We start from the raw sequence: 57,671 nt of genomic DNA on the forward strand, positions 1-57,671 counted from the left end.
TCCGGACACGCCGCCAACGTTCCTCTGGCATACCTCTGATGATGATTATGTCCCGGTGGAGAACAGCCTGCTGTTCGCCGCAGGTCTTAGCCGCCATAAGGTTCCATTCGATCTGCATATCTATGCGCACGGTGTACACGGTCTGGGCTTAGCCCCTGAAGAGCCGCACACCAAGACATGGACGGATGCCTGTGCCTCATGGCTGCAATTGAACGGGTATACGAGAGCGTGAACTTCTGTATCTATGCCCGCGTCCAAGGGGACGGTAAATAATCACCTTAGATAAAGGGCGTCCCACGCTGCCGGTCGGCAGCAGGACGTTCTTTTTTGCAGGGGTAGAGACCTTTAGATAACTGGTTCAGATGACTATGCTGCTATATTAATTTATAATATTCTACGGATAGGGTGATTCGAGAGACCCAGGAAAGGCAGGTACATATTATGAGTCTTATGTTTTCACGCGTGCATACAGCGGAAGAGACCGCTGAGGTTGCCTTGTTGGCGGCAGAGATATGGCGCGAATATTATATCACCCTTATTACTTCCCAGCAGATCGAGTATATGCTTGACAAGTACCAATCGGTTCCAGCGATTACGCAGCAGATCCATGAGCAGGGTTACGAATATTACTTAATCCATAGCGGGGAAGGTTCTACGGTGGGATATATGTCGGCCAGACAAGATGAAGGGAAACTCTTCCTGAGCAAGTTCTATATAGGCAAGGAGTACAGGGGGCGCAGCTACGCCAGCCAAGCGTTGGCCTTCCTGGAGAAGCTGTGTCAGGACCGTAATCTGACTCATATCTGGCTGACAGTCAATCGTGATAACGAATCCAGCATTGCGGTATATCAGAAAAAAGGATTCCGGATGATACGGGAACAAATAGCGGATATCGGTAATGGATTTGTTATGGATGATTTTATTCTGGAGAAAGAAATCCCGGTCCCCTGAGAGAGGAACAGCTTATTCATGAACAAGGATTCATCCTATAATCAATCGGTGACCTATTGGAAGCAATATCAGAAGTTTTTCCCGGATGACATGCAGATCAATGAAGGCCATTTACCCGCAGAAGAGTGGATGACCTGGAACCATGCTCATATTCATCTGGACCGTATGCCTGCTCCAAATGCACCCTTGAAAATTATTTTCATTCATGGCGCTGGAGGCAATGGAAGATTGCTCGCTCCATATGCACGTATGCTGCAAACTTATGGTTATGAAGTCGTCTCTCCGGATCTGCCGCCCTATGGTCTAAGCTATACCGATTCAGCGGAATCACTAGATTATCAGCTCTGGATTGACATCCTGAATGAACTGATCGAACAGGAGCTTAGAAGGGACGGCAAGCCTATTATTCTGCTGGGCTCCAGTATTGGCGGCATGTTGGCTTATCACACCGCAGTACAAAGTAAGCAGGTCAAAGGGTTAATTGCAACGACATTTGTGGATACGAGTGATGTGAAGGTTCGTGATCAGTTAGCTCCCAACATACTCATTAGCCGGTTAGGGGGATGGTGTATGAATCAATTCCCTGCCCTGCTAGACTCCCTGCAGATCTCTGTGAATAAAGTATCCCGGATGAAATTGATCACGAACAACGCCGAACTGACCAGACTTATTATGAATGATTCCCATGCGGCAGGCACAAAAATCCCTTTACGCTTATTAAGAACATTTCTAAATATGAAACCGGTCCTGAAACCTCAGCACTTTGACCTGTGTCCGGTATTACTCGTTCATCCTCAATTAGACCCTATGACTCCTTACCGCTTCAGTAAACCGTTTTATGGCCATCTTAAAAGCAGAAAAGAATCTGTGATTCTAGAGGGCGCAGGTCATTTTCCGATTGAACCACAGGGGCTGGAGCAGATGATTATGGCTGTGCTTGCTTTTTTGAGAACAGTAGAGGATGAACTCTAGACAGCAGGAACGCCAGCTATAAATACTATTCATTAAAAACCAGTCACCACGGCAGCTCCGTGTTGTGGCTGGTTTTTGTTTCTGAGTTGATGCAATAGTAAAACTCCATACAAATGGACATAAAGAACTTTGAAATAAACCTGTGTAAGCGCTTGTAGGTTTGTTAAAATATAAGAACTTATATGTTTCACACGATAACTTATCCTTCTATTTCTCGCTGAAACGGTACCGTCCTTTAAAAGGAAGGCAACGCCGTTTCCACTTGTATTATTGGAACTGGAGGTGAATCCAGATGTTGTCCACGCTTGTAAAACCCATTGTCAGACTCAGTGTCAAGCAGCAGTTGATTCTGCTGTTCCTGATCATGATTACGCCTATTCTGATTCTGAACAGCTACGGCAACTATAAGGCAGAGGAGATTCTCAAGCACCATGTGACCAATGCCTATGTGGAGCTGAACAAGCAGAATTTTGCCATCATTAACAGAGACATCGATACGGTGAACAAAATTACGACCACCGTCATCCAGAATCCGGTCCTGCAGCAGCTCAACATGAGCGGAAATGATACGGTGCTGGAGCGTGTGGAACGTTACGAGACCATCGAGAAGCTGCTCGGGAGCTATTCGCAGGGAGCGGAGCGGGGTGACGGCATTTACTACTCGCTATACGTATATGATCCCGATAACTACTACTTTTTCGCCCCCAATTTTCCGCAGGTGAAGAAGGCGGGGGTTTATTTTTTCTCCAAGGAGGAACGGCCGTACTGGTTCGATCAGGTAGTGCAGCAGAAAGGCCGAGGTACCCTGATGTTCACCGATAAGCTGAGTCCGCAGGCCGAAGAGCTGAAGACGCTCACTTATGTCAGGGCTGTCAATAATATCTACCGGGGGGAAGGGACGCTCGGCGTGCTGGTGGTGACCAAGATGGAATCGAAGATCGGTGAATCGCTAAGGTCCATCTCACTGCCGGACGGGGAAATCTATCTGACGGATATGAGCAACCGTGTACTGGCCTCGACCACGAATTCAACCGGAGAGGTGATCGTTCTGCCGGACGGCTCGGAGGCGGGAGATCCTGAGGGAACCGAGGATATTATCACGGATGACTTCATCTATGTGGTGAACAACAATCATGCCTTTGAGCAAAAGCTGGTCTACAAGGTACCCGTCAAATCCCTGCTCCAGCAGCAGAACGAAATGAAACGCGTCATTCAATACATAACAGTGGCCTACGCGCTGTTCGGACTGATCATCATTACCTACTTTTGGCGTTCGCTGATGACCCCTTTGCAGAAGCTGGCTTTTTTTGTACGCAAGTATGAGCCGGGCAACCGTGTGCCCGAGACTCCCCGCAGAGGCAGTAACGATGAGGTCAGTGTGCTGATTACCGCCACGTACGATATGGCCCGTAGGCTCAACAGCCTGATTATGTACAAATACCAGATGGAGCTGAAGCAGAAGGAATCGCAGCTGCAGCTGCTCTATCAGCAGATCAACCCGCATCTGCTGTACAACACCCTGGAGAGTATTTATTGGAAAAGCTCGCTCGAAGGCAACGTGGAATCGGCGGAAATGATCAAGGAATTATCCAAGCTGATGAAGATCAGCTTAAGCCGGGGCCGGGAGCTGATCACGCTAGAAGAAGAGCTTGAACATGCCAGTGCCTACATCAAGCTCCAGCAGCACCGGCATGATTATGTGTTCGCCGTTATCTGGAATATCGCTCCCGAGACCACCAGGAATCTGATCCCCAAGATCACCCTGCAGCCCCTGATCGAGAATGCCATTATCCACGGGGTTAAGCATATGGAGGAGGACGGCGAAATCATTATTACCTCTGTGCTGGAGGATGGCCGGATTCGGATTACCATTGAGGATAACGGCTATAAGCAGGTCGATTATAAGGCTATCGAACAGATACTTAATGATGACAGTCCGAACCCGGTGAACGGCTACGGTATCCGCAATATCCATCAGCGTGTGCAGCTGCATTTCGGCGGGGATTACGGGATCAGCTACGGACCGCGCGAACGCGGAGGCACGATAGTAAGTGTGATCCTTCCGAAGTCAGAGACTATAGAGTAGAGGAGAGAATACGGTGTTCAATATACTGGTTGTTGATGATGAGCCGCTCATTTGCAAAGGACTGAGCAGCCTGCTGGCTGCTTCCGGGCTGGATATTGACCATATCTATACGGCCGGCAGCGGATATGAGGCACTGGATTGTATCCGTATGGAGGAGATCGACCTGCTTGTGACCGATATCCAGATGGGGGCTATGAGCGGGATCGAACTGATGCAGCATGCCAAAATGACCAAGCCCTGGGTGCAGACGATCGTCATCTCTGCGCATGAGACCTTTCAGTACGCCCAGATGGCCGTCCGGCTGGGGGCGAGGGACTATCTGATCAAGCCGCTGAACAGTGAGCAGTTCCTGGATTCGGTGCGCAGTGTCGTCCTGAAGATGAATAGACCGTCGCCGGAGCTGGCTACTTATATGGATGGTAATGGAGACCGCTTCCGCCTCGAGGAGCCGCTTCCCGAGTACAGCGAGCTGCTGAACAGTCTGCTTACAGAGACTGCGGCGGTGCTGGGGGCAGAGGAGAAGCTGCGCAAGCTGGATGAGCTTAAGCTGCAGGGGCCGTTTTTTGCGGTGATCAAAATCAAGCTCCCCCTGCCGCAAGACAGGCCTGAGCAGAGGTACACTACCCGCGATCATAGCCTGCTGCGTTACGCTGCTTTGAATATCGCCAAGGAGTTGCTGGATCAGGAGTGGAATTCCACCGCCTTTTATTCGCCGGATCAGGAGATTACGGTCATCATCCAGTGGGATGAGCAGAGCTACGAGGAGCCATCCACCGGCCAGCTGAGCCGTCTTGAAATGCTGGGACGCAGTCTGCATTTTAATATTCACCGCTACCTGCAGCTGAGTGCTGTTATCGGCATCAGCCAGATTCTGAAGGGGCTGAGCTTCATGGATGTGCTGAACCGGCAAGCCTCGAAGGCGATCCTCTGGAACAACGAGCAACCCGATCATTTTGTGTTCTATTATGGGGATTTCAACTGGAACAACTATGCTGCTGATCCGTCGCCCGAGGAGCTGCATACGCACAGCAATCTGATCGTGCAGAAGGCGAAGGAATATATTGACGGGAATTACGCCCAGAAGGGGCTGACGATCCATGAAGTAGCCAAGAAGAATCATGTCAGCCCTAATTACCTGAGCTATCTGTTCAAGAAGAATACAGGTTACAACCTGTGGGAATATGTCATTAAGCTGCGGATGGAGGACAGCCGGGAGATGATTCTGAACACCGATCTGCGCAGGTATGAGATTGCGGAGCGGGTCGGATACGAGTCGCCGGAGCATTTTAGCAAAATTTTCAAAAAATACTTTGGGCTCAGCCCCAGCGAGTTGAAGAAGTAAGAACGCTTACGATTGCCATAGATATAGACATGTTAAGTCTCTCCCTCATTTCCTACAATGAAGACAGGAGGCGCTTTCCCGTAAAGTGCTGAAAGACGACAGGAATGAGGGAGCCGGAATGAATCAGTCTGCTGCGTTACATGATCACCTTCTAGCGGAGCTGGAGAACAAGCCGTACAAGCAGAACCGCTGGAAAAAGAATTACTGGGGTGTGATGTTTCTTGTCCCCGCATTGATTATCTTCATTATGTTTATGTGGGTGCCTATCTTCAAAGGGTTCCTGTACAGCTTCTACACCGTTGATTTCGTCAAAGGCAATACCTTCGTCGGCCTGGACAATTACGCCAGGGCGCTTACCGACCCCGATGTGCTGATTGCTGTCCAAAACACCCTGTACTATATGCTGCTCTGCCTGGTGATCGGCTTCTGGGTTCCGATTGCCTTTGCCATTGCGATCTCTGAGCTGCGGAAATTTGGCGGATTCGTGCGCGTTGCCGCATATTTGCCATATGTCATGCCTGCTGTAGTCCTATACGGGCTGTGGCGTTGGCTGTATGATCCGGTTGGACCGATTAATGCCGTAATCGGCAGCACCGGAGCGGAGCAGATCGCCTTCCTGACCGATACGCGGTGGTCGATGATCTCGCTGGTCTTCATGGAGACCTGGCAGCAGTTCGGCTCGGGGATGCTGATCTATCTTGCTGCGGTGCTTAGTATTCCCCGGGACTGGTATGAGGCCGCCGAGATTGACGGAGCCGGAGTCTGGGCGCGTATCCGCCACATCACCCTGCCTTCGCTGCGTAATCTAATCCTGCTTATGCTAATTCTTCAGGTCATTGCCACCTCACAGGGCTACCAGTCACAGATGGCCTTACTGGACGGGGGGCCGAACAATGCTACGCTGACGTATGCGCTGCTTATTGTGAAGTATGCTTTTACCAGACTGGATTATGGTACGGCGACTGCGCTGGGGATGCTGATGTTTGTTGTTCTGGGCGGTTTGGGCATTCTTCAGTTCAAGCTTAACAAGGAGGACAACTAGGATGAAGAGCGCAGACAGAGGGATTCTCTCGGAGCATGACTTGAAAAAGACCAGCAACAGGGTTGTTTACGGAATTATGGTGCTGTTCATTGTCCTGATGATATTCAGCATGTTGTATCCCATACTTATGACAATGTTCAACGGCCTTAAGTCCAACGTCGAGGTGAATTCTTTCCCGCCGCATTTTTTTCCGCAGGAATGGCATTTCGGCAATCTGAAGGATGCGCTGAATTATATCGATCTGGCCATGTTTCTGCGGAACACCCTGTATATTTTTGTAGGAAATATGGTCGCTACCTTAATTGTATTGGGACTCGCGTCTTTCAGTATCTCGCGGATGAATGTGCCTTACCGCAAGGCCTTCTATTTCTTCTTCCTGATGACGCTGTTCATTCCGGCCACGAGCTATATGATTCCGAACTTTGTCAATCTGAAGGAGTTGGGTCTGCTCAATCAATATGCGGCCTTCTGGCTGCCGGCAGGCGCGAACACGTTCTTCTTCCTGCTGCTTAAGAACTTCTTCGACGGAATTCATCCCGAGATTCTGGAAGCCGCGCGGATGGACGGGGCCTCGGAGCCAAGAAGCTTTTTCACCATCGCGGTGCCGCTGTCGGTTCCGATTTTTGCAACACTGGCGATCTTCATCTTCTCCACAGCCTGGAACGACTGGTTCTGGCCGTCGCTGGTCATGCACAGTGAGGACAAGTATACGCTCGCTACCGCCATCTATAAGTACGTTATCAATGTAAAGGCACTGAACACGAACATCAAATTTGCGATTCTATTTATTGTCTCTCTGCCGCCGATCCTGGTGTTCCTGGTCTTCCAGAAGTTCATTATGCGCGGAGTTTCACTGTCGGCGGTCAAAGGCTAGGCAGGAAGGATAAGTTCCGGTAGAGATCGTAAACCTGCACATGAAGGGAATATAAATACACCTCGTTTGTAAACGGTTTCTCTTTTAAGATGAATTTGTAAGCTCATTATGATATGGAAAAGGGGAGTTACCATGCGTAAAGTTTCCAGCGTATTCGCCTGCCTCCTGGTCACGGGGACCTTATTGTCCGCTTGCGGGGGCAATAGTAACGGCAACAAGCCGGCGGCTGACGGGGGAGAAGCGACACCTGCACCAGCGGCTACCCAAGCGGCAGAAGAGTCGGCAACCCCGTCACAGGCACCGGCCGATGATATTACCCAGAAAAAGGTAACGATCAAAATCCACTATCCTACGCCTGACCTGACCGAGGTGAGAGCGCAGGAGGATGACAAAATCAAGCGGTTCCAGGAAGTCTATCCGAACGTGGAGATTGTCAAGGACGACTGGCAGTATAATGTAAGCGAGATCGGGGTGAAGATGGCTGCGAACGAAGCGCCTACCTTCTTCAACACGTATGCCACCGAAGCCAAATTCCTGATTGAGAAGGGCTGGGTAGCCGACATCACCGATCTGTGGAACAATTATGAGTTCAAGGATCAGATCAATCCTGTGCTGCAGAACCAGTTCATCATTGACGGCAAGGTGTATGGAGTAACCCAGAAGGGTTATGTCACTACAACAATGATCAACAAGAAGATGCTTGATGACAAAAGTGTAGCTGTACCTCCAATGGACTGGACCTGGGACGACATGCTGAACACAGCCAAAGGAGTGGCCGATCCCAAGAAGGGAATCTCCGGGATTGCGCCAATGGGTAAGGGCAACGAAGCAGGCTGGAATTGGACCAACTTCCTGTTTGAAGCAGGCGGAGAGATCCAGAAGATTGAAGGCGGCAAGGTGGTGGCAACCTTCAATTCCGAAGCCGGGATCAAAGCGCTGGACTTCTATAAGAAGCTGAGATGGGAAGCTGGGGCCGTTCCCCAGGATTGGGCGCTCGGCTGGGGCGATGCTGTAGGCGCCTTCCAGCAGGGCCGCACCGCGATGGTGATGGCCGGATCTGACGGTGTCATTGAACAGGCGCTTAACCAGGGCGGGTTCAAGCCTGAGGATGTGCTGACCTATCCCATGCCTGCGGCTGAGAAGGGCGGCAAGCATACCGGTGTTCTCGGCGGCGACTATCTGGTCATCAACCCGAATGCCAGCAAGGATGAGCAGGAGATGGCCTTCCGTTATATTACCTTCGACTATTTCTCGGATAAAGGCCTGGAAGCGCTCGACGCCATTATCAGCCAGCGTAAAACGGACGGGAAATACTACATCCCGCCGCTTCTGGATTACTATGCTGCCGATTCCGACTTCGGCAAGAAGACCAAGGCCGTCTATGACAAGTACGACATTGTATATCAGTACAGTCCCGAAATCATGGCGCTGCTGGACGGCAAGCCTGAAGCCCAGTACAACACTCAGGACTATTATGCAACGATGTCCAACGTGATCCAGGAGCTGTTCGCCAAGGAAGGCACAGACTCGAAGGCCCAGCTTGATGCGGCGGCCGCAACGGTCCAGCACAAATTCTTCGATACGATTAAGGCAGAGTAGCTTAAGATGGCTTTCCCTAGAGTCGGGAAAAAGATGAATAAGGGGGAGACAGCAGAGATGCTGTCTCCCTTTTTTTAAAAGATAAGAATTTATATGCTTCGCGCTATAATTATCCTTATCTTTCTCGCTGAAACGGAACCGTCCTTTAAAAGGATGGCAATGCGTTTCCGCTTGTTAGCTGAGATTTATATTTATATTCACCGTCTGAGTGAGTCTATAGAAGAGCACCGTATGAACCGAAGTTACGGCTGGGCATTCGTGAGCAGAATTTCCGAGGCCCACCCGGCATCGCAAGGCAAGATGGGCCATCAACGCTACAGCTTGTGGGTTGGCGTTCGCAGATTAGACAAATATCAATTAAATATTGCATATAATATGGAAAAAATCCCGGTATATGATCGAATGAAAGCGCTTTGAAAACAACTCAAAAAAAACTTTATACTTTGTGAAAGATTTCACTATACAAGGTGAAAAGGATGTGCTAAGATAAATGTATAGAAAGAAACAACCTAAAAATTGACAGGAGGACGAGGGAGATGGCAGTTAAAAACGAAGTCGCCGCCCAAGTGAAACAAACCACCGCTGAAGAGTATATTCAGGTTTTGGTGGATAAAGCAAAGAAAGCCCACGAAGCGTTCATGGGCCTGGATCAAGAGCAGACAAACACAATCGTTCATGCAATGGCGCTGGCCGGACTCGACAAGCATATGTACCTGGCCAAACTGGCTGTTGAAGAAACAGGACGCGGAGTATACGAAGACAAAATCACGAAGAACATCTTCTCCACTGAATATATCTGGCACGGAATTAAGTACGACAAGACTGTAGGCGTTATTGAGGATAACGTTTATGACAGCTTCCAGAAGATTGCTGAACCCGTCGGAATCATTATGGGTATCACACCGGTAACCAACCCAACATCCACCACGATGTTTAAAGCTTTGATTTCCGCAAAGACACGTAACCCTATTATATTCGGTTTCCACCCGTCGGCGCAAGAGTGCAGTGCGGCAGCAGCCAAAATTCTGCATGATGCAGGCGTAGCAGCCGGCGCACCTGAGAACTTCATCCAATGGATTGAACTTCCTACGATGGACAAAACAAACGCACTGATGAACAATCCGGACGTTGCACTGATTCTGGCAACCGGCGGATCGGCAATGGTCAAAGCAGCTTACAGCTGCGGCAAACCGGCACTCGGCGTAGGTCCTGGTAACGTGCCTGCCTTCATTGAGAAGAGTGCTGACATTGATCAGGCTGTAACAGACCTTATCCTGTCGAAGACTTTCGATAATGGTATGATCTGTGCTTCCGAGCAGGCAGTCATCATTGAAGAAGCTATCTTCGATCAAGTGAAGAAGAAAATGATTGCAAACGGCTGTTACTTTGTGAACAAAGAAGAAGCTGCCAAGCTGACAAGCGGCGCAATGAACGTTGAGAAATGTGCGGTTAACCCGGCTATCGTTGGCCAATCCGCAGTGAAGATCGCTGAAATGTGCGGCATTCAGGTTCCTGCCGGAACGAAGATTTTGGTAGCTGAGCTCGAAGGTGTAGGCACTAAATATCCATTGTCCGCTGAGAAGCTGAGCCCGGTTCTGGCTTGCTACAAAGTGAAGAATGCTGACCAAGGTATCGAACGCGCAGCTCAAATCGTTGAATTTGGCGGCATGGGCCACAGCTCGGCTATCCATTCCAATAATGAAGAAGTCATCATGAAGTTCTCCAACCGTCTGCAAACCGGACGTATTCTCGTCAACTCGCCATCCACACACGGCGCAATCGGCGATATTTACAACACCAATATCCCTTCATTGACACTGGGCTGCGGATCTTATGGACGCAACTCGGTATCGCAGAACGTGACTGCAATCAATCTGATCAACGTGAAAAGGGTGAACCGTCGTACCGTGAATATGCAATGGTTTAAAGTACCTGACAAGATTTACTTCGAAAAGGGAGCCTCTCAGTATCTGGCCAAAATGCCTGACATCACACGTGTAGCAATCATCACTGACCCTATGATGGTGAAGCTGGGATATGTGGAAAGAGTTGAACACTATCTGCGTCAACGCCAGACTCCTGTAGCCATCGAAGTGTTCTCGGAAGTTGAACCAGATCCATCGACGACTACTGTAGAAAAAGGCGCGGCAATGATGCACAGATTCCAGCCTGACTGCATTATCGCACTCGGCGGCGGTTCCCCAATGGATGCTGCCAAGGGCATGTGGCTGTTCTACGAACATCCGGATGCAGACTTCAACGGTCTGAAGCAGAAGTTCATGGATATCCGCAAACGGGTATACAAATTCCCTAAGCTCGGCAACAAAGCAAAATTCGTTGCGATTCCAACAACTTCGGGTACCGGTTCTGAAGTAACATCTTTCGCAGTTATCACAGACAAGACAACAGGCAATAATACGAAGTATCCTCTGGCCGATTATGAGCTGACTCCAGATGTAGCCATTATCGATCCGGAATTTGTATACAGCTTGCCTAAGACTGCTGTTGCCGATACTGGTATGGACGTATTGACCCATGCTATCGAAGCTTATGTATCTGTAATGGCTAGTGACTATACTGATGGTCTGGCAATCAAAGCGATTCAGCTGGTATTCCAGTGGCTGGAGAAATCCGCACTGCAAGGCGATAAGCTGGCCCGTGAGAAAATGCACAACGCTTCAACACTTGCCGGTATGGCATTTGCGAATGCATTCCTGGGGATTAACCACAGCTTGGCGCACAAATGGGGCGGACAGTATCACACAGCACACGGCCGCACCAATGCGATCCTGATGCCGCATGTTATCCGCTACAATGCCAAGAAGCCTACGAAGTTCGCTTCGTTCCCTAAATATTCGCACTTTGTAGCTGACGAACGGTATGCCGAAATCGCCCGTATTCTGGGATTGCCGGCTCGTACTACCGAAGAAGGCGTAACCAGCCTGATCAATGCCATCCGCGACATGAACAAAAAACTCGGTATCGAAGAATCCTTCTCGGCTCTTGGTTTCGATCCTAAGGACTTTGAAGCCCGCGTAGATTACCTGGCTGACCGTGCATTTGAAGACCAATGTACAACTGCCAACCCTAAAATGCCGCTGGTATCTGAGCTTGCCGATGTATACCGCAACGCATTCTACGGAAAATTCGATAACTAATTAACGGTTGCCTGGCGAAGAATAAGGTTAAAGGTTAATATGGGACTGGATGGAAGTGACAAATATCACCGAAAGAGTGATATTTGTCACAGTCCTTTTTCAGAAAATAAACTAAAATGTTTATATAAACAAAGATCCCAGTTATACAGTCACGATTGTGAATTTTATAACAACCAGTAGCTAAGGGATCACGAGACACGGGATTAACCTTCAAGCCCGCGATCTCTACAAATATACTAAATATAAATGGAGGGATTTAGCATGTCGGTGATTGAAAAAGAAGTACAAGAGGTTAAGTCGAGCTGGAGAAATTTCACAAAGGGTACATGGGCTAAGAAAGTTGACGTTAATAACTTTATTGCCAAGAACATCAAGCCTTATGAAGGAAATGAAGATTTCCTCGTAGGTCCTACCAGCAACACTACTGAACTGTGGAAGATTATCTCCCAACTGAGTAAGGAAGAAAGAGAAAGAGGCGGCGTATGGGATGTTTCCCTCGATACTGTCTCCACCATCACTTCCCATAACCCAGGCTACATTGACAAGGACAAGGAACAGATTGTCGGCGTTCAGACTGACGCGCCTTTCAGACGTTCTATCCAACCGTTCGGCGGTATCAAGATGATGATCGATGCTACTAAGGCTTACGGCTTCGAGCTTCCGCAGAATATCGTTGACATGTTCACGAACATCCGCAAAACGCATAACCAAGGCGTATTTGATGCATATACACCAGATATGAGAGCTGTGCGTAAATCGGGCGTAATCACAGGTCTTCCTGATGCTTATGGCCGCGGACGTATCATCGGCGACTATCGCCGTATTGCTCTGTATGGTATTGATTTCCTGATCAAAGACAAGAAGCAACAACTGACTGAGCTTGAAGTGGATTCCATGACAGAAGAAGTTATCCGTCTGCGTGAAGAGCTGTCCGAGCAAATGCGTGCTCTTGGCGAACTGAAACAAATGGCTGCAGCTCATGGTATGGACATCTCCAAACCGGCTGTCAACTTCAAAGAAGCTACACAATGGGTATACTTCGGTTATCTGGCGGCTGTTAAAGAGCAAAATGGTGCGGCAATGTCCCTTGGACGCGTATCTTCCTTCCTTGACATCTATGTTCAACGTGACTTTGAAGAAGGTACTCTGACTGAAGAACAAGCTCAAGAAATCGTTGACCATTTCGTAATGAAGCTGCGTATCGTGAAATTCCTGCGTACGCCTGACTATAACGACCTGTTCTCCGGCGACCCTACTTGGGTAACAGAATCCATCGGTGGTATGGCTGAAGACGGTACAACTCGCGTAACCAAAAACAGCTTCCGCTTCCTGCATACCCTGTACAATCTGGGACCGGCACCAGAACCAAACCTGACTGTACTGTGGTCCGAGAAGCTGCCTGAAGGCTTCAAAAAATATTGTGCCAAGGTATCCATTGAGACCAGCGCTATCCAATATGAGAACGATGATGTTATGCGTCCATACTGGGGTGAAGATTATGCAATTGCCTGCTGCGTATCCCCAATGCGTATCGGTAAGCAAATGCAGTTCTTCGGTGCCCGTGCCAACCTGGCTAAGGCTCTGCTGTATGCGATCAATGGTGGTAAAGATGAGAAATCCGGTGCTCAGGTAGGTCCTGAATATCCTGCGATCACTTCTGAATATCTGGATTATGATGAAGTAATGAAACGCTTCAAACCAATGATGGAATGGCTGGCTAAGACTTATGTCAACACGCTGAACATCATTCACTATATGCATGACAAATATTCCTACGAACGTATCGAAATGGCGCTGCATGACCGCGACATTCTGCGTACGATGGCTTGCGGTATCGCCGGACTGTCCGTTGCTGCTGACTCCCTGAGCGCAATCAAATATGCTAAGGTTAAGCCAATCCGCAACGAAGAAGGCATTGCCATCGACTTTGAAACTGAGGGTGAATTCCCTTGCTACGGTAACAATGACGACGCTGTTGACGGCATCGCTGTTGAACTGGTTGAAACCTTCATGTCGATGATCCGCAAAAACAAAACTTATCGTGATGCTGTGCCGACTCAATCGGTACTGACTATCACTTCGAACGTTGTATATGGTAAAAAGACTGGTACTACTCCTGATGGACGTAAAAAAGGCGAACCATTCGCTCCTGGTGCTAACCCAATGCACGGACGCGATAAGAAGGGCGCCCTGGCATCCCTGAACTCTGTTGCCAAACTGCCTTACTCTGATGCACAAGATGGTATCTCTAACACCTTCTCCATCGTTCCTAAGGCACTGGGTAAAGACGAAGATTCCCGTAAGTCCAACCTGGTATTCATGATGGATGGATATTTCCACAATAACGCTCAGCACTTGAACGTTAACGTATTTAACCGTGAGCAGCTGCTTGACGCTATGGATCACCCAGAGAACTATCCACAGTTGACCATTCGCGTATCCGGCTATGCTGTTAACTTCATCAAGCTGACCCGTGAACAACAGATGGATGTTATCAACCGTACGTTCCACGATTCCATGTAAGAATGGTTCTTGCTCTACAAGAATTGAGATAACGAAGGAGCTGCCGCCCTTGAAAGAGGGCGGTACACTCTTGTTTAAAATTCATTAAAATTTTAAGGTTTTTTTGAAAGGATGACATCTCATGCTTAAAGGACATATCCACTCTTTGGAGACGTTTGGAACGGTGGATGGCCCGGGTATCCGCTTCGTGCTTTTTATGCAGGGCTGCCTGCTTAAATGTCAGTATTGCCACAACCCGGATACCTGGGGACTGAATGAAGGCAAGGAAATGACCGTCGAGGAAGTGCTGGCGGAAATTGAGCCTTACCTGAATTATTATAAATCGTCCGGGGGCGGTCTGACCGTATCCGGTGGTGAACCGACGCTGCAGGCGCAGTTCGTCAAGCAATTGTTCACCGAAGTGAAGAAACGCTGGAATCTGCACACAACCCTTGATACCAACGGCTATAATGATGGATCGAAAATCAGCGACCTGCTGGATGTTACCGACCTGGTGCTCTTGGATCTCAAGCACATTGATGATGAAGCGCACATCAAGCTGACCGGCAAATCCAATGATCGTACCTTGAAGCTGGCCCGCTGGTTATCAGACCATAACCGTAAAATGTGGGTTCGCCATGTGTACGTTCCCGGCATTCACAATAAGGAAGAGGATCTGCAGAATCTCGGCCGCTTCATTGGCACGCTGAATGGAGTAGAGAAATTCGAAATCCTGCCTTATCATGTGATGGGGATCTACAAATGGAAGGAACTGAACCGTCCCTATGAGCTTGAAGGGGTGGAATCACCTTCCGATGAAGAAGTGCAGCGTGCGTACCGGCTGATTGAAGAAGGCCGTAAACAGTCTGCTCTGGTATAATCTCATACCTATAATGAACAAGCGGAGCTTCCCATTTGAGAAGCTTCGCTTTTTTGATGTCATTAAACCTGACTGGGTTCGCTTACATTAGAGGATTTTATCCCTATTGAAGATGAATCTTAACCTTACGATTACCAAGGTGATTTCCTATAATTAGAATTGTAAGGGAAACCACTAAATAGGGAGGGTCACCCGTAATGAGAAAAAGTCTAACACTGCTATTGTCTCTGATGTTCGTCACCTCAGCGCTGCTGACAGGCTGCGGAGGTAACAAGAATAATGCTGCCAATAGTAAAGGTGAGCCGGCGGCGACGGAAGAGGCTGCTGCTACGAATGCTGCCGCAACTGAAGAACCGGCAAGTGCTGAACCTTTTGAGATGACGATTCGTCATACTCAGGTTGGGGCAGACAAACAGAAACGACTGGCTATTCTGGAGGATGTGGTGGGCAAGGTGCAGGCGGATGTGCCTGGACTGACCTTCAAGCTCGATGGTGTAGATTCGGATGTGAACCGTAAAGAGAAGCTGCGCGGTGAAATGGCGGCTGGTAACCCTCCGGAGATCTTCGACCTGTTCGGTAGCCCGGACTCCAAGATCTATGCCAAAGAAGGCAAGCTGCTTGATCTGACCCCTATTCTCGATGAATTAGGCATCAAAGACAAGTTCTCCAATCTGGACCCGTTCACCTATGAAGGCAAAATCTACGGCCTGCCCATCGGCGGCTCCGGAGAAGGCTTCTTCTATAATAAAGAATACTATACCGGCAAGGGCTGGAAGGCTCCGGCCACCTTCGCCGAACTGGAGCAGCAGCTGGCCGATATTAAAGCGGATGGTAAAGTGCCAATGGCTGGTGCTTCCAAAGCAGGCTGGGTACCGCTGATGCTGGCCAACCATCTCTGGTCCCGTTATGCCGGACCGGATGTGACCGCGAAGTTCGCTACCGGTGAAGCGAAGTGGAATGATCCCAACGTAGTCAAGGGCTTGGCGAAATATAAGGAATGGGTGGATAAAGGCTACTTCAAGAAGGGCGAGCTGGGCTTCGAATATGCTGAATATACCACCCAGTTCACCAGCGGAGAAGCAATCCTGATGTACGACGGAACCTGGAAGTCTTCCGTATTCAAGGCCGGACAATCCGGCGAAGGCCTGATCGGTAAGGTCGGCTTCTTCAATATTCCGGCGGTTGAAGGCGGAGTAGGGGATCAGACGGCACTGATGCGCGATGTGAACAACGGTTATGGCTTCTCAGCATCGGCAAGTGAAGATGAGCGGCAGCTTGCGGCGGTGAAATCCTTCATTAAAAATATGTTCAATGAAGAAATGCAGCTGCGCGGTCTGGTTGAGGACGGTGTCCTGCCTGCCATGAAGATCGATCCGGCTGTGCTGAACAAGAACATTACAGATGATCTGATGAGCGAGATCGTCGCGGTGTTGAACAGTTCCCAATCCTCCTTCCCGGCCTTTGACTCGCTGGTGCAGGCGGATGTCACCACTGAGATCAGTAATATCCAGATTCAGAGCCTGATCGGCGGGCAGACGACTCCGGAGAAGATGGGCGAAGCACTCCAGAAGATTCAGGAAGAGGCCAACGCGGCAGTGGAATAAGAAGCGGTGAACTATATGTGCCCTGGTGCTTGCTCCAGGGTACATTTTTCAAAAGAAAAGCAATATGGAGGTAGTTATGAATAAGGCACTGAGAAATCCTCTAGTGTTCATTCTGTTCGTTATTCCGGCACTGATTCTGTTCATTATGTTCTTCATCTATCCGATCTTCAGCTCGATCTACTATAGCTTCACGAGTTGGAATGGTGTATCCGATACGGTCAAATATGCCGGAGTGAACAACTTCAAGAAAGCCCTGGGCGATGAACGCTTCTGGGTTTCTGTGAAAAATAACGGCTGGTTCATTCTGTTCTCTGTAGGCATACAGGTGCCGCTGATAGTGTTCTTCTCCTTACTGATTGCGAATGTGAAGAAGCTGAAGGGGCTGTACAAGACGGCGGTATTCATGCCATCCATTATGTCTACTGCAGTAATCGGCATTCTCTGGGGCTTCATCTACGAGCCGAACATCGGACTGTTCAATAAAGTGTTAGGCCTGGTCGGCATTGAGCCGGTCTACTGGCTGTCGGACGAACGGTTCGCCATGCTGTCGATTCTGATTACGAATGCCTGGCAGTGGACCGGATTCTATATTGTGATGGTGCTGGCGGCGATTCTCTCTATACCCGGTGAGCTGGATGAAGCAGCGGCCATCGATGGCGCTACGGGGTTCCAGCGGGCTACACGCATCACCCTGCCGCTGATCGTACCGATCATTTCGGTCGTGATTATGCTCTCGATTGCCGGAGCGATGAAGGCTGCCGATATCGTCATAGTAATGACTAAGGGCGGTCCGGCCGGTTCAACAGAGGTTATGGCCACCTATATGATCAAGTATGCGATTACCAACTTCAAATACGGGTACGGCAATACGATCGCCGTTCTGATCTTCTTGTTCACGCTCGTGGTAACCGCCCTCTACCAGCTGGTGTTTGCCCGCCGTACGGAAAGGATTGAATACTGATGCCGCGCCTGCTGAAGAAAAGTCTGCCGCACATCGCTTTGCTGGGGTATCTGTTAATTGTGCTGTTCCCGTTCCTTTTCGTCCTCTTCTCCTCTGTGAAGAAGGATAACAATGCGATTGCCCTCCATCCCTTCGGCATTCCGAAGAGCTTTGAATGGTCCAACTATGTGGAAGCTTGGGTGAATGCCAAGATCAGCACTTATTTTTTCAACAGCTTATATATTTCGATTCTTGCTTCTGTGGTATCTATTCTGCTGGCGTCTATGTTCGCCTTCGCGGTCACGCGGATGCGCCAGGGGAAGTGGAATAAGATTCTGTTCTCGCTGGTTCTGATCGGGATGCTGATTCCGAACAACGCGCTGATGCTGCCTATCTATACGATTGTCCGCAAGCTGCACATTCTGAATACCCACTGGGCGCTCATTATCCCTTACATTGCCAATGCGATCCCGTTCACGATCATTATTCTGGCCGCCTTCATGCGTTCGCTGCCCAGTGAAATTGAAGAAGCGGCGGTCATGGATGGCTTGAAGGCTCCGGGCATCTTTGCTAGAATTATTGTACCCTTGACAGTTCCGGCGATGGTTACTGTATTCATTGTTAATTTCCTGGGAAATTGGAATGAATTCCTGCTGGCTAACTATTTCCTCTCCAATGACGAGCTGCGTACGCTCCCTGTGGGGATGGTTCAGTTCCGCGATCAGTACCAGATGAATTACGCACAGATGTCAGCGGGGATTGTCTTCAGTGTGGTTCCGGTCATCGTGATCTATGCGGTTCTGCAGGAGAAGATTATTGAAGGCGTTACCGCAGGCAGTGTAAAAGGATAACATTAATCATGTCAGGAGCAATGGCCGATGAATCTGCGCTACAAATTGTTTACGGCATTCTTAGGCCTGATTATCATTCCGCTGTTCATTCTTGGCATGATTATGTTCTTCGTGACTTATAATTCCATTGAGAAGAAATACAGCCAGCAGTCCGAATATTCGCTTAAAGCGATCAGCTACAGTATTTCCAGTGTGTTCAAGGATATGGACAATGTGACAGACAACGGAATTGCCACCTCGGTGTTTCATATGGCGCTCAGCGCGGATGATCCCTCCAAGCAGGATTTAACCGATGCGGAGCAGCTCAGCCTGAATGCGAGCCAGCGCAATTTCCGGAGTCTGCTCTATAATCATCCGTCGATCAGCTATGCTTTCCTGTATAATTTCAACGGGAAAGGCAGCTCGGAGATTGTATCCGTCTTCAACAAAGAGAACTTCCGCACGCTGCCCTATGATAAGTTCAAAGGCAGCGAGCTTTATCAGGAGGTCATGAAGCTGAACGGGGTTCCGAAATGGCTGGCCCCGCATGAGTACCCTGAACTGACCGGGACGGAGGCTGTATTTACGCAAATCCGGCTGGTTAAGGAGCTTAGCTTCTTTCAGAATATCGGCATTCTGGTGGTGCAGATCAAGAACTGGGAGTTCGAGTCGATATTCCGCAATCTTAAGATAGGGGGCACGGATCAGAAGGTGTCCTTCATGCTGGTTAACGATGACGGGATGATTCTGCTGGACCCGGACAGGAAGCTGGACGGACAGGATTTCCGTGACTTCACGACGAAGGATATGACCTTCAAGCCTGGTTTTCAGAGCTTCAAGACGCAGTTTGGCGGCGAGAAAAGCATTCTGTCGGTCTACCATCTCAAGGAGTATCCCTGGAGTCTGGTCTCCATCACTTCTTGGGATACTTTGTCTCATGAGGTAACGGTGTTTGCCCGCTGGTTCGTCGTTGTGATGTTCCTGTGCCTGCTGGGGGCGGTTATCTTCAATCTGTTTTTCATGAACCGAATTACAGGCGGAATTGCTGTGATTGTGCGCTTCATGCGCCGGGTGGAGGACGGAGATCTCACTACCCGCGTCGAGGAGAAGGGTAACGATGAGATGACGCTGCTGGCCAAAGGCTTCAATGATCTTATGGACAAAATCAATATGCTGTTCAACCGGGTTCATGTGGAGCAGCAGCGCAAGAATCAGGCGGAAATGCGTGTGCTGCAGGCGCAGATCAAGCCGCATTTTCTGTTCAATACCCTGGAGTCGATCAATGTGCTGGCTGTGCAGAATGAAGGCCGTAAGGTCAGTGAGATGGTATATCGGCTGGCTAGCATCCTGCGGATCAGCATTCAGGACAAGGATGAGATTACGCTGGAGGAAGAGGTTAAGCATCTGCGCAATTATCTGGACATCCAGAAATTCCGCTTCGAGGACCTGTTCGATTATGAGCTTGAAATTCCGGCAGAGCTGCTGAATTGCGGGATTCTGAAGCTTACGCTCCAGCCGCTGGTAGAGAACAGCATTCAGCATGGTTTTGAGGGGATCGGGTATAAGGGTCTGGTGAGCGTTAAGGTTTGGGAGACCCAAGGTAATCTGATTCTGCGGATTCAGGACAACGGGATCGGCATGACTCCGTCCCAACTGTCCATGTTTCAATATATGGTGAACGATACGGCAGAACAGAAGCCGGAGGATAAGCCGGGTCAGGGCATACATCTCGAACGGCGGGGGCTTGGAGTCCGCAGTGTAGCAGACCGCATACGTATAGAATATGGCGACCGGTACGGGATTTTCATATGTGCAAGTCCGGGTGAAGGAACGATCATCCAGTGCGTCATTCCGAAATACGGGCAGGGGGAAGGCCATTATGCTAAAAGTATTATTGGTTGACGATGAGGCGCCTATTCTGAATAATCTCAACAGAGTTCTTCCCTGGCAGGACATGGGGATGGAGGTTGCGGGGATGGCCCGCAGCGGAATGGAAGCTCTGCGCATGGCCGAGGAGCAGCCGCCGGATCTGGTGCTCTGCGATATCCGGATGCCGGTGATGGATGGGCTGACGTTCATCGGGAAGCTGCGGGAGATGGGGCTGGAGAGTGAAGTGCTGCTGCTCAGCGGCTATCAGGAATTCGATTATGCGCGTGAAGCGATCCGTCTGGGAGTGAAGGAGTACATCTGTAAGCCGATCCACTACGGGGAGCTGGGTGACAAGGTGCGGGAGATCGGTGCCCGTATCCGCAGCAGGCAGTACAAGGATAAATTGTATAACAGCATCCCGTTGTTCCAGGAAGTGCCTGCGGCTGAGGATACCATCAAAAAAACACCGGAGCAGCTCATGAATCAAGCCGTACAATACATTACGGAGCGCCTGAATGCTGACCTGGGCATTGACGAGATAGCGAATAGGATCGGCATCAGCAGCAGTTATTTCTGCCTGTTGTTCAAAAACCATTTTGCGATGACCTTCGTGGAGTATGTTACGCAGCAGCGGATTGAAGCAGCCAAGTTCATGCTATCAAGCAGCGATAAGAGCATCACAGTCATCAGCTCCGGGGTCGGCTATCAGGAACGCCGTTATTTCACCAAGGTGTTCCTGAAGCAGACGGGAATGACCCCCAAGGAATACCGCAGCAAGTACCGGACGGTCGACGCCCGTCCTTAGCGGGTTGCCGGCCATAGCGATTGTCCCCGATAAGGGGCGGTCGTTATTTTTTTGTTTTCTTTTTACACAGAATGAAACTTTTCGCTATAACATGCGTCTAATACTATGTTTTGTAAAATGAACGTGGCAAAATATACTGCCGTCCTGCGAGGGGCGGTTGCGTTTTTGCGGGGATTATAAGGTGGAAAGAAAGCAATAAAGATACCTGCCTTATACACTACAATGGGAGCAGAAGGAGTCGTACAATGAATTTGAAAAAAGTATTTTTAGTGGCAGTATTGGCTGTATCGCAATCCATTGCAGCCGTGCCGGCTTGGGCCGCGCCTGTCAGCACAGAGAGTGCAACACCTCAGAGCGTTAACGCAGCGGCAAACACCGCTGACACACAGCTTCAGCCCGAGTCAACAGATCCGCTGCCGCCGCTTGTTACCGAGCCGCCAGCAGGTACAGTGATTCCAACCCCAACTCCGGTTCCGGCCGTAGTTGTTCCTACAGCAACACCAGTTCCGGGAGTAACGGAAACACCGATTCCGGCGGCTACTGTAGCACCTGGGGCTACTATTGCTCCTGTGGACGGTACTGTGCCGACTGATGCCGTTCTGCCTACGGCTACTCCGTTAACGGAAACGCCTGTAAGCCCAAGCATGACTACCTCTGCTGCAGGGGGAGGCCAGCTTATTCTGATGATGAACAGCAATAAGATGTTCAGAAACGGAACGCCTTACACGGCCAATCAGCCGATGGCAGTCAAGAACGGCGTCTCCTACGTATCGATCCGCGCAATGGTGGAAATGGTCGGCGTTGCCTTCACGTATGACGCCAAAACCAAAGAGGTTATTGTGACCAAGGGCACGAGCATTATGCGGTTCAAGACAGACAGCAAGATATACACAGTCGATGGTACCAAGGTTACCATGAAGGGTCCTGCGTACCAGTTCAAAGGCACCTTCATGATACCGTTAACCTCGATAACCTCTGCACTCAAAATTCCCTACACCGTTGACAATGTGCAGAAGCGGGTTATTCTTACGCTGAATACGAAGCCGACTGCCTCCTTCACAGTTCAGCCCAAAGAAATCTATGCTGGTGAGACTACTGTGAATTATGTTACCTACAGTTCTTCCCCGAACGGTACGCCGATTGTTGAAGAACGTTGGAGCGGCAATAAGATGGATGTATACGATCAACCGGGATTCTATACGGTTATTTACTCTGTACGTGATGCGAACAACCTTTGGAGTGATCCTTACCCGGTAACGATCCAGGTATTGCAGCCTAACCAGCCACCAGTGGCTCAATTCACAACAGACAAAGAGGAATACAAAATGGGTGAGCCGGTAACCCTGACAGATACCAGCTATGATCCTGAGAATGAAGAGTTGACCGCAACCTGGAACAATCGTTCCCTGGCGTATTTCACCCCGGGACCTCTGTCCATTCAGCTTACGGTTACGGACAAGCACGGTCTTAGCAGTACTTTTGAGAAGATGATTACAATCACCAATGAACAATTGTATACACAAGATGAAGTAACGAAGCTGTTCACCATTCCGGGGGATATCATCAGTATGGACGGCGGGATGATTCCGGCGCTCCCTAACCTGCCGTATACGCTGTCGTCCGAAGGCTACACCCTGATCCGCAGTAACAGCCCGGAGACCGTTCAGACGGAAGGTGTACTGTACCGGGAGAGTTCAGTGGGCAATACGCGCTTCCTGGTGCATCATATGAACAATATGGCTACCAGACAGAAGCTCTATGTGATTGCAACGAATAACAACCTGTATCCGACAACCATTAACATCCAATATCTAGGAATTGCCGGACCGGTGACCTCACCGGAATATACTGGAAAAGTATCGATGGAGAAATACTTCAATTCCATGGTTACTGGCTTGGCCGAATCGCAAATTACCCTGCAGCCTGGGCAAAGTCTTCCGATTATGACAGACCTGAACAAAGTCGCCATGAAGCCCAAAGACGTAATGTCGCTGAGCGCAGACCTGTTCAGTGATCTGCCGGTTCAGTATAACGTAGTTATGGTGGAGCAGAGCAAAGATCCTGTCGCCGAGCTGCCTTATCTGCCGGTTCTTGACATTGACGGCGTGCATACCAGGGGAACATTCCCCGATTCTACCCGCATCATGAACGTGACCGATCTGGTGGGTACCACGCAAAGCAAGCTGCTTCTGGGCGACAATATAAAGGACAAGAACCTGGACGGCATTGATCCAATGAAGGGGACATATGTTTCCAACGCCGGTAACTTCGGGGTACTGTACAAAATCGTACTGGACCGTGTTGCAGCAAACACGCTGATCACCTTCAACCCGCGCGGGGGTCCTTATCTGGGACCGTTGCTTGTAAACGGCACAATGGTGAACCTTCCAAATAAGGGGGTAATAGGAAAAACATCAGATACGAACGCTGTAGTCTACCGTACCGGAGAGTATGAAGGGCGCGTGGAGATTGTGTTCTCCGTCGCTTCCGGCAGTAATCTGCCCGTTAACTTCGTCTTCACTCCGCTTCCGGCCAAGAAATAAATATTCCCTATAGCACAGACGGCAGCGTTCCTGATGGAACGGCTGCCGTTTTGTTTTTCTGATGCAGGTCTGTGGATACGGGAGCTCGAAGGCAGTTTTATTGACGGGGCAGTGCTTTTGGGGCATTATAAAGAGAGTGCAATACAAACGACCTAATTTCATGGGAGATGAGCGAATGCTGTCGACAGATCAAATACTGGAAGCCATGTCGGGGCAGGGGCTGCGAATCACCGATCAGCGCAAGACGCTTGCCAGATTATTCGGCGAGAATACGGGATATTTGTCTGCGAAGGATGTATATGAGCATATGGGCCGCAAGTACAGCGGGCTCAGCTTCGATACCGTCTACCGCAACCTGCGTGTCATGGAGGAGCTTGGGGTACTGGAGCAGATTGTATTTGAGGAAGGTGTCAAATTCAAGGCAAGCTGCAGTCAGGATCACCATCACCATCATATGATTTGTCTTCAATGCATGAAGACTTACCCGATTCAGTTCTGTCCGATGAATCTAACAGATCCACCCGATCAGTTCCGGGTGGTCAAGCATAAATTTGAGGTGTTCGGTTACTGTAAGGACTGTGAGCAGGGAAGAGAAGAAGTGCCGGCTGTGGCGACTCACGGCAAAGAGGGGCACTGAATATGGCTACCTTACGAAGAACGGTACAGGCCCCTATCCGGGTCTACCGCAAGTTCATTTCGCCGCTGAAGCCTGCAACCTGCCGGTTCTACCCGACCTGTTCGGCCTACGCGCTGGAAGCCATCGAGATTCATGGTGCACTGAAGGGCTCGTGGTTGGCTGCGCGGCGGATTGCCCGCTGCCATCCCTTCCATCCGGGGGGGCTTGACCCGGTGCCGCCCCGCGAGGAGCAATCCTCCGGAAAGAAGCCGCTGCATACGACTTGACATGGACAGCTTGGATGGGTATATTTTGAATAATACGTAATATTCCGAGGAACGGATGAGTAGATGTGGATGACCATTACAGAGAACCGGGTGCTTGCTGGGAGCCGGTATGGGACGCCAGATTGAATATGGTCCGGGAGGATCTGTATTCGAGCGTGAGCCGGTAGTCACGGCTGCGTAAGATAACAGCGTGTTCCAGCGTTAATGGACAGTTCCGAGAAGGGACTGGCGAAGCCTGTGCTCTGTGAGGAGCCGGGGAACTTTGGGTGGTATCGCGTGAGTATACTCTCGCCCCATATAGGGGCGGGAGTTTTTTGCGTCAGGATATGTAAATACGAGATGGTATAACGAAGGGATGACAACAGAATGAGTGAGAACAAAACCTTTTATCTAACAACACCGATCTATTATCCGAGTGACAAGCTGCACATTGGACATGCGTATTCTACAGTAGCCGGTGATGCTATGGCCCGCTACAAGCGTCTGCGCGGCTATGAGGTGCGCTACCTGACGGGGACGGACGAGCACGGGCAGAAGATTGAAGAGAAGGCCGGGAAGGCCGGGAAGACCCCTCAGGAGTTCGTGGACGGGATTGTGGTAGGCATTAAGGATCTGTGGAAGAAGCTGGACATCTCCAATGATGACTTCATCCGTACCACGGAGGATCGCCACAAGAAGGTGGTTGCTGATATTTTTGACCGCCTGCTGAAGCAGGGGGATATCTACAAAGGGGAATATGAAGGCTGGTACTGTATTTCGGATGAGACCTTCTACACCGAGACCCAGCTGGTGGATATTGAACGCGATGCTGACGGCAAGATTACCGGAGGAAAAAGTCCGGACAGCGGACATCCGGTGGAGCTGGTTAAGGAGGAGAGCTACTTCTTCCGCATGAGCAAGTATGCTGACCGCCTGCTGAAGTTCTACGAGGAGAACCCGGATTTTATCCTGCCGGAGTCCCGTAAGAACGAGATGATTAACAACTTCATTAAGCCGGGTCTGGAGGATCTGGCTGTATCCCGTACGACTTTTGACTGGGGCGTTAAGGTAAAAGGGGACGAGAAGCATGTAGTGTACGTGTGGATCGATGCGCTTACCAACTACATCACGGCTCTCGGCTATGGCTCGGAGGACCGCAGCCTGTATGAGAAGTACTGGCCAGCGGATGTGCACATCGTGGGTAAGGAAATTGTCCGCTTCCATACGATCTACTGGCCGATCATTCTGATGGCGCTGGGTGAACCGCTGCCGAAGAAGGTCTTCGCACACGGCTGGCTGCTGATGAAGGACGGTAAAATGTCCAAGTCCAAGGGCAATGTGGTTGATCCGGTTACCCTGATTGACCGCTACGGGCTGGATGCCCTGCGTTATTATCTGCTGCGCGAGGTTCCCTTCGGCTCGGACGGAACCTTCACGCCGGAGAGCTTCGTGGACCGCATTAACTACGACCTGGCTAATGACCTGGGCAATCTGCTGAACCGGACCGGAGCAATGGTGGAGAAGTACTTCGGCGGCGAGCTTCCGGCTTACGCCGGTCAGGTTACCGCATTTGACGGTGAGCTTGAGGCAATGGTGCAGAGCACTTACGCCAAGGTGGAAGAGGCGATGGAAAAGATGGAATTCTCCGTAGCCCTGACCGCAATCGGCGCGCTGATCAGCCGGACGAACAAATACATTGACGAGACCCAGCCTTGGGTACTCGCCAAGGACGAGATCCGCAGCGCTGAGCTGGCTTCGGTGATGCGACATCTGGTCGAGGGACTGCGCACCGCGTCCATTCTGCTCCAGCCGTTCCTGACCGGCGCTCCGGCGAAGATCTGGGAGCAGCTGGGCATTCAGCCGGGCGAGCTGACCACCTGGGAGAGCGGCAGATCCTTCGGCCTGATTCCAGCGGGAACCCGGCTTGCGAAGGGCGACCCGATCTTCCCGCGCCTGGATGTGGCGCAGGAGGTAGCGTACATCGCCGAAGCGATGGGAGCCGGGAAGCCGGCCGCGGCTGCTATGACTCGGGAAGCGGCGGTTGCCGATCCGGAGGAAGAGGAGCATAAGGAAGAAATCGGCATCGACGATTTCGCCAAGGCGGAGCTGCGCGTAGCCCAGGTCATCGCCTGCGAGCCGGTGAAGAAGGCGGATAAGCTGCTGAAGCTGCAGCTGGATCTTGGCTATGAGCAGCGCCAGGTGGTATCCGGCATTGCGAAGTTCTACACACCGGAGGAGCTGGTGGGCCGCAAGGTGATCTGCATTGTGAACCTGAAGCCGGTGAAGCTGCGCGGGGAGCTGTCTCAAGGTATGATCCTGGCCGCCTCCAAGGGCGAGCAGCTGACTATTGCTACCGTACCGGACAGCATGCCGAACGGAGCCATTGTGAAATAAGGATGCCAAGGGCATCCTTATAGTGAGAGTACAGCAATCCCCGCAGGCCACAGGCAGCGGGGATTGCTTCTTTTTGCTCCAAGATAACCGGGCACAGGATGCCTTGCAGACTACGAAATGCAGATCGGAGTTGACTTATCGTAACGATTACTATTATAATTCTGATAGTAAATTTTACGATTTAAGGGGTCGATAGAGAAATGGTAACAAAAAGCTTGCAAAAAGGGCTGTTGCTCGCCGCTGTCCTGCTGCTCACACTTGCGCTGACCGCATGCGGACCGAAGAGTAGTGGAAGCATTGTTGAAGGAAAAGTGAACGTTATGACTACTTTTTATCCTATATATGAATTCACTGCCGAAATCGGCGGCGACGATGCCAATGTAATCAACCTGCTTCCTGTAGGGGTAGAGCCGCATGACTGGACACCGCGCAGCCAGGATATTATAAGTACCTCCAAGGCGCAGCTGTTCCTCTATAACGGAGCCGGGCTGGAGGGATGGGTCCAGGGTTTCCTCAAGAGCCTCGATAGTGACAGCAAGACCAAGGCTGTAGAGGTTAGCCAAGGGGTGAAGCTGATTACAACGGATGAAGATGATGGGCATGATCACGGCCATGAAGGTGAAGAAGCTGAAGCAGACGGTCATGGCGACAGCCTGCACACAGACCCGCATACCTGGGTAAGCCCGAAGTCGGCGCTTGTGATGGCCAAGAATATCAAAGATAGTCTTCAAGCCGTTGATCCTGCGCATACCGCAGGTTATGAAGAACGTTATCAGAAGCTAGCGGACCGCCTGAGTGCGTTGGATCTGAAGTTCACTGAAGAGCTGGGCAAACTGCCTAACAAGGAGATTGTCGTATCTCATCAGGCCTTCTCGTATCTGGCGCGTGACTATGGCCTGTCGCAGCATGCGATTATGGGCCTGTCGCCGGATGCTGAGCCGCGCGGGCAGGATCTGGTGAAGCTGGCGGCGCTGGTTAAGGCAGAGGGCATCCGTTATATTTTCTTCGAGGAGCTTGTATCTGATAAGCTGGCTAAGACACTGGCAAATGAGACCGGTGTATCCACGATGGTGCTGAATCCGGTAGAAGGATTGACCGAGGCCCAGCAGAAGAATGGGGACAACTATTTCACATTAATGGAGAAAAATTTGCAAAATCTCATTCTGGCCTTACAATAATAAGGAAAGTATAAGTGAAAGGCGGTACTTCACATGCAACCGGTATCCCTGGACTGCCATCAGCATATGATCGAAATACAGGATTTGTCCTTTTCCTACGGGGAACAGAAGGTCATCTCGAACTTGAATTATACGGTAAAAGAACGTGATTTCCTCGGCATCCTCGGCTCTAACGGTGCGGGCAAGACGACACTGCTTAAGATGATCGTCGGCCTGCTGCCTGCCACCAGCGGGGAGATCAAATTATTCGGCCAGCCGGTGCGTAGGTTCAAGGACTGGGAGCGGATCGGCTATGTGCCGCAGAAGAATGCGTTCAACCCGCTCTTCCCGGCAACCGTCCGTGAGGTCGTATTGTCCGGCCTGTATAACAACAAGAACCTGATTCGGCGGGTCTCGAAAGCCCAGCACCGGCAGTGTGAGGATGCGCTGGAAGTGATGCGGATTCAGGATATTGCCGAGAAGAGAGTCGGCCAGTTGTCCGGCGGCCAGCAGCAGCGTGTCTTCCTGGCCCGCGCGCTGATCAACCATCCTGATCTGTTGATTCTGGATGAGCCTACCGTCGGTATTGATGCCGAGACCCAGGCCGGATTCTTCGAGCTGATCATGCACATGCATGCCCATCACCACATGACCTTCCTGATGGTCTCGCATGATATCGAAATGATGAAGAATTACCTCGGCAGCGAGCCGGTCCAGCAGAACGGTAAAATCAACTTCTACTGCCGCCACTCCCATGATGTCCAGGACTGCGCCGTCGATAATCTGCAGCATACGTTGTCCTGACAGTGGCCGGAAGTTGGAGTTCGTTCAGTAACATCAGCTTCTCCTGCTCAGCACTAGAACACAATTCGTCTGAATGGATGCTGTTCGTTTGATCAATTTATACTAATGTGTGAACTGCTATTCAGTTTTCTATGTTGCTTAAATTATACTCCTGTTGTATTTTGTACATTAGATTGCTCACTGTGGCGCCAAATTTCCGGTTCTGTTGTATTTTGTACATTCGATTCCTTTGAAATGGCCTTTATTTACGCTTTTTGCCACTTTCAATTGCACAGAATACAACAGAATGGAATCTGACGGGTCAAAGTCAAGAATCTGTTGTACATTATGCAATAGACCTGCTCTAGCGCTCAGTTTATCATTTCTCAGGTCGTCCATTGTACAACATAGGACGACCTTGTGTTCTTATTGCTGGGCTTATTCCTTGAACTTAATGTCTGTACTTATTAATTGACCTTAACAGTGGTTAGATCCAGCAAATTGTGAAGCGTATCCCGCAGGGAGGAAAAGCGTTCTTATCACCACCGTCCCTAAACTGCGACAACCCCTCCTCCCACGCCAATTGCACTTAGCGGGTGTCCAGAGGGCAGAGCCCTTGGGGCCCTCCCTTCGGGAAGGGAGGGTTTGGGAGGGATCGAAAATAGGTTTCATATTTGAAAGGTAGGAGAACATCATCTTGGAAATCCTGTTTAGTGATTTTTTCCAGCGGGCGCTGGCCGGCGGCCTGATGATTGGCATTACGGCGCCGCTGATCGGCGTTTTTCTGGTGCTGCGGCGTCTGTCGATGATCGGAGATACGCTGGCGCATGTTACGATTGCCGGTGTAGCGCTGGGCTTCCTGACCGGCTTTTACCCGCTGGGTGCGGGGCTGATCTTCGCGGTCGCGGCCTCATTTGCGATTGAGAAGCTGCGCAAAGCTTACAAAAGCTACGCCGAGCTGTCCATTGCGATCATCATGTCGGGCGGTGTAGCGCTGGCCTCGCTTTTTTTCACCCTGGGCAAAGGGTATAATGCAGATGTAATGAGCTATCTGTTCGGCAGCATCTATACGCTCAATACTACCGATCTTATCGTGGTGGGAATCGTAACAATTGCGGTTGTGGTCGTCGTAACCTTATTCTTCAAGGAATTCTTCCTGCTCAGCTTCGAGGAGGATGCGGCCAGTGTGAGCGGGCTTCCGGTGAAGCTGCTCAATATGCTGATTACGGTGTTAACGGCCCTGGTGATCAGTACGGCGATCAAGATTGTCGGCTCGCTGCTGGTATCTGCGCTGTTGACTATTCCTGTAGCAATCAGCCTGCTGCTGTCGCGGAGCTTCAAGTCCTCGGTTATTCTGTCCGTGGCGATTGCCGAGATTGCTGTCATTGGCGGACTGGTCATTGCTGGAGTATGGAATCTGGCTCCGGGAGCAACGATTGTCCTGCTGCTGATTGCACTGTTGACCTTAACCCTCATCGGAAAAAAAGGGCTGCCGGCCTAACAGACAAGCGTATAACCGGCCGCCCTCAGCACCAACTACATAACTGTATCTGTACTACTGCTATTGTGAAGTGACCCGAGTGACCCCGACTATGGAAGGAGATGCGCCCGTGTCCAACCTGAATGCAGGAATCGCTTTTGCCGCCGGAGTGGCGTCATTCATATCGCCTTGCTGCCTGCCGCTCTATCCTTCTTATCTATCTTATATTACCGGCTTATCGGTGCAGGAGCTGAAGAGTGGCAGCAGCAGCAAAGAGGTCCGTCTCCGGACCCTCTCGCATACGCTGGCGTTCATTCTGGGCTTCTCGGCAGTGTTCTATACGCTTGGCTTTGGAGCTGGCTTGTTCGGTGAATTCTTCAACGGCCAGCGGGATCTGATCCGTCAATTGTCGGCGATCCTTATTATTGTCATGGGACTCTTCCTTCTAGGCGTGTTCCAGCCGCAGTTTCTGCTGCGGGAACGCAAGCTGGAGATGAGATGGAAGCCTGCCGGATACCTCGGCTCTTTCATCTTCGGCATCGGATTCTCAGCAGGCTGGTCGCCCTGCATAGGCCCAATTCTAACCGCCATTATTGCGCTGTCAGCCAGTGATCCGGGAACGTGGTTTACGATGATAACGGCGTACAGTATCGGCTTTGCATTGCCGTTCTTCGGACTGGCCTTTTTCCTGGGCGGGGCGCGCAAGATCCTGAAATACTCCAACCTGCTGATGAAGCTGGGCGGCGGGCTTATGGTATTCATGGGCATCCTGCTGTTCACCGACCAGATGTTCCGCATTACGATTTGGCTGCAGGGCATCACGCCGCGCTGGCTGATTTTCTAAGCAGCAACTTAAGTGAAATAATCAATAGCCGCTTCCGGAAAATGTTCGAAAATCCGCTCTGTGATGAATTCGCGCAGGGCGGTTTGCTGTTCGTCCGGGTAGACATATTTGTTCTGTCCCCATTTGCCCCATTTCTTCTTGCGCTTCTCGATGTCCATCTCCAGCTTCGACTTCGGATAACGCTTCTCGATGACGGTCTTGGCCGTCTTGGTGAAGCGGTGCTGGATCATCTCAAAAGTCAGCCCTTTGCCAATATCAGGCGGCAAGGCATGTGCCAGCTTCTCCAGCAGCTCGCTGTAGCCGTCTTCCCAGCCGTCATGCCAGATGATAGGGGCAATGATGAAGCCCAGCGGATACCCGGCACGGGCGATCTGTCCGGCGGCCTCAATCCGTTCCTCGAAGCGCGAGGTGGCCGGCTCGAAGTTCTTAATCACATAGTCTGCGTTCACGCTGAAGCGTACACGGGTATGGCCGTTATGCTTCAGCTTAAGCAGCGGCTCGACATGCTGGTATTTGGTCACGAAGCGCAGCCGCCCGAGCGGCTCCTCCGCCATGAATTCGATCAGTTCTGTCAGCGAGCCGGTAATATGCTCAAGGCCGAGCGGGTCGGAGGTACAGGCTGCTTCAAACGTCGTGATTTCCGGGGAACGCTCGTTGATGTATTTTTTGGCTGCATCGATGATGTCCCCGGTGTTGACATAGACGCGGATGTAGGGCTTCGCTCCCAGGGTGGTCTGCAGGTAACAATAATGGCAGTGGCCCATGCACCCGGTGGCAATCGGAATCGCATAATCGGCGGACGGCTTCGACTGGTCAAAAGTAAGCGTTTTGCGCAAGCCGACCACAAGCGTCCGTTTGGCGATTTTGTATTGCTCGACTTCCGTCTCGCCCGGCAGATTGGTAATCCGGTTATGCGAGGTGGTCATGCGGTAGGGAATATTTCGGGACTTGACCCACTCCATAATCCGCTCCCCTTTGGGATAATTCAGCGCATCGGGTTCAAAGAAGACAAGCTCGGGGATGAAGAGGCCGGTGGGCTTGCGCGTTCTTTTGGCAGGAGGGCGTTCAGGTGTGATTAAGCTCATGATTTCACGCTCCTTAGGGATGAGGATAACGTTATTGTGCCAAACCGCAGGCGAATGGAATCATGGTAAACATCACTAAGCAGGGAAGCGGATGACCGGCAGGACTTGCCAAGGAGCGGCAGAAGCATGTATCATTGTTAGAGCAAGGCCCGGTCCCACCGTTACGCTCATTATAGAAAAGAGGTAAGCTAGAATGCCAACACCCAGCATGGAGGATTATTTGGAGCGCATATATAAGCTCATCGACGAGAAGGGTTATGCGCGGGTCTCGGATATTGCCGAGGGGCTGGAAGTCCATCCCTCCTCTGTGACCAAGATGATCCAAAAACTGGATAAGGACGAATATCTCATCTATGAGAAATATCGTGGGCTTGTCCTAACAAGCAAAGGAAAAAAAGTGGGGAAACGTCTTGTGGACCGCCATCAGCTGCTGGAGGAGTTCCTCGGGATTATTGGGGTACAGCAAGAGCATATTTATAAGGATGTTGAAGGCATTGAGCATCACTTGAGCTGGGATTCCATCACCCGGATCGAAACGCTGGTGGAATATTTCCGCCGGGATGAAGCGCGTGTGCAGACCTTGTACGATATTCACCATGAGATAGCCAGCGATTCATAAACGTGGCTTTTTTTGTTTGATTAGCGCAACCTTTCCAGTTTTTTTACGTCAAAACGGGTACCGTTCCTTTTCAACTAAGGAAGGATTCCGTTTACAAAAGAACGGCCTTCTCCCTGACCCAAGGACGAGAGGGCTATTTTTTTGTCTAAAGATAAGAATTTATATGCTTCGCGATAACATTATCCTTATCTTTCTCGCTGAAACGAGACCATCCTTTAAAAGGACGGCAAAGTCGTTTCCGCTTGATATACAACTTCAACACCTGGGAGGAATTATGAATTACCGTAAATGGATCGTAGGACTGCTCGTGATTATGCTATGTATGCCTGTGTGGACGCCGGGTGTACGCGCAGCTTCTGTACAAATCACCATTGAACTGGACGGGGAGACACTGAGCCCGGATGTGCCGCCGTATATTACACGTACCAACGTTACGATGGTGCCTGCTGGTGTGATTAGCCAGGGACTGGGTGCCGGTGTGAAATGGGATCAGGCCAGTAAGACAGCAACCATCAGCAAGGATAATAATGTACTGCAGCTGACCAGCGGCAAAACAAGCGCTATCGTTAACGGGGCCGCCGTCCGTCTGGATACTTCTGTGCAGATCACGCAGGGCCGGGTTATGGTGCCGCTACGGTTTGTAAGCGAGCAGCTTGGGCTGCAGGTACTATGGGATCAGGCCACGAAGCATATTTCCTTATATTCAGGCATGGAGATCGGCGGCCCTTCTACGCCTGTAACACCGTCAGTTCCGTCTGTGCCTACACCAACTGTACCTACACCAACTGTACCTACGCCATCTGTGCCAACACCGACGGTACCGTCACCAACCGTACCTTCTATTCCTGGTGCCAAGACCGGGAAGGCGATGAAGGGCGCCTGGATATCTACCGTGTATAATCTGGATTGGCCCTCAACGTCTTCGGCAGGTAATCCGGACAAGCAGAAGAAGGAGTTCGACAGCCTGCTGGACAAGCTGAAGGCGGCCGGATTCAATAGTGTATTCGTCCAGGTCCGACCGTCTGGAGATGCACTTTATCCTTCACAGATCGTGCCCTGGTCCAAGGTGCTTAGCGGGACTCAGGGTAAGGAGCCCGGCTATGACCCGCTTGCCTATATGGTTAGCAGTGCCCACAGCCGGGGAATGCAGCTGCACGCCTGGTTTAACCCGTTCCGGGCTACGACAGATGCTTCTACCAGCAGTCTTGCCCCTAATCATGTAGCCAAGCTTCATCCGGACTGGGTCGTCAAGGCTGAGAATAAGCTGTATATCAACCCGGGCATTCCGGAAGCGCGGCAGCATATTATTGACACGGTGATGGAGGTGGTCAGAGGGTATGATATTGACGGAGTACACCTGGATGATTACTTCTATCCGTCCAATGTAGCTTTTGCCGATGATACGGCCTTCAAGACCTTCAATGCACAAGGAATTGCGGGCAAAGGAGACTGGCGGCGGGATAATATCAACCAGTTCATCCGTCAGCTGGGGCAGGAGATTCATGCAGTGAAGCCGTCCGTCTCTTACGGGGTCAGCCCGTTCGGGGTATGGCGCAACAAAAAAGCGGACAGCACCGGCTCAGATACTACGGCAGGGGTGTCAGCCTATGATGATATGTATGCGGATGTGCGCACCTGGATTCAGAACGGCTGGATTGATTATGTTGCCCCGCAGGTCTACTGGAGCCTCTCCTTCAGCACTGCTCGTTATGACAAGCTGGTGGACTGGTGGGTGAACGAGGTTAAGGGAACGAAGGTTAAGCTGTATATCGGTCTGGCCTCCTACAAGGTAGGGGATACCAAGCAGACTGCAGAATGGCAGAGCGGAGATCAGATCATCAACCAGCTCAAATATAATGAGAAGTACGATGAGGTGGCAGGCAGCATCCTGTTCCGGGCGAATGATATTGTGGTCCGTGACCCGTACGGGCTGGCCAGTCTGCTCAGTTTCTATTTCAAGAGTTAAGTCATGAATAGTCCCCCGTGCTCATAGATAACAATACATTCTATGGAACGGGGGTTTGCCATGTATGGAGATTAACGCAGTATTTGAAGGCGGGGGAGTCAAAGGAATTGCCCTGGCGGGTGCGGTGGAGGCGACGGAGCGCGCAGGTCGCACCTTCGGGCGGGTAGCAGGGACCTCTTCCGGCTCGATCATTGCCTCGCTGCTGGCAGCAGGGTACAGCGGGGAGGCGATGAGCCGGGTAATCCGGCGTACGCCCTTCACCTCCTTCCTGACAAGGGGAGCGCTCTACAATACGGCCTTCGTCGGGCCAGCCTTACGCGTGCTGCTCAAGAAGGGTCTGTACTCAGGCCAGGCGCTGGAAGCGTGGATTCGCGGCCTGCTGCTGGAGCAGGGGGTCGTTACGTTCCGGGATCTGCCGCGCGGCAAGCTGCGGGTGATTACGTCAGACATCACCAACGGGCGGATTGTGGTGCTGCCTGATGATCTGGTGCTGTACGGGATCGAGCCAGCCAGCTTCGAAGTTGCCAAGGCGGTGCGGATGAGCTGCAGCATTCCGTATTTCTTCGATCCGGTGATCCTGCGGCTGGCCGGAGAGGCGGCACGGGGGAAATCGTTCAGCGGGCAGCTGGTCTATATGGTGGACGGCGGGGTGCTCAGTAATTTTCCGCTCTGGCTGTTCGATGAGAAGAAAGACGGCTTCCAGTCACCAGAGCATAGAACGCCAACCATTGGCTACCAGCTGATCGGAAAGACGGCCCCGCAGCCGCATCATATTACGGGGCCGTTCAGCATGCTGGAGGCGATGGTGGAGACGATGCTCTCCGCACATGATGAACGGTATATTGAGACGGATAAATTCGTTCGTACGGTCAAAATCCCTACGCTGGGCATCTCCACCACAGAGTTTCATATTACGCAGACACAGACCGACGCCTTGTATAAGGCGGGCATCGCAGCCGGAGAAGAGTTCTTTGCTAACTATCGTCCGGCACCGCCTTCCTACACGAGGAGGGCACCCCTTCATCCCGCAGGTCCAAGGCAGTAACTAAATAACCCCGCAAAGTGGGGCTTTAGCTTGATGATGACTCAGGTACTTTGCGGGGGCCCCAAAAACAAAAAAAGGCATCCCGCACGTTATTCCAATAACGTGGGAATGCCTTTTGCACTTCTGCTTGAATGGTTCAGTGATATTTAGGCAGCTGATCGTCATTCTTACCCTTACTGCCTTCGATGACCTGGAAGGGATAGCTTTTGCGCTTGCCCGGTGAGCCAGTGGTCTTGCGGATGCCGGCAACCTTGGACATCGTCTTGGCCGAAGGTTTAACCTTGGTGCGAGGACGTCCGGGTCCGCCGCCCATTCTGCCGGGGGCTATCTTGTAGGCGTAGTACAGCAGTCCCAGCAGAATCAGGGGGAAGATGAAGAAGGACAGAGCCGCCAGGCCGCGTGCCATAATGTCCAGCACCAGGCCCCATACGGCAAGAGCTGTCGAAATCCAAAATATCAAAGCATGTCTGATCATTGGCTAATCATCCTTTCGCAGGATCCAAAATGCCGCCTGACACACTTGCCTCCGAATATCCTTTTGCTTCAATGGCAGCGTCCAGCTCCCGCATCCGGTTGAAGGAGGCGATCGACACCTCTACCATATCGTCCTTCGGTTCCTTGGTAGTCAACAGCTGCAGCCACAGGCCCGGGTACCCCAGATACTTGAGGCCGGGAATATCTCTTACCGCATTCGTGCCCTTCAGTACCTCGAACGAGATTCCGATGACCACCGGCAAAAGAACGATACGCTGCAGCACCCGTTCCATCAGGGAATTCCATGGGACGACCGAGTAGATAATCACACCGAGGATAATCGTCAGCATCATGAAGCTGCTTCCGCAGCGGTAATGCAGACGGCTGTATTTCTGTACGTTCGCTACGGTCAGCTCTTCGCCGGCTTCAAATGCGCTAATAACTTTATGCTCGGCTCCGTGATACTGGAAAAGCCGCTTGATCACAGGCGTCTGCGAGATCGCCCAGAGATAGACGAGCAGGAGAATCAGCTTGATGCCGCCTTCCACAAGGTTGTGCAGAATATAGTTGTCAAATACATTCTTGAACAAAAAATCTTCTACGAATACCGGGACCAGCGTGAAAATCAGCTTGCCGAACAGGAAAGAAAGAATCCCCATTATAGCAACGCCGAAGATCATCCCGAGGCTCCAGCCTTCGTCCTTCTTCTTGTCCTTCGCCTGCTGCTTGGCAAGCTCTTCCGGCTCCGTCTCATCCTCGGCATAGGATTCTGCCGAATAGTTCAGATGCTTCGAGCCTTTGGCGCTGGAATCTATAATACTGACAATGCCGCGAAGCAGCGGAATCTTGCGCAGTTTAAGGACCCAGCTCTTATCGCTCTTCGGCACCTCCAAAAATGTAATCTCCTGATTCTTTCGTCTTACGGCTGTTACGTTGACATGCTTGCCGCCGAACATGACGCCTTCGATAACGGCTTGGCCGCCGTAACTGGGAGTTTCCTGGGACAACCAATTCACCTTCCCGTATATTGATATGATTTATATAATACATTGTAACTAATTTTTAAACACATTACTAGTTGGATTGCCGTTAGCTGTACATACTAGCTATAGAGAGCGGAGTGGAAACCGGATTAAACCCATACCGAAAGAGAGGCAGCCCTATGAGTTCTTCAAGCAAGCCCAAGACCGCCCAGACCAATCTTTTTTATTTCTCCATTGAACTGGGTTATTTCGCCGGTTTAATCTGGGGAGGATTGCACTGGCTGATGTATGTCCTGCACTTTACCAAGGTCATTCCGGGATTTTTGGCGGAGCCCTTTTTCAAGCATGACTTTTTGCTGACCCCTGCCGGGCATCTGCTCGGATATTTATTTTTTATCGTACTCTCCGTATTGGCTTCCCTGATCTACGTGTTAATATTCCGGAAGCTTAACGGGCCTTGGCCCGGGATGATATACGGGGTGCTGTGGTGGTCGGTCCTGTTCCTTGCGTGCTCGCGCTTATTCCTGCTCCAGCCGCCGTTCAAGCTGCCGTGGAACACGGTCATCAGCGAATTCTGCCTCTTCCTGCTCTGGGGATTATTCATCGGATATACGGCGGCGATCGAGTATACGGATGAACGCAAACGCGAACAGCAGACGAAGCTGGCCTAGGCCCTTCGAAAAAACTTCTCAGATGTCCTGCCGCTATGGTAAAATACAATGTGGCTATTTCGAGAGGAGAATGAAAATGGGCAACAAGCGCGTCTCCAAGCTGCGTAAGGTTCTGCAGGAACTGGGACTGGATGCGATGTTAATTACCAGCGGATATAACCGCCGCTATTTGAGTGGGTTCACCGGCTCCTCCGGGTACGTGCTGGTTACCGGTGATGACAGTTATCTGCTGACGGACTTCCGGTATATGACCCAGGCCTCGGAACAGGTGAACGGCCTCAAGGTGGTGCAGCATGACTCGAAATTCATTGACACCGTGCGGGAACTGCTGCCGAAGGGTGGACAAGTCCGGGTCGGCTTCGAGCAGGATGATGTGACCTTCAGTGCGTACACCGCTTATGCAGCGGCTCTTGCGCCGGCAGTTATGGTACCGGTATCTAAGGCTGTTGAGAACCTGCGCATGTTCAAGGACGAGGAAGAACTGGCTGTAATGCAGCGGGCTGCCGATCTGGCAGACGCCACGTTCAGTCACATCCTGAATGTGATCAAGCCGGGCATGACGGAACGCGATGTCGATCTGGAAATGGAATTCTACATGCGTACGCATGGTGCGACTTCCTCTTCGTTCGATACGATCGTGGCTTCCGGCGAGCGTTCGGCTATGCCGCATGGTGTAGCGAGCAGCAAGATTATCGGGAACAACGAATTCGTTACCTTCGATTTCGGCGCGCTCCTGGACGGTTACTGTTCAGATGTAACGCGTACAATTGCTCTGGGATCACCGGACCCCAAGCTGAAGGAGATCTACGATATTGTGCTTGAAGCGCAGCTTCACACGCTGGCACATATCAAGCCCGGCATGACCGGCCGTGAATGTGATGCCCTGGCCCGCGATATCATCACCCGTTACGGGTATGGTGAATATTTCGGCCACAGCACAGGCCATGGTCTCGGGATGGAAGTACATGAATGGCCGCGGTTGTCCAAGCTGGCGGATGAAGTGATCCAGCCGGGGATGGTCGTCACCGTGGAGCCGGGGATCTACCTCTCGGGCCTTGGCGGCGTGCGGATTGAAGATGATATTGTCATTACCGAGAGCGGCATCGCGCTGCTGACACATTCATCGAAGGATTATACGGTACTGTAAGACAACTATCATTCAGTTAATTCATCGATTCCAGGAGGGATTTTTAGTGATTTCAGTTAATGATTTCAAGACAGGCTTGACCGTAGAAGTAGAAGGGGACATCTTCACCGTCATTGATTTCCAGCATGTGAAGCCGGGTAAAGGCGCAGCCTTCGTCCGCTCCAAGCTGAAGAACCTGCGTAACGGCAATACGGTTGAACGCACGTTCCGTGCCGGTGAAACGATTGGCCGTGCCATCATCGAGAACCGTGGCGTGCAATACCTCTATGCGAGCGGCTCTGATCATGTGTTCATGGACAACGAGACTTATGACCAGTTCGAATTGTCAGCCAAGCAGCTCGAATGGGAGCTTAACTTCCTGAGAGAGAACATGACAGTGAATATCGTCAGCTACCAGGGCGAAATCCTGGGGATCAACCTGCCGACCAGCGTAGAGCTGAAAGTTACTGAGACCGAGCCGGGCGTTAAGGGCAACACGGCTCAAGGCGCAACCAAAGCCGCTATTCTGGAGACCGGCCATACGGTCCACGTGCCTTTGTTCATCAATGAAGGAGATGTTCTCCTGGTCGATACCCGCGAAGGTAAATATATCTCCCGCGCGTAGGAGCCTTTTTGGATTCCAGATGTAACTTGAGGGCCTCCCCGCTTGATGCGGCGGGGGTCTTTTTGCTGTGGCAGGCTGGGCGAGAGGGAAGAAGTGGAGGGAAAAGGGGCAAAAGGGATAAATCCCTCTGACAGGTGTCTGCGGTGGGGCGGAATGTGAACTGAAGGAGAGTAATGAGGAGCATTAGTGCCCCTTATTCCGGCCCTGCAGGTTCGGGGTTAAGGCTGGGCACATCAAAAATGGGCACTTTATTTTGTGAAACCATTAACGCATGTTATGATTTTCGTATTATACTGTGTTAAAGCGTTAACTAAAATATAAGCTACTTATAGAGCGAATTAGGGAGTGAATGGGACTTTGTCACTTTATGTCATGAAATTCGGGGGCAGCTCCGTCGGCGATGTTGAACGCATGAAGCGTGTTGCCGGGCGCATCGCAGCCAAGCAGGACGAAGGGCATCGCTGTGTTGTGGTAGTATCCGCTATGGGGGATACGACAGATGAACTGATCGATCAGGCGATACAGCTGAACGGGCAGCCTCCTGCACGCGAGATGGATATGCTGATGACTACGGGCGAGCAGATCTCCGTAGCGCTTCTGTCCATCGCACTTCACGGGATAGGACGGAATGCCGTATCCTATACAGGCTGGCAGGCCGGGTTCCGTACCGATGATACCCACGGCCGGGCACGGATCAGCGAGATTGTTCCACGCCGGGTGCTGGAGTCGCTGGAGCGCGAGCAGATTGTGATTGTAGCCGGCTTCCAGGGCATGACGCTGGACGGCGAGATCACCACGCTGGGCCGCGGAGGATCGGATACCACAGCGGTTGCGCTGGCTGCAGCCATCAAAGCGGATGTCTGCGAGATCTATACCGATGTAGACGGCATCTACTCTACAGACCCGCGTATTGTGAAGACGGCGCGCAAGCTTAAGGAAATCTCGTATGACGAGATGCTGGAGCTGGCTAATCTCGGCGCAGCCGTGCTGCATCCGCGTGCCGTGGAATATGCCAAACGCTATCAAGTGAAGCTGGTCGTAAGATCGAGCTTTAACCATAATGAAGGTACTGTTGTGAAGGAGGAAGCAAGCATGGAACAAGGTGTGGTAGTAAGCGGAATTGCCTATGACAAGAATGTGGCCCGGATCAGTATTCTGGGAGTTCCGGATGTACCGGGGGTACTCGCGCAGGTATTCGGCAAGCTGGCCGATGAGGGTGTGGATGTCGATATTATCGTGCAGAGCGGAGTGCAGAATGCGACTGCGGACTTCTCCTTCACAGTGGCGCTCAGTGATCTGGTGAAGGCCAAAGAGGTCATCAAGGAGCTACACAGCGTATTGCCATACCGTGAAGTGACTTCCGAGGACAGTCTGGTCAAGGTGTCGATTGTCGGCGCTGGTATGGTCAGCCATCCGGGTGTTGCCGCCAAGATGTTCGAGGTCATCTCGAACGAAGGGGTGAGCATCAAGATGGTCAGCACTTCCGAGATCAAGGTGTCGTGTGTGATTGAATCCGGCAATCTGCAGCAGATCATCCAGGCGCTGCATACCGCCTATAACCTGGATACAGAAGAGCAAGCCTTCGTTGGAGGTCCACAGGACCGCCGCTAAGTCTGCCAGAAGGTATCGTAATTACAGAAGAGTGCTGTTCCCCGCAGAAGCGGAGAACAGCACTCTTTTTGCATATACATAAGGGTAGGAATGAACTGCACCATGCACTCTCTAGCTCAGGCGCCGGAACCGGCCCATGATCTCTACCGTCTCCAGTACATTAACGAAGGATTTCGGATCGGTCTCCAGAATCGTCCTGCGCAGATCTGCCAGCTCATAGCGGGTGGTTACGGTCATCAGCATGGTATTGCCCTCGTGACTGTACCCGCCCTCCGCGTTAACAACGGTGATGCCATGCGGCAGACTGGTCAGTCTATTCAGCATTTTCTCCCGCTCCTTGGTGACAATGAAGCAGGTCAGCTTGACATGGCGGATGTGGATCATGTCCACCACCCGGCTTTTGACGAAGATACAGAGCATCGCGTAGAGCGCGGAATCCCAGCTTTTGAAGAAGCCGAGACTTAAGATAACCAGACCGTCCATGACGAACAGCACGGTGCCCATGGGAATATCCCGCTTGCGGGTAATGATAGAGCCGAGAATGTCGAAGCCCCCGGAAGAACCGCCCGCCCGCAGCGAGAAGCCCACCCCTCCCGCAATAATCACCCCGCCGAAGATACTGGCAAGAATCGGATCCTTGGTGAGCTTCACCACAGGGATAACGTTCAGGAACCAGGTGGTGGACAGGACAGACAGCATGCTATAGCAGATGTACTTTTTTCCCACGGCGACGAAGCCCCAGATCAGGATTGGCAGATTGATGGCGAAATAGTACAGCGAGATAAACTTGGGATGGGTCAAATACCCGATGATGGAAGCTGTCCCGGCTACACCGCCGCTGAGCAGTTGGTGCGGAATCAGGAATAACCGGAGCCCGGCTGCTACCAGAAACGCTGAAAATATAATAATAGCGATCTCTCTAACCTGTCTGGCTATTGTTCCTGATACAAGCGGTACTACGAAATTACGAACCTTCATGACTGTGATCCCCTTCTTTGTTGATTATCTTTGGATACGGCAAAATTAATTTTATCATACCGATGATATTTTTTTATAGAGAACAGTACTATGATTTCTTTCACACCTCGTGAAATCTCCGCTAGTATCCCCATTTCTTCTTGTCTAAAGTCGCTCCTTTCCGCATATCCATGGATAACAGCTTGTTTGATTTGCAGCGAACGTGTGCAATCCATAGATTTGAACGAAGGAGTTGAGATATTTGGACAAGTATGTAAGCTGGATGTCTGGCCTGCGGCTGCTGTCCGGCAGTGTGGAGATTGCGGCGGCCTTAATTATGCTGAAGCTGAATCAGGTGGATAAGGCGCTGGCTGTCAATTCGGGACTGGCGTTTGTCGGCCCTACGATCCTTATTCTGACCACGGCTGTCGGCCTTACAGGGATGGCAGAGCAGCTGTCCTGGGGCAAGCTTGGCTGGATTGGCTGCGGGGTGGCTATTCTCTTATTCGGGATTCTGAAGAAATGATAGATGATAGGCATAAAGCACAAGTACAAGCATAAATATGGAATAAAGCTATTTAGTAGAGTACAGCTTGGGGGTACCTGATATGGCTAATGACTGGCTTCTGTTGTTTCCTGAAAAAGTAAGAGCGCTGCTCGGCGGTCTCCCCGCTGCGCTCCTGGACAAGGTGGAGGAGATTCGCGTCCGTGAGGGCCGGCCGCTAGAGATCAACTATTCCGGCAAGTATCATTTCATTGGTGCGGGCGGCAGCCTGACCCAGCTACCCGGTGAATCTTACCGGCCAGACCGGGAGGATACACACCGGCTGCTGGACCTCATCAGCAATCATTCCCTCTATACGATGGAAGAGGAGCTGCGCAAGGGCTTCATCACGATCCCCGGTGGACACCGGATCGGCCTCTGCGGCCGGACGGTGCTGAGCGGGGGCGGTGTGGAGCATCTGCGCGATATTACCGGCTTCAACGTGCGGATTGCCCGTGAGGTGCACGGCATCGCCGACGGCGTGCTGCCGTATCTGCTGGACCGGGGACGGCAGCGGGTCATGCATACGCTGATTCTGTCCCCGCCGCAGCATGGCAAGACCACGCTGCTGCGCGATTTGGCCAGGCAGCTGTCAGCAGGCACAAGCGGTGGCCGGGAGGGCAGCCGGCCGGGGCTGAAGGTTGGCATCGTCGATGAACGCTCCGAGATCGCAGGCAGCCGCCGGGGAATTCCGGCCTTCGATGTCGGGCCGCGCACGGACATTCTGGACGGCTGTCCCAAGGCGGAAGGCATGATGATGATGATCCGCTCCCTGTCACCCGATGTGCTGATCGCCGATGAAATCGGCCGCATGGAGGACGCAGAGGCGGTGACCGAGGCGCTGCACGCCGGGATCTCGGTGGTCGCTTCCGCGCATGGCAAGGAAGTGTCCGAGCTGGCCCGGCGGCCCGGCCTTGGCGGGTTGCTGGAGCACCGGATGTTCGAGCGGTATGTGATCCTGCAACGCGGAGCTTCCGGCTTATCCTTCCGCATTCTGGACGGCCAGAAGCGCGGGCTGCTGCTGGTCTCGCCGGAGGAGCAGCCGGTGTCAGGGGGTGACCGCCATGCTTAAGCTGCTTGGCGCGGTACTGATCGTGCTGGCCGGTACGCTGGCCGGCTTCAAACGGGCAGCCCAGTACGCCGACCGGCCGAGGCATATCCGGGCCTTGATTGCGGCGTTCCAGCGGCTGGAGACCGAGATCCAATACGGCTACACGCCGCTGCCGGAGGCGCTGCGCCGGATCGGGATGCAGACGAAGGAGCCGCTTAGAGCCTTCTTCCTTACGGCGGCGGATGAGATGAACCCGCCGCATAACCACAGTGCGGAAGAGGCCATCCGGCGGGCCATGGAGGCCCACTGGAGCAGTGCATCGCTGCGGGGAACGGAGAAGGAGATCGTCCGGCAGCTAAGCTGCACGCTCGGAACCAGTGACCGGCCGAATCAGAGCACGCATATTGCACTGGCTTTACAGCAATTGAAGCAGGAGGAGACAGCGGCCAGAGAAGATCAGGGCAAGTATGAGAAGGTGAGTAAAAGCCTGGGTCTGCTGCTTGGAGCATTGATCGTCATTTTGATCTTTTAGCGAGGTGCCAGGAATGAATATTGAAGTCAACGCGATCTTTCAGATTGCCGGCATCGGCATCATTATCGCCATGATCCACACGGTGCTTAAGCAGATGGGCAAAGAGGATATCGCCCACTGGGTAACGATTGTCGGCTTTATCATCGTCCTGTTCATGGTCATCCGGATGCTGGATGGGCTGCTGCAGGAAATCAAAACGATTTTTCTTTTTCAATAGGCTGGAGTTATGGAAATCATTCAGATTGTGGGAATTGGCATCTTGGCGACCGTCCTCATCCTCGTCCTGAAGGAACAAAAACCGGTATTCGCCTTCCTGCTGACCACTGCGGCCGGCATTCTGATCTTCCTGTTCCTGATCGGCAAGATCGGAACGATTCTCGGTACGCTGGAGCGGGTCGCGGAGTCCTCCGGGATGGAAATGATCCATATCAAAACCGTGTTCAAAATCATCGGCATCTCCTATATCGCGGAATTCGGGGCGCAGATCGTGAGGGATGCCGGGCAGGAATCGATTGCTTCCAAGATTGAGCTGGCCGGCAAGGTGCTGATCATGGTGCTGGCTGTTCCGATCATCAGCATAATTATTGAAACGGTCATGAAGCTGCTGCCAGCTTGATGCAGCGGACATGCCGGACAAGTTGGAGTAAAGCGGAGGTGAGGGGAATGCAGGAGCATAGTATTTTTCGGCCGCCAAAAGGGGTAAAAGCGCTCTTGCTTCTGCCAGCCCTGCTGCTGGTGCTCCAGCTGCTTCTGCTGTGTGGAAACACGGCAAGCGCCGCAAGTGTTGCAGGTTCTGCAAGTACGGCTCCGGTTCCTTCGTCCCCGGCTACAGGCGGCAGCGGAGGCCGGGCGTCTCCCGTTGACCAGTGGGTGAAAGGGCAGGTGGAGCATCTGCCGAAGGACAAAGTAGAGTCTTACTGGGACCAGCTGATGAAGGATTACGGGGGATTTTTCCCGGAGGGCCGGACGCCTTCCTTGATGGATATGCTGCTGCCGGGGGATAAGGGCTTAAGCTTCAAAAGCGTCTTGTCCGGCCTGATGAACTTCATGTGGCATGAGGTGCTCTACAACGGCAAGCTGTTGGTCACGATTGTGATGATCAGTGTGCTGAGCATGATTCTGGAGACGCTGCAGACCGCTTTTGAACGGAAATCAGTCAGTAAGATCGCTTATATGCTCTGCTACATGGTGGTGCTGGTAATTGCCGTTAACAGCTTCAATGTCGCTATCGGCTATGCCAAGGATGCAATCGACCGGATGATCGACTTCATGATGGCCATGATTCCGCTGCTATTCGCGCTGCTGGCCTCGATGGGCAATATCGTCACGGTGTCGGTGACCCATCCGCTGATCGTGTTCATGATCCATACCGTAGGCACGCTGATTCATACGCTGGTCTTCCCGCTGCTGTTCTTCTCGGCAGTGCTGCATCTGGTGAGCGCCATGTCGGAGAAATACAAGCTGACCCATCTGGCGAATCTGCTGCGCAATATCGGGGCCGGGCTGCTCGGGGTGCTGCTTACCGTGTTCCTCGGCGTGATCTCGGTCAGGGGGATTACCAGCTCGGTTACAGACGGTGTGACTATACGCGCCGCCAAATATATTACAGGGAATTTCGTGCCGGTGATTGGTAAAATGTTCGCGGACGCTACGGACACGGTCATCTCGGCCTCCCTGCTGGTGAAGAACGCCATCGGGCTGTCGGGAGTTATCATTATCCTCTTCCTGTGCGCGTTCCCGGCAATCAAAATTCTGATCCTCGCCCTGATCTACAATCTGGCCGCCGCCGTCATGCAGCCGCTGGGCGAGACACCGATTGTGACTTGCCTGCAGACGATCGGCAAAAGCATGATTTACGTCTTCGCTGCGCTGGCCGCGGTCTCGCTGATGTTCTTCCTGGCGGTAACCATCATGCTGACTGCGGGCAATGTGACCGTGATGATGCGATAGAACGAAACGACAAGGAGGTGCGCCATGTCCTGGCTCAGCAGTTGGCTCCATGAGCTGATTCTCGTCGTGCTGATGGCAGCATTTGTGGAGATGCTGCTGCCCAGTAAATCCATGGAACGCTACGCCAGGCTGGTGCTCAGTCTGCTGGTTCTGCTGACGATGCTCAGCCCGCTCGTCTCTCTGCTGAAGGGGGATGCCAGCAAGGAGCTGACCGTGGCGATGCAGCAGCAGGAGAGAAGCGGAGGGCTGCTGTACGGGCCGGGCGACGCACCGGATTCGCTGGACAAGATTCTGGCAGACGGGCGGATGCTCGCCGCCGGAGCACGTGACCAGAGCTTGAAGCTGGCTGCCGAGGAAATCGCCGGCCAGATGCGCGACCAGATTACCGGGAGCACCGGGCTCGGCGGGGTGAAGGTCACGGTGGCGCTGGCCATGGGGCCGAATCCAAGTGCGCCGCTGGGCGAGGAGGTGCCGCTAATCTCCTCGGTCACGGTAGCTCTTCCGCCGGAGCAGGGCGTCACCGGGGGCACTGTCCCGGGCGCTGGTACCGCTGCCCTCCCGTCAGCCGCGCCCATTCAGATTAACCCTGTGCAGCCGGTCCAGGTCAGCCTGGAGGGCAGCGGCGGGGAGGGTGAAGCGCAGGAAGCGGCCTCCTCAGGGGGTTCGGCTCCGGCGTCATCCTCTTCCGGGAGCGGCACTGAGGGGACGCAGGAGACCCAAACGGAGGAAGCTGGAACGATTATCAAGCTGCTGGAGCAGAACTGGAACCTGGACCCCGCTCTGATCAAGGTGCAGAGCAGCGGGGCCGGTACCGTGAAATCATAAGAGGAGGCTGTTAATCAATGGGCAATTGGCTGAAAAAGCTGGAGCAGTGGGCCGGAGGCGGCAACGGCAGCCCGAAGCGCAGCCACACCTTCCGCTGGCTGATCATTATCGGCCTGCTGGGCGTTGCGATCATGCTGTTCAATTCCTTCGTGAATGTGAAGAAGCTGGACAACGAGAACACGGGGCGTGAACCGCCGGACAGCGAGGCCTCTCAGACGGTCCTGCAGCCGGAGGCCGGGAGCGCGAATTCTTTTGACAGCATCGAACTGGCGATGGAGAACCGCACGAAGGGGATTCTGGAGAAGATCGTGGGGGTCGGTACTGTGGATATCATGGTCACCGTAGATTCCACAGAGGAGATTATCGTGCAGCGCAATATGAATGACTCGCAGCAGCAAAGTGAAGAAACGGATGCCAGCGGCGGTAAACGCCATACCACCCAGTACACCAGGGACGGCCAGATCGTCACTTACACCCAGTCAGGGAACGAGGCTCCGATCATCACCAAGCGGGTGAAGCCTCAGGTACGGGGAGTGCTGGTGGTCGCCAAAGGGGCAGAGAACAAGGTCGTGCGCAGTCTGATTGAGCAGGCGGTTGAAAAAGGGCTTAACGTACCGGTCTACCGGATTTCTGTTGTCCCGCGAAAGCAAGAATAGGCATGTCTCCGATAACCCCGGCATATGCTTTAACAGAAGAGGCTTGTACGATACACACGGGCACACACGACAAGAGGGCTGGCAACAAAATTATAGGAGGTATAAACAATGAAGGGCAAAAGACAAACGATTTGGCTGGTTTCTATGCTCAGTTTGATGGTAGTGCTCTCTGCATATTATCTGTTCACGGAAGATTCGGGTGCTCCCCTCCCCAAAGAAACCGCAGGCAGCATCCAGGTGGACACCATAAAAGACGGGACGGGCGGCGGGACAGCCACTACGCTGGACAGCGGACTTGTCATCAAAGAGGTCAACACGAACAAAGGGATTGCGGTAGGAACCGTGGATGACAGCAGCAAGACCGGCAAGGATGAAGTGGCATCGACAGTGACAACTGAGGACAGTACGACTCCGGCCTTGATAGATGACAGCAGTGTGATTGCTGATAGCAGCAACACAGCTACGGATACAACTGCTGCAACGGATAAAGCGACCACAGCTACGGCTGACAAAGGCAAGGATACGGCTGCCACCAAAGACAGCAAGGACAGCAAGGATAGCAAGGAGAATAAGGACACTAAGGACAGCAAAGACAGCAAGGATACGTCGGCCGCTGTAGATAAAACTCCGGCGAAGGACGATAAGGCAATCCTGGATGAAATGGCTTCGCAGAGCGTATCAGCCAGCAGCCTGTTCACGAACTACCTGTACGAACGCGAGCAGAAGAACCTGAAGGACCACAATGATCTGCTGGCACTGATTAACAATATGGATAAGACCCCGGCCGAGAATGCTACAGCCCAGGAGCAGCTCAGCAAGCTGGAAGAGAAGGAATCCAAAATCACCGGGATTGAAGAAAAGCTTCAACAGAAATACGGTGAGGCGATTGTGAAAGAAGAAGCCGGTGACGCCTACACGATCGTGGTGCTCAGCGATAAGCTGGATGTGAAGCAGGCCGTGGGCATCGTGGATTTTGTAATGAAGGAACTGAGCGTTACCCAGGACAAGATTAAGGTCCAATACGTCTCGGAGCAGTAAGCCCGCTGAATAAAATCACAGAAAATAGAATAAAATGCCGAAAGAGCCCGGGCGCGTCCCAGGCTCTTTCCATTTCTAGCGTTTGTGATATAATACATAAAGTTATCGATGCATAGAAAAAGAAGATTACGCAGGCAGCGGTTACACAAGATAGCGATTCAAGAGAATCACAGAGCAGACCGGCTTCACAGGTGTGCTTCTCAGAACGGATAACGTACCCTGCCCAGCCTGCGTCCCAAATTGGCTTCGAGAGAAAGCTGAAGGAGTGAACGATCCAATGTTCAAGTTAAGCGAGATTAAGGAATTGATTCAATTGCTGGACCAGACTTCCTCCGTGCACGAGCTGGAGATTGAAAGCGAAGGTATGAAGCTGGCTATCCGCAAACCGGATCGCTCTGAAGCTGAAGGAACAGTAATTCAGGCGGCTCCTTATACCTATCCCTTTACGCCAGCCCCGCAGCTGCAAAGTCCGCAGATTATTGCCCCTCCGGCTGTCAGTGAAGTTCCTGCTGCGGCGCAGCAGCCCGCAACCTCCGCTGAAGGCGCATTACATAAAATCGTCTCGCCGATGGTAGGGACCTTCTATAGTGCCGCTTCACCGGAGACGCCTTCCTTTGTCAATGTCGGAGACCGGGTGAATGAGAAATCCACAGTCTGCATCATTGAAGCAATGAAGCTGATGAATGAGCTGGAAGCTGAAGTGCAGGGCGAGATTGTCTCTGTTCTGGTTGAGAACGGCCAACTGGTGGAATACGGCCAGCCGCTGTTTCTGGTGAGAGCGGAATAATTGCCGCGAGAATGAGGAGGAGCTTGCAAGCTTCGCTAAACTTTGGGAGGAAACGCATGAACATTCAAAAAGTGTTGATTGCTAACCGCGGCGAAATTGCGGTCCGCATTATCAGGGCCTGCCGCGAGCTGGGTATTGCCACCGTGGCTGTCTATTCGGAGCCGGACCGCGATTCCCTGCATGTCCGCCTGGCTGATGAGGCGTACTGCATCGGACCGACACCCGCCAAGGACAGCTATTTGAACTTTACTAATATTATGAGCGTTGCTACGCTGACGGAATGCGATGCCGTTCATCCCGGCTATGGCTTCCTGGCCGAGAATGCCGATTTCGCCGAGATCTGTGAATCCTGCAATATTACTTTCATTGGCCCGTCTCCGGATGCGATTACGCGGATGGGCGACAAGGCAGTAGCCAAAGAGACGATGAAGCAGGCGGGAGTTCCGATTATTCCGGGCTCCGACGGGATTGTCGGCGACTTGGATGAAGCCGTGATGCTCGGCCGTGATATCGGGTATCCGCTTATTGTAAAGGCTACGGCAGGCGGCGGCGGCAAGGGCATCCGCATCGCCGAGGATGAAGAGTCACTGGTGAAGCAGATTACCGCTGCCCAGCAGGAAGCGCAGAAGAATTTTGGCAACGCCGGAGTCTATCTGGAGAAGTTCCTGACCGGCATGAAGCATGTGGAGATTCAGATCATCGCCGATAATCATGGCAACGTAGTCCATCTGGGCGAACGTGACTGCTCGGTGCAGCGCCGCCGCCAGAAGCTGGTGGAGGAAGCGCCTTGCTCCATCCTTACACCGGAGACCCGTGAGGCGATGGGCCAAGCGGCTGTAAGGGCCGCACAAGCGGTTAATTATTCTGGTGCAGGCACCCTGGAATTCCTGCTCAGTCCTGACGGTCAGTTCTACTTCATGGAGATGAATACCCGTATCCAGGTGGAGCATCCCGTAACTGAGATGGTTACCGGAGTGGATCTGATCAAGGAAATGATCTCTGTGGCAGAAGGCAACACACTCTCCTTTACCCAGGAGGATATTGTCATCAACGGATGGTCGATCGAATGCCGGATCAATGCCGAGGACCCTGAGCGTAATTTCATGCCTTCTCCCGGCAAAATTGGCTTCTATCTGCCTCCCGGCGGATTTGGAGTGCGGGTGGACAGCGCGGCGTACCCGGGCTATACCATTTCACCTTTTTATGACTCCATGATTGCCAAGCTGATCGTCTGGGCCCCGACGCGGGATGAGGCGGTCGCTAAGATGAAGCGTGCACTGGCCGAATTTGCGGTGGAGGGCATACATACCACGATTCCATTCCACCAGAGACTGCTGGAGCATCCGGTGTTTTTGGACGGTAACTTCGATATCAAGTTCCTTGAAGAGTATGAAATTTAGGACGACTTCTCATGGTTTGTCATAAAGTTCGTCAAATGATATAGTATGTTTAATAAGAGGCGTACTGCCCGCTTGAAGTGCCCCTACAACTTTTTTGCTGGAAAGGTGTGAAGTCCAAAATGAGTACATTGCCGACAGAATATGAACGTACGGAAATCGGTGAAATCCAGATCGCTCCTGAAGTGATCGAGGTGATCGCCGGTTTGGCAACCGTTGAGGTGAAAGGTGTGGCCGGAATGAGCGGCGGTTTCGCCGGCGGAATCGTGGAGCTTCTCGGACGCAAGAATTTGTCCAAAGGGGTTAAGGTTGAGGTAGGACAGCGCGAGGCTGCGGTGGATGTGTCTGTTATCATCGAATACGGCTACCGTCTTCCGGAAGTAGCTGCCGAAATCCAGCGCAATGTTAAGCGTTCCATCGAAACCATGACCGGTCTGACCGTTGTGGAAGTGAACGTGCATATTCATGATGTGCAGTTCAAAAGCAATACAAGCATTGACAAGAGCGAAGATATCGATGCGGTTATCCGTGTGAAGTAAAGGCTTTGTTCGTCCTAAACCCTCGGGCAGTACGTCGAGGGTTTACCTTAATTTAAGGAGGTTGTGAGACTCGTGGCCAAAATTCTGGACAGGCTTCTGCTGTTCCTTTACAGCTTAAGTATTGGAATACTATCTGTAATTGCCATCCTCCTCTTAAGCGGTGTCATTCCGGACAAGTATGAGATTTCGGACGGACCGGCGGTCTATATCACTGCGATCTCCGTGGCGGTCATTCTGTTCCTGCTGAGCATCCGCTTCTTCTACATTTCCCTGCGCCGCGACCGTGCCTCCCTGCCGTCTGTTGATCAGCGGACAGAGTACGGGGATATTCAGATCTCGATGGAGACCATTGAGAACCTGAGTCTGAAGGCTGCGGGCAAAGTGAAGGGCATCCGTGACCTGAAATCGCGCATCCGTGTCTCGCAGGCAGGTCTTGAGATTATGATCCGTGCGGTCGTCGACGGCGAGCATTCGCTGCCTCTGCTTACTACGGATGTACAGCGCCAGGTGCATGATTTCGTACAGGAGACAACCGGAATTCCGGTTGCCGATGTGTCTGTATACATTGCTAACCTCACACAGTCACCAAGCTTCAAAAGTCGAGTGGAATAGAGGTGAGTTTCCCTTATGTCCTGGAGAGAAGTATGGGGAAGTCACGGAGGTAGAATTACCGGAGTTGCCTTCGGTGTCTTTCTCGGATTGATTTATCTGATTAGCGGTTTTTGGGATATGCTGTTCTTTGCACTGGTAGTGTTCATCGGATATACGTTCGGCAAAAGAAAGGATACCGCGCAGGGTCCCCTGTTTCAATGGCAGGAGATCGTAGAGCGGCTGTCCGGACGCTGGCGTCCCTTCAAATGAACCGCGATAGTCTTTCTCCCGGAAGCCTGGAACCCGTTACTTTGAGTTGCTGACCTGCGGAAGAAAGGCTGTGCGGTTTTTTTTGGAATATAAGAAGTTATATCAAAACAAGAATGAAAGTTAGTTCGTAGGAGGAACACATGAAGAGACGTTTAGCGAGAGAAATTATTGTGCAAAGCCTGTACCAGATGGAAATGAACGATGTTGAGGTTACCGAGGCGGTTGACATGCTGATTGAAGAGGCGGCGGATGAAAACGAAACCGAGCGCGTCATTACGGATGAGATCGAACTGAAAGCTTATGTAGTTACGCATGTCAACGGCGTGTGGGAGCACAAAATGGCGATTGACGATATGCTGGAGCATTACCTCAAGGGCTGGCAGATGAGCCGCCTGTCACGCGTGGACCGTCAGATTCTGCGCCTGGCCACCTTCGAGATGATCTTCGCCAGCGATGTGCCGGCCAAGGTGTCTGTCAATGAGGCGATTGATCTGGCCAAGCATTTCGGCACAGAAGATTCCGGTAAATTCGTGAACGGCGTCCTCGGTAAAATGATTCAGGATGTGGATACGCTTAGAGCTGAGCTGTAATTCAGCCTCTGATTCGATTCAGTTTCAGCAGCAAGCGGCAGTAACAGGCTTATAAGCCTTCAATAGACAATAGGGGAGAGACTTACATGACAGCAGCGATTATCAGCGGTAAACAGGTATCGGACGACATTCGGATCGGGATTGCCCGGAAGGTTGCAGACTTAGCAGAGCGCGGCGTGAAGCCGGGTCTGGCTGTCGTTCTGGTCGGTGAAGATCCGGCTTCCCAGGTCTATGTGCGCAACAAGGAGAAGTCCTGTATAGAGCTGGGCTTCCATTCCGAGGTGCACCGGCTGGATGCCGCTACTACCCAGCAGGAGCTGCTGGCACTGGTGGCAGACCTGAACGGCCGGGGCGATATTGACGGCATACTTGTTCAGTTGCCGCTTCCGAAGCATATTGAAGAAAAGGCTGTGATTGACGCTATCTCGGTAGAAAAGGATGTGGACGGCTTCCACCCGGTCAATGTGGGGAATCTTGTCATCGGGGACGACAGTCTGCTTCCCTGCACGCCTGCCGGGGTGATTGAACTGATCAAGCGGACTGGTACGGACATCTCCGGCAAGCATGCTGTAGTGATCGGGCGCAGCAACATTGTGGGCAAGCCCGTATCCCTGCTGCTGCAGCGTGAGAACGCCACTGTAACCATGTGTCACTCGCGTACAGCGAATATGGCTGAGCTTAGCCGTCAGGCCGATATTCTGGTGGTAGCGATCGGCCGTGCCAACTTCATCGATGCCTCGTTCGTGAAGCCGGGCGCAATTGTGATTGATGTCGGCATGAACCGTCTGGATACCGGCAAGCTTGCCGGGGATGTTGATTATGAGAGTGCCCGGGAAGTTGCCGGGTTCATTACGCCGGTGCCGGGCGGAGTGGGGCCGATGACCATCACTATGCTGATGAGCAACACGCTGATCGCGGCCACACGCCGCCGCGGCCTGAAGTAGGCCGGACATATGGCAGCAGAGCGGCAGATCTACTCCATTAAGGAGCTTAACAAATATATCCGCATGAAGCTGGATTCGGATGCGCTGCTGTCCGATGTATGGATTCGCGGTGAAATCTCGAATTTCACCCATCACGGAAGCGGGCATATGTACTTCACGCTGAAGGATGAGAGCAGCCGGATCAAAGCCATCATGTTCGCTTCGCATAACTCACGGCTGCCGTTCGTGCCGAAGGAAGGCACGAAGGTAATTGCCAGGGGAAATGTGACCGTATATGAACGGGACGGGCAATACCAGTTCTATGCGACACATATGCAGCCTGACGGAATCGGCAGCCTGTATCTGGCTTACGAGCAGCTGAAGAGCAAGCTGGAAAAGGAAGGCCTGTTCGCAGCGGAGCGCAAGCGTCCGCTGCCGCAATTCCCGCGCTGCATCGGGGTTGTGACCTCCCCGACAGGAGCGGCAGTGAGGGACATCATCATCACCCTGCAGCGGCGCTATCCTCAGGTGGCGATTGTTCTCTACCCTGTACTTGTACAAGGTAAGGGTGCTGGCCCGTCCATTGTACAGGCCATCCAGAACCTGAACGCCATGGGCGAAGCCGATGTACTGATTGTCGGGCGCGGCGGCGGCTCCCTGGAGGAGCTGTGGGCCTTCAATGAAGAGGCCGTCGCCCGGGCGATTGCGGCCTCCAGGATTCCGGTCATCTCGGCCGTGGGCCACGAGACCGACTTTACGATCGCCGATTTCGCCGCCGATCTCCGGGCGGCCACCCCTACGGCAGCGGCGGAGCTCGCTGTGCCGAGCGCAGCCGAGCTGGCCGGGCAGCTGCGCATGGCCCGGCAGCGGCTGCGCCAAGGGCTGCTGCGCCGCTCGCAGCGCGGCGGCGAACGCCTCGCTGCACTGCAGCGCTCGCTGGCGCTGGCCGGCCCCCGCCGGCAGCTGGCCCAGCACGCGCAGCGGCTGGACATGCTGCGCGCGGCCCTGCTCCGCGCAGCAGAGGCAAGGCACAGCCGCGCACAGGGGCGCAGCGCGCTGCTGCACCAGAGCCTGCAGCGCTTCCATCCGCTTAGCAGCGTCAGCACTGCCCGCCGGCGCACGGATGGCCTCACCCGTGAGCTAACGGCGGCTATGCAGGCGCGCCTTGCAGATAAGCGCGCGCGGTTCGGGGCTGAGCTGCGCCATCTGGATGCGCTCAGTCCGCTTAAGGTCATGTCACGGGGCTACAGCCTTGTGTATGACGAGAAGGAACAGCATTTAATCAAATCGCTGAAGGAAGTAGAGCTTGGCGATGTGGTCAACATAAAGCTTAATGACGGACAACTAAACTGCCACGTATGGGGAATGAAGGAGGATGGCAAAGCGAATGGCGAAGGAAGCTGAACTGGATTTTGAAGGAGCCATGGAGCGCCTGGAGGGTATCGTGCGTGAGCTTGAACACGGTGACGTTCCCCTGGAGAAGGCGATTGATTTATTCCAGCAGGGAATGAAGCTCTCGCAGCTATGCGGCAGCAAGCTGGAGCAGGTGGAGCGCAAGATTGAGATGATTACTGTAGAGGATGGCGAACTGCGCAAGAAGCCGTTCGGCAGCCGGCTTGAAGGCGATAACGATGAGTCATTCTGAGCTAGAGCCATCGGGCCGTTCGGCAGCACCGCAGGGCCGCGAACCGCTGGAGCAGTATATAGCGGACGTTAGCCGCTGGGTTACTGCGGCTCTGAGCCAATCCATACCGGAGCAGTGGGACGTCCCACAGGTACTTAGAGAGTCGATGGAATACTCGCTGCAAGCTGGTGGTAAGCGCCTGCGGCCGCTGCTGGTCACCGCCGCCTGCGAAGCGCTGGGCGGCAGCCGTGATGCTGCACTGCCTGTAGCGGCAGCGATTGAAATGGTGCATACCTATTCCCTGATCCATGATGATCTTCCGGCGATGGATAATGATGACTACCGGCGCGGCAAGCTGACGAACCATAAGGTCTTCGGGGAAGCCATGGCCATTCTGGCCGGGGATTCGCTGCTGACCCATGCGTTCTACAGTGTGGTACAAGCCTCACGCAAGCATGGGGTTCCGGCAGAACGTGTATTGTCCATCGTGGAGGATCTGGCCGAGATGGCCGGACCGCGCGGCATGGTCGGCGGTCAGGTTGCCGATATGGAAGGCGAGCAGGGAATGACCGACCTGCAGCAGCTTCAGTACATTCATCTGCATAAGACCGGCGATCTGATGATCTTCTCCTTGCTTGCGGGCGGCAGAATCGCCGGTGCGGATGAGGGCCAGCTGGCAGCTCTGCACCGGTTCGGCACACAGATTGGCCTGGCCTTCCAGATTCAGGATGATATTCTGGATCTGGTCGGCGATGAGAGCAAGCTGGGCAAAAAAACCGGCAGTGATCTCAAGCAGCAGAAAGTAACCTATCCGTATTTCATCGGCCTGGAGGCTTCGCTCGCAGAGGTCAAGCAATTGACCGCAGCAGCGCATCTTGCGATCCTGAAAGGCGGGTTCAACGACCCGTCCCGGCTGCTGGAAATTGCCGATTATTTGATGTCACGCGACCACTAAATGGAGTTTCGGCAAACGGCTGTGTTTCGGCAGCCGTTTAGTTTGTGTTATAATGGGGTTTATATTTTACAACATCTAGGAAAGCGGGGAATACTCGTGCTGCTTCCACAAATAAACGATCCTCAGCAACTCAAGTCTTACTCAGTCGGAGAATTGGCTGTACTTGCGGAGGAAATTCGTCAGTTTCTGATCGAGAAGCTGTCTGTAACAGGGGGGCATCTCGGATCTAACCTCGGGGTAGTGGAACTCACGCTGGCCCTGCATTACTGTTATGACAGTCCCCGGGATAAGATGATATATGATGTCGGTCATCAGGCTTATGTGCATAAGATACTGACAGGCCGCCAAGATCGGTTTGATACACTTCGCAAGCAGGGTGGACTATGCGGCTTCGTCAAACGTACGGAGAGTGAGCATGATGTCTGGGAAGCCGGGCACAGCAGCACTTCTCTGTCGGCAGCAATGGGCATGGCTATGGCACGTGACTTGAAGGGTGAAGACAATAAGGTAATTGCCGTGATCGGCGATGGTGCCCTCACCGGCGGAATGGCCTTTGAAGCGCTGAACCATATCGGCCATGAGCGCCGCAAGCTCATGGTGATCCTGAATGATAATGAGATGTCGATCGCGCCGAATGTAGGAGCCATGCATAACTACTTAAGCAAAATCCGTTCGGACCGCCATTACCTGCGGGCTAAGG

Annotated in this window: 55 protein-coding genes (2 of these 55 running past the window's edge); 51 read left to right on the top strand and 4 right to left on the bottom strand. The window is 52.4% G+C overall.

The window, feature by feature from the left end:
• The 24 genes from ACFSX3_RS14265 to ACFSX3_RS14380 form a co-directional block, all read left to right on the top strand.
• Nucleotides 1-232, top strand: the 3' portion of a protein-coding gene (locus tag ACFSX3_RS14265; RefSeq protein ID WP_209985131.1) for an alpha/beta hydrolase. The gene continues 569 nt to the left of window position 1, outside the view; the window shows 232 of its 801 coding nt (coding positions 570-801); the start codon falls outside the window, past its left edge; its stop codon occupies nt 230-232.
• Between the two features lie 209 nt (nt 233-441).
• Nucleotides 442-951, top strand: coding sequence for a GNAT family N-acetyltransferase (locus tag ACFSX3_RS14270; protein WP_209984498.1), 510 nt, complete (start codon nt 442-444; stop codon nt 949-951).
• An 18-nt stretch (nt 952-969) separates the two neighbouring features.
• Entirely contained in the window at nt 970-1,923 is a 954-nt protein-coding gene (locus ACFSX3_RS14275; protein ID WP_209984495.1) for an alpha/beta hydrolase, read from the top strand.
• 292 nt (nt 1,924-2,215) lie between these two features.
• Nucleotides 2,216-4,009: a cache domain-containing sensor histidine kinase gene (locus ACFSX3_RS14280; protein WP_209984491.1), complete on the top strand. Its 1,794-nt coding sequence runs from the start codon at nt 2,216-2,218 to the stop codon at nt 4,007-4,009.
• Nucleotides 4,010-4,022: 13 nt separating this feature from the next.
• Nucleotides 4,023-5,351, top strand: a complete 1,329-nt coding sequence (locus ACFSX3_RS14285; RefSeq protein ID WP_209984489.1) for a response regulator — start codon at nt 4,023-4,025, stop codon at nt 5,349-5,351.
• Nucleotides 5,352-5,565: 214 nt separating this feature from the next.
• The gene (locus ACFSX3_RS14290) at nt 5,566-6,393 is read left to right on the top strand and encodes a carbohydrate ABC transporter permease (RefSeq protein WP_209985128.1); all 828 of its coding nucleotides are present in this window, start codon (nt 5,566-5,568) and stop codon (nt 6,391-6,393) included.
• Nucleotide 6,394: 1 nt separating this feature from the next.
• Nucleotides 6,395-7,267 (top strand): carbohydrate ABC transporter permease, encoded by an 873-nt coding sequence (locus tag ACFSX3_RS14295; protein WP_209984486.1) that lies wholly within the window; start codon nt 6,395-6,397, stop codon nt 7,265-7,267.
• 132 nt (nt 7,268-7,399) lie between these two features.
• Nucleotides 7,400-8,866 carry an ABC transporter substrate-binding protein gene (locus ACFSX3_RS14300; RefSeq protein WP_209984482.1) on the top strand — a complete coding sequence of 489 codons (1,467 nt, stop codon included), beginning with the start codon at nt 7,400-7,402 and terminating at the stop codon, nt 8,864-8,866.
• Between the two features lie 536 nt (nt 8,867-9,402).
• Nucleotides 9,403-12,024: a bifunctional acetaldehyde-CoA/alcohol dehydrogenase gene (gene adhE, locus ACFSX3_RS14305; protein ID WP_209984476.1), complete on the top strand. Its 2,622-nt coding sequence runs from the start codon at nt 9,403-9,405 to the stop codon at nt 12,022-12,024.
• A gap of 261 nt (nt 12,025-12,285) precedes the next feature.
• Nucleotides 12,286-14,547, top strand: a complete 2,262-nt coding sequence (gene pflB, locus ACFSX3_RS14310) for a formate C-acetyltransferase (RefSeq protein ID WP_209984474.1) — start codon at nt 12,286-12,288, stop codon at nt 14,545-14,547.
• 121 nt (nt 14,548-14,668) lie between these two features.
• Nucleotides 14,669-15,406: a pyruvate formate-lyase-activating protein gene (pflA, locus tag ACFSX3_RS14315; protein ID WP_209984472.1), complete on the top strand. Its 738-nt coding sequence runs from the start codon at nt 14,669-14,671 to the stop codon at nt 15,404-15,406.
• Between the two features lie 197 nt (nt 15,407-15,603).
• Nucleotides 15,604-17,010 (top strand): extracellular solute-binding protein, encoded by a 1,407-nt coding sequence (locus ACFSX3_RS14320; protein ID WP_209984466.1) that lies wholly within the window; start codon nt 15,604-15,606, stop codon nt 17,008-17,010.
• A gap of 76 nt (nt 17,011-17,086) precedes the next feature.
• A complete protein-coding gene (locus ACFSX3_RS14325) occupies nt 17,087-17,971 on the top strand; it encodes a carbohydrate ABC transporter permease (RefSeq protein ID WP_209984464.1) in 885 nt (294 codons plus the stop codon).
• Nucleotides 17,971-18,801, top strand: a complete 831-nt coding sequence (locus ACFSX3_RS14330; RefSeq protein ID WP_209984460.1) for a carbohydrate ABC transporter permease — start codon at nt 17,971-17,973, stop codon at nt 18,799-18,801. The genes ACFSX3_RS14325 and ACFSX3_RS14330 overlap by 1 nt, the downstream gene beginning before the upstream one ends.
• A gap of 27 nt (nt 18,802-18,828) precedes the next feature.
• Nucleotides 18,829-20,682 carry a cache domain-containing sensor histidine kinase gene (locus ACFSX3_RS14335; RefSeq protein ID WP_209984457.1) on the top strand — a complete coding sequence of 618 codons (1,854 nt, stop codon included), beginning with the start codon at nt 18,829-18,831 and terminating at the stop codon, nt 20,680-20,682.
• Complete coding sequence (locus ACFSX3_RS14340; protein WP_209984454.1) at nt 20,660-21,454, top strand: response regulator transcription factor; 795 nt, start codon at nt 20,660-20,662, stop codon at nt 21,452-21,454. Before ACFSX3_RS14335 ends, ACFSX3_RS14340 begins: the two co-directional genes overlap by 23 nt.
• Nucleotides 21,455-21,699: 245 nt before the next feature.
• Nucleotides 21,700-23,997, top strand: coding sequence for a copper amine oxidase N-terminal domain-containing protein (locus ACFSX3_RS14345; RefSeq protein ID WP_209984451.1), 2,298 nt, complete (start codon nt 21,700-21,702; stop codon nt 23,995-23,997).
• Between the two features lie 175 nt (nt 23,998-24,172).
• Nucleotides 24,173-24,634: a Fur family transcriptional regulator gene (locus ACFSX3_RS14350; protein WP_173129630.1), complete on the top strand. Its 462-nt coding sequence runs from the start codon at nt 24,173-24,175 to the stop codon at nt 24,632-24,634.
• Nucleotides 24,635-24,636: 2 nt separating this feature from the next.
• Complete coding sequence (yidD, locus tag ACFSX3_RS14355) at nt 24,637-24,900, top strand: membrane protein insertion efficiency factor YidD (protein WP_209984448.1); 264 nt, start codon at nt 24,637-24,639, stop codon at nt 24,898-24,900.
• A gap of 366 nt (nt 24,901-25,266) precedes the next feature.
• Nucleotides 25,267-27,273 carry a methionine--tRNA ligase gene (metG, locus tag ACFSX3_RS14360; RefSeq protein WP_209984445.1) on the top strand — a complete coding sequence of 669 codons (2,007 nt, stop codon included), beginning with the start codon at nt 25,267-25,269 and terminating at the stop codon, nt 27,271-27,273.
• A 200-nt stretch (nt 27,274-27,473) separates the two neighbouring features.
• The gene (locus ACFSX3_RS14365; RefSeq protein ID WP_209984442.1) at nt 27,474-28,451 is read left to right on the top strand and encodes a metal ABC transporter solute-binding protein, Zn/Mn family; all 978 of its coding nucleotides are present in this window, start codon (nt 27,474-27,476) and stop codon (nt 28,449-28,451) included.
• Nucleotides 28,452-28,484: 33 nt separating this feature from the next.
• Nucleotides 28,485-29,234 carry a metal ABC transporter ATP-binding protein gene (locus ACFSX3_RS14370; protein WP_209984439.1) on the top strand — a complete coding sequence of 250 codons (750 nt, stop codon included), beginning with the start codon at nt 28,485-28,487 and terminating at the stop codon, nt 29,232-29,234.
• Between the two features lie 676 nt (nt 29,235-29,910).
• Entirely contained in the window at nt 29,911-30,714 is an 804-nt protein-coding gene (locus ACFSX3_RS14375; protein ID WP_209984437.1) for a metal ABC transporter permease, read from the top strand.
• A gap of 91 nt (nt 30,715-30,805) precedes the next feature.
• Nucleotides 30,806-31,537, top strand: coding sequence for a cytochrome c biogenesis CcdA family protein (locus ACFSX3_RS14380; protein ID WP_379258686.1), 732 nt, complete (start codon nt 30,806-30,808; stop codon nt 31,535-31,537).
• A gap of 8 nt (nt 31,538-31,545) precedes the next feature.
• Here ACFSX3_RS14380 and splB read toward each other — a convergent pair whose 3' ends face one another.
• Complete coding sequence (gene splB, locus ACFSX3_RS14385; protein ID WP_209984419.1) at nt 31,546-32,622, bottom strand: spore photoproduct lyase; 1,077 nt, start codon at nt 32,620-32,622, stop codon at nt 31,546-31,548.
• A gap of 193 nt (nt 32,623-32,815) precedes the next feature.
• On the opposite strand from splB, the gene mntR reads away from it, so the two are divergent.
• The 3 genes from mntR (at nt 32,816) to ACFSX3_RS14400 (ending at nt 36,252) form a co-directional block, all read left to right on the top strand.
• Nucleotides 32,816-33,241 (top strand): transcriptional regulator MntR, encoded by a 426-nt coding sequence (gene mntR / locus ACFSX3_RS14390; protein WP_036698430.1) that lies wholly within the window; start codon nt 32,816-32,818, stop codon nt 33,239-33,241.
• A gap of 274 nt (nt 33,242-33,515) precedes the next feature.
• A complete protein-coding gene (locus ACFSX3_RS14395; protein ID WP_209984416.1) occupies nt 33,516-35,207 on the top strand; it encodes a family 10 glycosylhydrolase in 1,692 nt (563 codons plus the stop codon).
• Between the two features lie 64 nt (nt 35,208-35,271).
• Nucleotides 35,272-36,252 (top strand): patatin-like phospholipase family protein, encoded by a 981-nt coding sequence (locus tag ACFSX3_RS14400; protein WP_209984414.1) that lies wholly within the window; start codon nt 35,272-35,274, stop codon nt 36,250-36,252.
• Between the two features lie 136 nt (nt 36,253-36,388).
• Here the strand turns inward: ACFSX3_RS14400 and ACFSX3_RS14405 are convergent, their stop codons facing one another.
• Nucleotides 36,389-36,727 carry a hypothetical protein gene (locus ACFSX3_RS14405; RefSeq protein WP_209984411.1) on the bottom strand — a complete coding sequence of 113 codons (339 nt, stop codon included), beginning with the start codon at nt 36,725-36,727 and terminating at the stop codon, nt 36,389-36,391.
• 7 nt (nt 36,728-36,734) lie between these two features.
• On the bottom strand, nt 36,735-37,682 hold the full coding sequence (locus ACFSX3_RS14410) for a DUF1385 domain-containing protein (RefSeq protein WP_379312978.1): 948 nt from the start codon (nt 37,680-37,682) through the stop codon (nt 36,735-36,737).
• 206 nt (nt 37,683-37,888) lie between these two features.
• Here ACFSX3_RS14410 and ACFSX3_RS14415 point away from each other — a divergent pair, with 206 nt between their 5' ends.
• The 4 genes from ACFSX3_RS14415 to ACFSX3_RS14430 all read left to right on the top strand — a co-directional run bounded on the left by ACFSX3_RS14415 (nt 37,889) and on the right by ACFSX3_RS14430 (nt 41,742).
• Entirely contained in the window at nt 37,889-38,380 is a 492-nt protein-coding gene (locus ACFSX3_RS14415) for a YqhR family membrane protein (protein WP_209984405.1), read from the top strand.
• A 76-nt stretch (nt 38,381-38,456) separates the two neighbouring features.
• Complete coding sequence (locus ACFSX3_RS14420) at nt 38,457-39,527, top strand: M24 family metallopeptidase (protein WP_209984402.1); 1,071 nt, start codon at nt 38,457-38,459, stop codon at nt 39,525-39,527.
• Between the two features lie 46 nt (nt 39,528-39,573).
• Nucleotides 39,574-40,131 (top strand): elongation factor P, encoded by a 558-nt coding sequence (efp, locus tag ACFSX3_RS14425; RefSeq protein ID WP_209984399.1) that lies wholly within the window; start codon nt 39,574-39,576, stop codon nt 40,129-40,131.
• Nucleotides 40,132-40,488: 357 nt separating this feature from the next.
• A complete protein-coding gene (locus ACFSX3_RS14430; protein WP_209984396.1) occupies nt 40,489-41,742 on the top strand; it encodes an aspartate kinase in 1,254 nt (417 codons plus the stop codon).
• Nucleotides 41,743-41,853: 111 nt separating this feature from the next.
• Here ACFSX3_RS14430 and ACFSX3_RS14435 read toward each other — a convergent pair whose 3' ends face one another.
• The gene (locus tag ACFSX3_RS14435; protein WP_209984394.1) at nt 41,854-42,720 is read right to left on the bottom strand and encodes a YitT family protein; all 867 of its coding nucleotides are present in this window, start codon (nt 42,718-42,720) and stop codon (nt 41,854-41,856) included.
• 241 nt (nt 42,721-42,961) lie between these two features.
• Here ACFSX3_RS14435 and ACFSX3_RS14440 point away from each other — a divergent pair, with 241 nt between their 5' ends.
• The 20 genes from ACFSX3_RS14440 to dxs form a co-directional block, all read left to right on the top strand.
• A complete protein-coding gene (locus ACFSX3_RS14440; protein WP_379256001.1) occupies nt 42,962-43,225 on the top strand; it encodes a YqhV family protein in 264 nt (87 codons plus the stop codon).
• Between the two features lie 82 nt (nt 43,226-43,307).
• Complete coding sequence (spoIIIAA, locus tag ACFSX3_RS14445; RefSeq protein WP_209984391.1) at nt 43,308-44,315, top strand: stage III sporulation protein AA; 1,008 nt, start codon at nt 43,308-43,310, stop codon at nt 44,313-44,315.
• Nucleotides 44,308-44,826, top strand: a complete 519-nt coding sequence (gene spoIIIAB, locus ACFSX3_RS14450; protein ID WP_209984386.1) for a stage III sporulation protein SpoIIIAB — start codon at nt 44,308-44,310, stop codon at nt 44,824-44,826. Before spoIIIAA ends, spoIIIAB begins: the two co-directional genes overlap by 8 nt.
• A 13-nt stretch (nt 44,827-44,839) precedes the next feature.
• Entirely contained in the window at nt 44,840-45,043 is a 204-nt protein-coding gene (gene spoIIIAC, locus ACFSX3_RS14455; RefSeq protein ID WP_020426549.1) for a stage III sporulation protein AC, read from the top strand.
• Between the two features lie 9 nt (nt 45,044-45,052).
• A complete protein-coding gene (spoIIIAD, locus tag ACFSX3_RS14460; RefSeq protein ID WP_036698407.1) occupies nt 45,053-45,442 on the top strand; it encodes a stage III sporulation protein AD in 390 nt (129 codons plus the stop codon).
• A gap of 47 nt (nt 45,443-45,489) precedes the next feature.
• Entirely contained in the window at nt 45,490-46,776 is a 1,287-nt protein-coding gene (gene spoIIIAE / locus ACFSX3_RS14465) for a stage III sporulation protein AE (RefSeq protein ID WP_379312954.1), read from the top strand.
• 24 nt (nt 46,777-46,800) lie between these two features.
• Nucleotides 46,801-47,601: a stage III sporulation protein AF gene (gene spoIIIAF, locus ACFSX3_RS14470; protein ID WP_209984383.1), complete on the top strand. Its 801-nt coding sequence runs from the start codon at nt 46,801-46,803 to the stop codon at nt 47,599-47,601.
• Nucleotides 47,602-47,618: 17 nt separating this feature from the next.
• Entirely contained in the window at nt 47,619-48,257 is a 639-nt protein-coding gene (gene spoIIIAG / locus ACFSX3_RS14475) for a stage III sporulation protein AG (RefSeq protein ID WP_209984380.1), read from the top strand.
• Nucleotides 48,258-48,365: 108 nt separating this feature from the next.
• Nucleotides 48,366-49,295 (top strand): SpoIIIAH-like family protein, encoded by a 930-nt coding sequence (locus tag ACFSX3_RS14480; protein WP_209984377.1) that lies wholly within the window; start codon nt 48,366-48,368, stop codon nt 49,293-49,295.
• A 277-nt stretch (nt 49,296-49,572) separates the two neighbouring features.
• Nucleotides 49,573-50,082 (top strand): acetyl-CoA carboxylase biotin carboxyl carrier protein, encoded by a 510-nt coding sequence (accB, locus tag ACFSX3_RS14485; protein ID WP_209984374.1) that lies wholly within the window; start codon nt 49,573-49,575, stop codon nt 50,080-50,082.
• Between the two features lie 56 nt (nt 50,083-50,138).
• Complete coding sequence (gene accC / locus ACFSX3_RS14490) at nt 50,139-51,482, top strand: acetyl-CoA carboxylase biotin carboxylase subunit (protein ID WP_209984369.1); 1,344 nt, start codon at nt 50,139-50,141, stop codon at nt 51,480-51,482.
• A gap of 119 nt (nt 51,483-51,601) precedes the next feature.
• Nucleotides 51,602-52,018 (top strand): Asp23/Gls24 family envelope stress response protein, encoded by a 417-nt coding sequence (locus ACFSX3_RS14495; RefSeq protein ID WP_209984367.1) that lies wholly within the window; start codon nt 51,602-51,604, stop codon nt 52,016-52,018.
• A 72-nt stretch (nt 52,019-52,090) separates the two neighbouring features.
• On the top strand, nt 52,091-52,630 hold the full coding sequence (gene amaP / locus ACFSX3_RS14500; RefSeq protein WP_209984364.1) for an alkaline shock response membrane anchor protein AmaP: 540 nt from the start codon (nt 52,091-52,093) through the stop codon (nt 52,628-52,630).
• 15 nt (nt 52,631-52,645) lie between these two features.
• The gene (locus ACFSX3_RS14505) at nt 52,646-52,879 is read left to right on the top strand and encodes a DUF2273 domain-containing protein (RefSeq protein WP_209984361.1); all 234 of its coding nucleotides are present in this window, start codon (nt 52,646-52,648) and stop codon (nt 52,877-52,879) included.
• A gap of 140 nt (nt 52,880-53,019) precedes the next feature.
• The gene (gene nusB / locus ACFSX3_RS14510; protein WP_036698385.1) at nt 53,020-53,469 is read left to right on the top strand and encodes a transcription antitermination factor NusB; all 450 of its coding nucleotides are present in this window, start codon (nt 53,020-53,022) and stop codon (nt 53,467-53,469) included.
• 86 nt (nt 53,470-53,555) lie between these two features.
• Nucleotides 53,556-54,413, top strand: a complete 858-nt coding sequence (folD, locus tag ACFSX3_RS14515; RefSeq protein WP_209984358.1) for a bifunctional methylenetetrahydrofolate dehydrogenase/methenyltetrahydrofolate cyclohydrolase FolD — start codon at nt 53,556-53,558, stop codon at nt 54,411-54,413.
• Nucleotides 54,414-54,422: 9 nt separating this feature from the next.
• The gene (gene xseA / locus ACFSX3_RS14520) at nt 54,423-55,796 is read left to right on the top strand and encodes an exodeoxyribonuclease VII large subunit (protein WP_209984355.1); all 1,374 of its coding nucleotides are present in this window, start codon (nt 54,423-54,425) and stop codon (nt 55,794-55,796) included.
• Nucleotides 55,780-56,037 carry an exodeoxyribonuclease VII small subunit gene (xseB, locus tag ACFSX3_RS14525; RefSeq protein ID WP_209984352.1) on the top strand — a complete coding sequence of 86 codons (258 nt, stop codon included), beginning with the start codon at nt 55,780-55,782 and terminating at the stop codon, nt 56,035-56,037. Before xseA ends, xseB begins: the two co-directional genes overlap by 17 nt.
• Nucleotides 56,024-56,971, top strand: a complete 948-nt coding sequence (locus ACFSX3_RS14530) for a polyprenyl synthetase family protein (RefSeq protein ID WP_209984349.1) — start codon at nt 56,024-56,026, stop codon at nt 56,969-56,971. Before xseB ends, ACFSX3_RS14530 begins: the two co-directional genes overlap by 14 nt.
• 96 nt (nt 56,972-57,067) lie before the next feature.
• Nucleotides 57,068-57,671: the beginning of a 1-deoxy-D-xylulose-5-phosphate synthase gene (gene dxs / locus ACFSX3_RS14535; protein WP_209984347.1), read on the top strand. 1,310 nt of this gene lie beyond the right edge of the window; the window shows 604 of its 1,914 coding nt (coding positions 1-604); its start codon is at nt 57,068-57,070; its stop codon lies off the right edge, out of view.

This window comes from Paenibacillus rhizoplanae, assembly GCF_042684125.1.
Classification (GTDB): Bacteria; Bacillota; Bacilli; order Paenibacillales; family Paenibacillaceae; genus Paenibacillus_AQ; species Paenibacillus_AQ rhizoplanae.

Excerpts from the sequence above, each read along its gene's own strand:
- ACFSX3_RS14270 (WP_209984498.1), top strand. The coding sequence starts at position 442 with ATGAGTCTTATGTTTTCACGCGTGCATACAGCGGAAGAGACCGCTGAG.
- ACFSX3_RS14275 (WP_209984495.1), top strand. The coding sequence starts at position 970 with ATGAACAAGGATTCATCCTATAATCAATCGGTGACCTATTGGAAGCAA.
- ACFSX3_RS14280 (WP_209984491.1), top strand. The coding sequence starts at position 2,216 with ATGTTGTCCACGCTTGTAAAACCCATTGTCAGACTCAGTGTCAAGCAG.
- ACFSX3_RS14290 (WP_209985128.1), top strand. The coding sequence starts at position 5,566 with ATGTTTCTTGTCCCCGCATTGATTATCTTCATTATGTTTATGTGGGTG.
- ACFSX3_RS14295 (WP_209984486.1), top strand. The coding sequence starts at position 6,395 with ATGAAGAGCGCAGACAGAGGGATTCTCTCGGAGCATGACTTGAAAAAG.
- ACFSX3_RS14300 (WP_209984482.1), top strand. The coding sequence starts at position 7,400 with ATGCGTAAAGTTTCCAGCGTATTCGCCTGCCTCCTGGTCACGGGGACC.
- adhE (WP_209984476.1), top strand. The coding sequence starts at position 9,403 with ATGGCAGTTAAAAACGAAGTCGCCGCCCAAGTGAAACAAACCACCGCT.
- pflB (WP_209984474.1), top strand. The coding sequence starts at position 12,286 with ATGTCGGTGATTGAAAAAGAAGTACAAGAGGTTAAGTCGAGCTGGAGA.
- pflA (WP_209984472.1), top strand. The coding sequence starts at position 14,669 with ATGCTTAAAGGACATATCCACTCTTTGGAGACGTTTGGAACGGTGGAT.
- ACFSX3_RS14320 (WP_209984466.1), top strand. The coding sequence starts at position 15,604 with ATGAGAAAAAGTCTAACACTGCTATTGTCTCTGATGTTCGTCACCTCA.
- ACFSX3_RS14325 (WP_209984464.1), top strand. The coding sequence starts at position 17,087 with ATGAATAAGGCACTGAGAAATCCTCTAGTGTTCATTCTGTTCGTTATT.
- ACFSX3_RS14330 (WP_209984460.1), top strand. The coding sequence starts at position 17,971 with ATGCCGCGCCTGCTGAAGAAAAGTCTGCCGCACATCGCTTTGCTGGGG.
- ACFSX3_RS14335 (WP_209984457.1), top strand. The coding sequence starts at position 18,829 with ATGAATCTGCGCTACAAATTGTTTACGGCATTCTTAGGCCTGATTATC.
- ACFSX3_RS14340 (WP_209984454.1), top strand. The coding sequence starts at position 20,660 with ATGCTAAAAGTATTATTGGTTGACGATGAGGCGCCTATTCTGAATAAT.
- ACFSX3_RS14345 (WP_209984451.1), top strand. The coding sequence starts at position 21,700 with ATGAATTTGAAAAAAGTATTTTTAGTGGCAGTATTGGCTGTATCGCAA.
- ACFSX3_RS14350 (WP_173129630.1), top strand. The coding sequence starts at position 24,173 with ATGCTGTCGACAGATCAAATACTGGAAGCCATGTCGGGGCAGGGGCTG.
- yidD (WP_209984448.1), top strand. The coding sequence starts at position 24,637 with ATGGCTACCTTACGAAGAACGGTACAGGCCCCTATCCGGGTCTACCGC.
- metG (WP_209984445.1), top strand. The coding sequence starts at position 25,267 with ATGAGTGAGAACAAAACCTTTTATCTAACAACACCGATCTATTATCCG.
- ACFSX3_RS14365 (WP_209984442.1), top strand. The coding sequence starts at position 27,474 with ATGGTAACAAAAAGCTTGCAAAAAGGGCTGTTGCTCGCCGCTGTCCTG.
- ACFSX3_RS14370 (WP_209984439.1), top strand. The coding sequence starts at position 28,485 with ATGCAACCGGTATCCCTGGACTGCCATCAGCATATGATCGAAATACAG.
- ACFSX3_RS14380 (WP_379258686.1), top strand. The coding sequence starts at position 30,806 with ATGGAAGGAGATGCGCCCGTGTCCAACCTGAATGCAGGAATCGCTTTT.
- splB (WP_209984419.1), bottom strand. The coding sequence starts at position 32,622 with ATGAGCTTAATCACACCTGAACGCCCTCCTGCCAAAAGAACGCGCAAG.
- mntR (WP_036698430.1), top strand. The coding sequence starts at position 32,816 with ATGCCAACACCCAGCATGGAGGATTATTTGGAGCGCATATATAAGCTC.
- ACFSX3_RS14395 (WP_209984416.1), top strand. The coding sequence starts at position 33,516 with ATGAATTACCGTAAATGGATCGTAGGACTGCTCGTGATTATGCTATGT.
- ACFSX3_RS14400 (WP_209984414.1), top strand. The coding sequence starts at position 35,272 with ATGGAGATTAACGCAGTATTTGAAGGCGGGGGAGTCAAAGGAATTGCC.
- ACFSX3_RS14405 (WP_209984411.1), bottom strand. The coding sequence starts at position 36,727 with ATGATCAGACATGCTTTGATATTTTGGATTTCGACAGCTCTTGCCGTA.
- ACFSX3_RS14410 (WP_379312978.1), bottom strand. The coding sequence starts at position 37,682 with ATGTTCGGCGGCAAGCATGTCAACGTAACAGCCGTAAGACGAAAGAAT.
- ACFSX3_RS14415 (WP_209984405.1), top strand. The coding sequence starts at position 37,889 with ATGAGTTCTTCAAGCAAGCCCAAGACCGCCCAGACCAATCTTTTTTAT.
- ACFSX3_RS14420 (WP_209984402.1), top strand. The coding sequence starts at position 38,457 with ATGGGCAACAAGCGCGTCTCCAAGCTGCGTAAGGTTCTGCAGGAACTG.
- ACFSX3_RS14435 (WP_209984394.1), bottom strand. The coding sequence starts at position 42,720 with ATGAAGGTTCGTAATTTCGTAGTACCGCTTGTATCAGGAACAATAGCC.
- spoIIIAA (WP_209984391.1), top strand. The coding sequence starts at position 43,308 with ATGGCTAATGACTGGCTTCTGTTGTTTCCTGAAAAAGTAAGAGCGCTG.
- spoIIIAB (WP_209984386.1), top strand. The coding sequence starts at position 44,308 with ATGCTTAAGCTGCTTGGCGCGGTACTGATCGTGCTGGCCGGTACGCTG.
- spoIIIAC (WP_020426549.1), top strand. The coding sequence starts at position 44,840 with ATGAATATTGAAGTCAACGCGATCTTTCAGATTGCCGGCATCGGCATC.
- spoIIIAD (WP_036698407.1), top strand. The coding sequence starts at position 45,053 with ATGGAAATCATTCAGATTGTGGGAATTGGCATCTTGGCGACCGTCCTC.
- spoIIIAE (WP_379312954.1), top strand. The coding sequence starts at position 45,490 with ATGCAGGAGCATAGTATTTTTCGGCCGCCAAAAGGGGTAAAAGCGCTC.
- spoIIIAF (WP_209984383.1), top strand. The coding sequence starts at position 46,801 with ATGTCCTGGCTCAGCAGTTGGCTCCATGAGCTGATTCTCGTCGTGCTG.
- spoIIIAG (WP_209984380.1), top strand. The coding sequence starts at position 47,619 with ATGGGCAATTGGCTGAAAAAGCTGGAGCAGTGGGCCGGAGGCGGCAAC.
- ACFSX3_RS14480 (WP_209984377.1), top strand. The coding sequence starts at position 48,366 with ATGAAGGGCAAAAGACAAACGATTTGGCTGGTTTCTATGCTCAGTTTG.
- accB (WP_209984374.1), top strand. The coding sequence starts at position 49,573 with ATGTTCAAGTTAAGCGAGATTAAGGAATTGATTCAATTGCTGGACCAG.
- accC (WP_209984369.1), top strand. The coding sequence starts at position 50,139 with ATGAACATTCAAAAAGTGTTGATTGCTAACCGCGGCGAAATTGCGGTC.
- ACFSX3_RS14495 (WP_209984367.1), top strand. The coding sequence starts at position 51,602 with ATGAGTACATTGCCGACAGAATATGAACGTACGGAAATCGGTGAAATC.
- ACFSX3_RS14505 (WP_209984361.1), top strand. The coding sequence starts at position 52,646 with ATGTCCTGGAGAGAAGTATGGGGAAGTCACGGAGGTAGAATTACCGGA.
- nusB (WP_036698385.1), top strand. The coding sequence starts at position 53,020 with ATGAAGAGACGTTTAGCGAGAGAAATTATTGTGCAAAGCCTGTACCAG.
- folD (WP_209984358.1), top strand. The coding sequence starts at position 53,556 with ATGACAGCAGCGATTATCAGCGGTAAACAGGTATCGGACGACATTCGG.
- xseA (WP_209984355.1), top strand. The coding sequence starts at position 54,423 with ATGGCAGCAGAGCGGCAGATCTACTCCATTAAGGAGCTTAACAAATAT.
- xseB (WP_209984352.1), top strand. The coding sequence starts at position 55,780 with ATGGCGAAGGAAGCTGAACTGGATTTTGAAGGAGCCATGGAGCGCCTG.
- ACFSX3_RS14530 (WP_209984349.1), top strand. The coding sequence starts at position 56,024 with ATGAGTCATTCTGAGCTAGAGCCATCGGGCCGTTCGGCAGCACCGCAG.